Source organism: Saccharopolyspora tripterygii, assembly GCF_054778355.1.
On the sequence record NZ_BAAGZP010000024.1, the window covers coordinates 1 to 55,396 of the forward strand.

Annotated in this window: 54 protein-coding genes and 2 pseudogenes (1 of these 56 cut by a window edge); 31 read left to right on the forward strand and 25 right to left on the reverse strand. The window is 69.9% G+C overall.

Annotated features, from left to right (window positions below; genetic code table 11):
* Positions 1-1,175, forward strand: a pseudogene (locus tag ACYVF3_RS18700) (hypothetical protein); the annotation flags it as partial.
* A 5-nt stretch (positions 1,176-1,180) separates the two neighbouring features.
* The gene (locus ACYVF3_RS18705; RefSeq protein WP_461155514.1) at positions 1,181-1,792 is read left to right on the forward strand and encodes a hypothetical protein; all 612 of its coding nucleotides are present in this window, start codon (positions 1,181-1,183) and stop codon (positions 1,790-1,792) included.
* A gap of 348 nt (positions 1,793-2,140) precedes the next feature.
* Here the strand turns inward: ACYVF3_RS18705 and ACYVF3_RS18710 are convergent.
* The 3 genes and pseudogenes from ACYVF3_RS18710 to ACYVF3_RS18720 all read right to left on the reverse strand — a co-directional run bounded on the left by ACYVF3_RS18710 (position 2,141) and on the right by ACYVF3_RS18720 (position 4,096).
* Positions 2,141-2,904: pseudogene (locus ACYVF3_RS18710) on the reverse strand (AMP-binding protein).
* A 116-nt stretch (positions 2,905-3,020) separates the two neighbouring features.
* Positions 3,021-3,395, reverse strand: coding sequence for a hypothetical protein (locus tag ACYVF3_RS18715; RefSeq protein ID WP_461155637.1), 375 nt, complete (start codon positions 3,393-3,395; stop codon positions 3,021-3,023).
* Between the two features lie 47 nt (positions 3,396-3,442).
* The gene (locus tag ACYVF3_RS18720) at positions 3,443-4,096 is read right to left on the reverse strand and encodes a DUF2249 domain-containing protein (RefSeq protein WP_461155515.1); all 654 of its coding nucleotides are present in this window, start codon (positions 4,094-4,096) and stop codon (positions 3,443-3,445) included.
* Positions 4,097-4,230: 134 nt separating this feature from the next.
* On the opposite strand from ACYVF3_RS18720, the gene ACYVF3_RS18725 reads away from it, so the two are divergent.
* The 4 genes from ACYVF3_RS18725 (at position 4,231) to ACYVF3_RS18740 (ending at position 6,864) form a co-directional block, all read left to right on the forward strand.
* Entirely contained in the window at positions 4,231-4,908 is a 678-nt protein-coding gene (locus tag ACYVF3_RS18725) for a helix-turn-helix transcriptional regulator (protein ID WP_461155516.1), read from the forward strand.
* A 19-nt stretch (positions 4,909-4,927) separates the two neighbouring features.
* Positions 4,928-5,065: a transposase family protein gene (locus ACYVF3_RS18730; protein ID WP_461155517.1), complete on the forward strand. Its 138-nt coding sequence runs from the start codon at positions 4,928-4,930 to the stop codon at positions 5,063-5,065.
* A 114-nt stretch (positions 5,066-5,179) separates the two neighbouring features.
* The gene (locus ACYVF3_RS18735; protein ID WP_461155518.1) at positions 5,180-5,629 is read left to right on the forward strand and encodes an RrF2 family transcriptional regulator; all 450 of its coding nucleotides are present in this window, start codon (positions 5,180-5,182) and stop codon (positions 5,627-5,629) included.
* Positions 5,630-5,679: 50 nt separating this feature from the next.
* The gene (locus tag ACYVF3_RS18740; RefSeq protein ID WP_461155519.1) at positions 5,680-6,864 is read left to right on the forward strand and encodes a globin domain-containing protein; all 1,185 of its coding nucleotides are present in this window, start codon (positions 5,680-5,682) and stop codon (positions 6,862-6,864) included.
* Positions 6,865-6,867: 3 nt separating this feature from the next.
* Here ACYVF3_RS18740 and ACYVF3_RS18745 read toward each other — a convergent pair whose 3' ends face one another.
* Positions 6,868-7,365, reverse strand: a complete 498-nt coding sequence (locus ACYVF3_RS18745) for an XdhC family protein (RefSeq protein WP_461155520.1) — start codon at positions 7,363-7,365, stop codon at positions 6,868-6,870.
* Positions 7,366-7,407: 42 nt separating this feature from the next.
* Positions 7,408-8,034 (reverse strand): class I SAM-dependent methyltransferase, encoded by a 627-nt coding sequence (locus tag ACYVF3_RS18750; protein ID WP_461155521.1) that lies wholly within the window; start codon positions 8,032-8,034, stop codon positions 7,408-7,410.
* A 208-nt stretch (positions 8,035-8,242) separates the two neighbouring features.
* On the opposite strand from ACYVF3_RS18750, the gene ACYVF3_RS18755 reads away from it, so the two are divergent.
* The 3 genes from ACYVF3_RS18755 (at position 8,243) to ACYVF3_RS18765 (ending at position 12,229) form a co-directional block, all read left to right on the forward strand.
* Positions 8,243-10,732: an ATP-dependent Clp protease ATP-binding subunit gene (locus ACYVF3_RS18755; RefSeq protein ID WP_461155522.1), complete on the forward strand. Its 2,490-nt coding sequence runs from the start codon at positions 8,243-8,245 to the stop codon at positions 10,730-10,732.
* Positions 10,733-10,931: 199 nt separating this feature from the next.
* The gene (locus ACYVF3_RS18760) at positions 10,932-11,198 is read left to right on the forward strand and encodes a DUF3040 domain-containing protein (protein WP_461155523.1); all 267 of its coding nucleotides are present in this window, start codon (positions 10,932-10,934) and stop codon (positions 11,196-11,198) included.
* A gap of 164 nt (positions 11,199-11,362) precedes the next feature.
* The gene (locus ACYVF3_RS18765; protein WP_461155524.1) at positions 11,363-12,229 is read left to right on the forward strand and encodes an NAD(P)-dependent oxidoreductase; all 867 of its coding nucleotides are present in this window, start codon (positions 11,363-11,365) and stop codon (positions 12,227-12,229) included.
* 1 nt (position 12,230) lies between these two features.
* Here the strand turns inward: ACYVF3_RS18765 and ACYVF3_RS18770 are convergent, their stop codons facing one another.
* From ACYVF3_RS18770 to ACYVF3_RS18780, 3 genes are all read right to left on the reverse strand, one after another.
* On the reverse strand, positions 12,231-14,393 hold the full coding sequence (locus ACYVF3_RS18770; protein ID WP_461155525.1) for a beta-glucosidase family protein: 2,163 nt from the start codon (positions 14,391-14,393) through the stop codon (positions 12,231-12,233).
* Between the two features lie 97 nt (positions 14,394-14,490).
* Positions 14,491-16,314, reverse strand: coding sequence for a bifunctional sugar phosphate isomerase/epimerase/4-hydroxyphenylpyruvate dioxygenase family protein (locus ACYVF3_RS18775; protein WP_461155526.1), 1,824 nt, complete (start codon positions 16,312-16,314; stop codon positions 14,491-14,493).
* Positions 16,307-17,149, reverse strand: coding sequence for a shikimate dehydrogenase (locus ACYVF3_RS18780; RefSeq protein ID WP_461155527.1), 843 nt, complete (start codon positions 17,147-17,149; stop codon positions 16,307-16,309). Before ACYVF3_RS18780 ends, ACYVF3_RS18775 begins: the two co-directional genes overlap by 8 nt.
* Positions 17,150-17,266: 117 nt before the next feature.
* On the opposite strand from ACYVF3_RS18780, the gene ACYVF3_RS18785 reads away from it, so the two are divergent.
* From ACYVF3_RS18785 to ACYVF3_RS18800, 4 genes are all read left to right on the forward strand, one after another.
* Entirely contained in the window at positions 17,267-17,917 is a 651-nt protein-coding gene (locus ACYVF3_RS18785) for a TetR/AcrR family transcriptional regulator (protein ID WP_461155528.1), read from the forward strand.
* Between the two features lie 104 nt (positions 17,918-18,021).
* Positions 18,022-19,338, forward strand: a complete 1,317-nt coding sequence (locus tag ACYVF3_RS18790) for an MFS transporter (protein WP_461155529.1) — start codon at positions 18,022-18,024, stop codon at positions 19,336-19,338.
* Positions 19,339-19,754: 416 nt separating this feature from the next.
* Positions 19,755-20,768, forward strand: a complete 1,014-nt coding sequence (locus ACYVF3_RS18795) for an ABC transporter substrate-binding protein (protein WP_461155530.1) — start codon at positions 19,755-19,757, stop codon at positions 20,766-20,768.
* Between the two features lie 165 nt (positions 20,769-20,933).
* Positions 20,934-22,079 (forward strand): LLM class flavin-dependent oxidoreductase, encoded by a 1,146-nt coding sequence (locus tag ACYVF3_RS18800; protein ID WP_461155531.1) that lies wholly within the window; start codon positions 20,934-20,936, stop codon positions 22,077-22,079.
* A 52-nt stretch (positions 22,080-22,131) separates the two neighbouring features.
* On the opposite strand, the gene ACYVF3_RS18805 is transcribed toward ACYVF3_RS18800, so the two are convergent.
* Positions 22,132-22,863 (reverse strand): hypothetical protein, encoded by a 732-nt coding sequence (locus ACYVF3_RS18805; RefSeq protein ID WP_461155532.1) that lies wholly within the window; start codon positions 22,861-22,863, stop codon positions 22,132-22,134.
* 619 nt (positions 22,864-23,482) lie between these two features.
* Here ACYVF3_RS18805 and ACYVF3_RS18810 point away from each other — a divergent pair.
* Complete coding sequence (locus ACYVF3_RS18810; protein WP_461155533.1) at positions 23,483-24,559, forward strand: tryptophan dimethylallyltransferase family protein; 1,077 nt, start codon at positions 23,483-23,485, stop codon at positions 24,557-24,559.
* A gap of 65 nt (positions 24,560-24,624) precedes the next feature.
* The gene (locus ACYVF3_RS18815) at positions 24,625-26,001 is read left to right on the forward strand and encodes a tryptophanase (protein ID WP_461155534.1); all 1,377 of its coding nucleotides are present in this window, start codon (positions 24,625-24,627) and stop codon (positions 25,999-26,001) included.
* Between the two features lie 45 nt (positions 26,002-26,046).
* Here ACYVF3_RS18815 and ACYVF3_RS18820 read toward each other — a convergent pair whose 3' ends face one another.
* From ACYVF3_RS18820 to ACYVF3_RS18835, 4 genes are read right to left on the reverse strand one after another with little or no spacing between them, the layout of a single operon-like run.
* Positions 26,047-26,643 carry a GTP-binding protein gene (locus ACYVF3_RS18820; protein WP_461155638.1) on the reverse strand — a complete coding sequence of 199 codons (597 nt, stop codon included), beginning with the start codon at positions 26,641-26,643 and terminating at the stop codon, positions 26,047-26,049.
* Positions 26,644-26,683: 40 nt separating this feature from the next.
* Positions 26,684-27,046: a DUF742 domain-containing protein gene (locus tag ACYVF3_RS18825; RefSeq protein WP_461155535.1), complete on the reverse strand. Its 363-nt coding sequence runs from the start codon at positions 27,044-27,046 to the stop codon at positions 26,684-26,686.
* 2 nt (positions 27,047-27,048) lie between these two features.
* Positions 27,049-27,465, reverse strand: a complete 417-nt coding sequence (locus ACYVF3_RS18830) for a roadblock/LC7 domain-containing protein (protein ID WP_145735641.1) — start codon at positions 27,463-27,465, stop codon at positions 27,049-27,051.
* 37 nt (positions 27,466-27,502) lie between these two features.
* Entirely contained in the window at positions 27,503-29,848 is a 2,346-nt protein-coding gene (locus tag ACYVF3_RS18835) for a sensor histidine kinase (RefSeq protein WP_461155536.1), read from the reverse strand.
* A gap of 749 nt (positions 29,849-30,597) precedes the next feature.
* On the opposite strand from ACYVF3_RS18835, the gene ACYVF3_RS18840 reads away from it, so the two are divergent.
* Entirely contained in the window at positions 30,598-32,079 is a 1,482-nt protein-coding gene (locus tag ACYVF3_RS18840) for a catalase (RefSeq protein WP_461155537.1), read from the forward strand.
* Between the two features lie 150 nt (positions 32,080-32,229).
* On the opposite strand, the gene ACYVF3_RS18845 is transcribed toward ACYVF3_RS18840, so the two are convergent.
* The 4 genes from ACYVF3_RS18845 to ACYVF3_RS18860 all read right to left on the reverse strand — a co-directional run bounded on the left by ACYVF3_RS18845 (position 32,230) and on the right by ACYVF3_RS18860 (position 35,681).
* Positions 32,230-32,709 carry a LapA family protein gene (locus ACYVF3_RS18845; RefSeq protein ID WP_461155538.1) on the reverse strand — a complete coding sequence of 160 codons (480 nt, stop codon included), beginning with the start codon at positions 32,707-32,709 and terminating at the stop codon, positions 32,230-32,232.
* A gap of 113 nt (positions 32,710-32,822) precedes the next feature.
* A complete protein-coding gene (locus tag ACYVF3_RS18850; RefSeq protein WP_461155539.1) occupies positions 32,823-33,602 on the reverse strand; it encodes a sugar phosphate isomerase/epimerase family protein in 780 nt (259 codons plus the stop codon).
* 25 nt (positions 33,603-33,627) lie between these two features.
* The gene (locus ACYVF3_RS18855; RefSeq protein WP_461155540.1) at positions 33,628-34,548 is read right to left on the reverse strand and encodes a sugar phosphate isomerase/epimerase family protein; all 921 of its coding nucleotides are present in this window, start codon (positions 34,546-34,548) and stop codon (positions 33,628-33,630) included.
* Between the two features lie 2 nt (positions 34,549-34,550).
* The gene (locus tag ACYVF3_RS18860; protein WP_461155541.1) at positions 34,551-35,681 is read right to left on the reverse strand and encodes a Gfo/Idh/MocA family protein; all 1,131 of its coding nucleotides are present in this window, start codon (positions 35,679-35,681) and stop codon (positions 34,551-34,553) included.
* Between the two features lie 164 nt (positions 35,682-35,845).
* Here ACYVF3_RS18860 and ACYVF3_RS18865 point away from each other — a divergent pair, with 164 nt between their 5' ends.
* From ACYVF3_RS18865 to ACYVF3_RS18890, 6 genes are all read left to right on the forward strand, one after another.
* On the forward strand, positions 35,846-37,069 hold the full coding sequence (locus tag ACYVF3_RS18865; RefSeq protein ID WP_461155542.1) for an ROK family transcriptional regulator: 1,224 nt from the start codon (positions 35,846-35,848) through the stop codon (positions 37,067-37,069).
* A 107-nt stretch (positions 37,070-37,176) separates the two neighbouring features.
* Positions 37,177-38,454, forward strand: coding sequence for an ABC transporter substrate-binding protein (locus ACYVF3_RS18870; RefSeq protein ID WP_461155543.1), 1,278 nt, complete (start codon positions 37,177-37,179; stop codon positions 38,452-38,454).
* Entirely contained in the window at positions 38,454-39,356 is a 903-nt protein-coding gene (locus ACYVF3_RS18875) for a carbohydrate ABC transporter permease (RefSeq protein ID WP_461155544.1), read from the forward strand. Before ACYVF3_RS18870 ends, ACYVF3_RS18875 begins: the two co-directional genes overlap by 1 nt.
* A complete protein-coding gene (locus ACYVF3_RS18880) occupies positions 39,353-40,180 on the forward strand; it encodes a carbohydrate ABC transporter permease (RefSeq protein WP_461155545.1) in 828 nt (275 codons plus the stop codon). The genes ACYVF3_RS18875 and ACYVF3_RS18880 overlap by 4 nt, the downstream gene beginning before the upstream one ends.
* A 29-nt stretch (positions 40,181-40,209) precedes the next feature.
* Positions 40,210-41,292, forward strand: a complete 1,083-nt coding sequence (locus tag ACYVF3_RS18885) for a Gfo/Idh/MocA family protein (protein ID WP_461155546.1) — start codon at positions 40,210-40,212, stop codon at positions 41,290-41,292.
* Entirely contained in the window at positions 41,289-42,023 is a 735-nt protein-coding gene (locus ACYVF3_RS18890) for a ThuA domain-containing protein (protein ID WP_461155547.1), read from the forward strand. The genes ACYVF3_RS18885 and ACYVF3_RS18890 overlap by 4 nt, the downstream gene beginning before the upstream one ends.
* Before the next feature lie 35 nt (positions 42,024-42,058).
* On the opposite strand, the gene ACYVF3_RS18895 is transcribed toward ACYVF3_RS18890, so the two are convergent.
* Complete coding sequence (locus tag ACYVF3_RS18895; protein WP_461155548.1) at positions 42,059-42,979, reverse strand: oxygenase MpaB family protein; 921 nt, start codon at positions 42,977-42,979, stop codon at positions 42,059-42,061.
* A gap of 353 nt (positions 42,980-43,332) precedes the next feature.
* Between ACYVF3_RS18895 and ACYVF3_RS18900 the strand changes: the two genes are divergently transcribed.
* The 6 genes from ACYVF3_RS18900 (at position 43,333) to ACYVF3_RS18925 (ending at position 47,338) form a co-directional block, all read left to right on the forward strand.
* Complete coding sequence (locus tag ACYVF3_RS18900) at positions 43,333-43,557, forward strand: hypothetical protein (protein WP_145735664.1); 225 nt, start codon at positions 43,333-43,335, stop codon at positions 43,555-43,557.
* A 65-nt stretch (positions 43,558-43,622) separates the two neighbouring features.
* Positions 43,623-43,904 (forward strand): metal-sensitive transcriptional regulator, encoded by a 282-nt coding sequence (locus tag ACYVF3_RS18905; RefSeq protein ID WP_461155549.1) that lies wholly within the window; start codon positions 43,623-43,625, stop codon positions 43,902-43,904.
* Positions 43,905-43,915: 11 nt separating this feature from the next.
* Complete coding sequence (locus tag ACYVF3_RS18910) at positions 43,916-44,335, forward strand: hypothetical protein (RefSeq protein ID WP_461155550.1); 420 nt, start codon at positions 43,916-43,918, stop codon at positions 44,333-44,335.
* A gap of 63 nt (positions 44,336-44,398) precedes the next feature.
* The gene (locus ACYVF3_RS18915; RefSeq protein ID WP_461155551.1) at positions 44,399-44,986 is read left to right on the forward strand and encodes a DUF305 domain-containing protein; all 588 of its coding nucleotides are present in this window, start codon (positions 44,399-44,401) and stop codon (positions 44,984-44,986) included.
* 215 nt (positions 44,987-45,201) lie between these two features.
* Complete coding sequence (locus ACYVF3_RS18920) at positions 45,202-46,467, forward strand: Bcr/CflA family efflux MFS transporter (RefSeq protein ID WP_461155552.1); 1,266 nt, start codon at positions 45,202-45,204, stop codon at positions 46,465-46,467.
* 73 nt (positions 46,468-46,540) lie between these two features.
* Positions 46,541-47,338 carry an SAM-dependent methyltransferase gene (locus tag ACYVF3_RS18925; protein WP_461155553.1) on the forward strand — a complete coding sequence of 266 codons (798 nt, stop codon included), beginning with the start codon at positions 46,541-46,543 and terminating at the stop codon, positions 47,336-47,338.
* Here the strand turns inward: ACYVF3_RS18925 and ACYVF3_RS18930 are convergent.
* The 3 genes from ACYVF3_RS18930 to ACYVF3_RS18940 all read right to left on the reverse strand — a co-directional run bounded on the left by ACYVF3_RS18930 (position 47,333) and on the right by ACYVF3_RS18940 (position 49,549).
* A complete protein-coding gene (locus ACYVF3_RS18930; RefSeq protein WP_461155554.1) occupies positions 47,333-47,605 on the reverse strand; it encodes a GlsB/YeaQ/YmgE family stress response membrane protein in 273 nt (90 codons plus the stop codon). The genes ACYVF3_RS18925 and ACYVF3_RS18930 overlap by 6 nt on opposite strands.
* Positions 47,606-47,685: 80 nt before the next feature.
* Entirely contained in the window at positions 47,686-48,570 is an 885-nt protein-coding gene (locus ACYVF3_RS18935) for an SAM-dependent methyltransferase (protein ID WP_461155555.1), read from the reverse strand.
* Between the two features lie 91 nt (positions 48,571-48,661).
* Complete coding sequence (locus tag ACYVF3_RS18940) at positions 48,662-49,549, reverse strand: class I SAM-dependent methyltransferase (protein ID WP_461155556.1); 888 nt, start codon at positions 49,547-49,549, stop codon at positions 48,662-48,664.
* 385 nt (positions 49,550-49,934) lie between these two features.
* Between ACYVF3_RS18940 and ACYVF3_RS18945 the strand changes: the two genes are divergently transcribed.
* On the forward strand, positions 49,935-50,237 hold the full coding sequence (locus tag ACYVF3_RS18945; protein ID WP_461155557.1) for a hypothetical protein: 303 nt from the start codon (positions 49,935-49,937) through the stop codon (positions 50,235-50,237).
* Between the two features lie 100 nt (positions 50,238-50,337).
* Positions 50,338-51,771: a DUF4153 domain-containing protein gene (locus tag ACYVF3_RS18950; RefSeq protein ID WP_461155558.1), complete on the forward strand. Its 1,434-nt coding sequence runs from the start codon at positions 50,338-50,340 to the stop codon at positions 51,769-51,771.
* A 70-nt stretch (positions 51,772-51,841) separates the two neighbouring features.
* On the opposite strand, the gene ACYVF3_RS18955 is transcribed toward ACYVF3_RS18950, so the two are convergent.
* Positions 51,842-52,096 carry an SHOCT domain-containing protein gene (locus ACYVF3_RS18955; protein WP_461155559.1) on the reverse strand — a complete coding sequence of 85 codons (255 nt, stop codon included), beginning with the start codon at positions 52,094-52,096 and terminating at the stop codon, positions 51,842-51,844.
* Between the two features lie 289 nt (positions 52,097-52,385).
* On the opposite strand from ACYVF3_RS18955, the gene ACYVF3_RS18960 reads away from it, so the two are divergent.
* Positions 52,386-53,282: an acyl-CoA desaturase gene (locus ACYVF3_RS18960; protein WP_461155639.1), complete on the forward strand. Its 897-nt coding sequence runs from the start codon at positions 52,386-52,388 to the stop codon at positions 53,280-53,282.
* A gap of 12 nt (positions 53,283-53,294) precedes the next feature.
* Here the strand turns inward: ACYVF3_RS18960 and ACYVF3_RS18965 are convergent, their stop codons facing one another.
* The 3 genes from ACYVF3_RS18965 to ACYVF3_RS18975 form a co-directional block, all read right to left on the reverse strand.
* Entirely contained in the window at positions 53,295-53,645 is a 351-nt protein-coding gene (locus ACYVF3_RS18965; RefSeq protein WP_461155560.1) for a TraR/DksA family transcriptional regulator, read from the reverse strand.
* A gap of 26 nt (positions 53,646-53,671) precedes the next feature.
* Positions 53,672-54,673: a TerC family protein gene (locus tag ACYVF3_RS18970; protein ID WP_461155561.1), complete on the reverse strand. Its 1,002-nt coding sequence runs from the start codon at positions 54,671-54,673 to the stop codon at positions 53,672-53,674.
* 275 nt (positions 54,674-54,948) lie between these two features.
* A protein-coding gene (locus tag ACYVF3_RS18975; protein WP_461155562.1) for a methyltransferase domain-containing protein crosses the window boundary here: on the reverse strand, positions 54,949-55,396 show its 3' portion. Its footprint extends 164 nt past the window's final position; 448 of the gene's 612 nt are visible here — the last part of the coding sequence; the start codon falls outside the window, past its right edge — the gene reads right to left on this strand; the stop codon is at positions 54,949-54,951.

Genomic DNA, 55,396 nt, shown 5'->3' on the forward strand with positions numbered 1-55,396 from the left:
TCGGTGCTCCGTGGCGGGACGTGCCGGAACGCTATGGGCATTGGCAGTCGATCTACCACAAGCGCCAACTCCACGGTCGCACCGGTCAAGGACGCATCCGTGGGTTCGCGCTTGGCGACCGGATCAAGTGGACCACCACTGCCGTCAACACCCTCGGCGAGCTCAAACGCACGGTGCTCTCCGGAGATGCGTCTCGCCCGACGGATTTCACGGTCACAGAAGCGCCCGTCTTGGCAGGGGACACACAGGGAACCGTGTTTGAGGCCATCAACCCGCCCAAGAACATCACACGGCTCGAATCCGACAATGCGGTTGCTCGCCTGACAGCGAATTTCGCGGTGTTCCTCGCGGAGCACCCGGAGGTGACGATCAGCGTCGACGGCACGCCACTTGACCATCAGGCAGCCGAGCGCCACCGGTTCGAGAAGGAACTCACCGACTTTCAGGACGCCAACGGGCGTCATCCGGTTCTGCGGATCATCGAATGGAGAGAGGCGTCCGGGCGCGCCATCAACCTCTGCCACACTGACGGCACTGTTCGCGCAACCTTCGCCCCACAGATCCATACGCCGAACCTGGACAACTACACCGCGTTCGTCCTGTCCGATCTCAGCGACATGACCGACGCCGAACTCGCAGCCGGCGAACTGAGCGACGAAATCAACGACCTGCTCGCCAGCGTCCGCGAGGAGATCAAGACCTACTACAACAGTCGTGACGTCGAGCGTCGCGCCGAAAAGGTGCGCGAGTGGAAACAGGACGGCGTCTATCCGTACGAGGGAGAACCAGAAGGCGAAGTCGACAGGCTGGAGCGTGAGGCATTTGACTACGTCGCCACCACCGTCGCACGCAAACTGCCCAAGAGCACCAAAGCGCTGCGAAGCACCCTCGGGCTAATTCAAGCCAGCATGTCGAGCCAACCATCCGACACCAAGAACGTCCTCGAACACGTCGTCGGCATCACCAAACGAGAAATGAGTCAACTCTCCGATCTGCTCGACCGAACCCGATTGTCACAGATCATCGAAGCCAATACCAAGGTCACGAACCGGCTCGATTTCCTCATGGCGCTCGAAGAGATGGTGTTCGAGCCGGAATCCCGAAAGACCACCCTGGAACGGACCCAACTTCACAACTTGCTCGAAATTCATCCATGGATGTTCGGCGACGATTAGAGACGATGGCAAGCGACGCGAGTCTGGACCGGGTCCTTGAAATCCACCTCTCCCACCTGCGCGGCCCTGACTATCCGCCGTTGGAGCCTGTTCGAAGGGCCGACGGCACCGTTGGCCGCATCGACCTCGCCCTTCTGGGCCAAGAGAAACGAGCGGTCGATCGGTCAGATTACCTTGTAGTCGAACTCAAAAGACCGTCCGTCAAAATTACCGAAAAGGAGGTGTCCCAGATCAAGTCGTACGCCCGCGCGGTCGCACAAGATCCACAGTTCGAGGCTCGAGCGTCGCATTGGGACTTTCTCCTAGTTGGAACGATCATCGACGAAGGAGTCCGCCTAGACCTTGCGACGAATCCACGGGGATTACTGCAGGATTGGAACGATAAGGGTGTGCCGGTACGCATATGGGTCAAGACCTGGTCAGAAGCGATCGGCGAGCGAAAGGATCAGTTGCGATTCTTTAAGGACTCGCTCAACGACGGCGCAGCCAGAGAGCACGCCATGGACTACCTCAACCGCAACTTCGCCGAACACCAGATCCCGGTGAATCTTCGCCGTGTCGATCCTGACGCGGCCGAATCGTCGTCTGAAGAAGATTCAAATCCCGATGCCAACTGAACGGCTGTCCGCATCGCGGCGAGTTCGGTGAGCCTCATGTGCCTCCTGTCTCGGTGAAGGCAGCGAGGAATTTGGCGACCTGGTGGACTCGCCTATGCCGACGAAGGGAGTCGGCCGGTGCGTGGGCCTTTGCCATGCAGACTCCCGGAACTGACCGCCTGGGCCGGGTCCATGCGATGTTCGCCTGGTGGACGACACCGTCAATTGGCCCCGCAACCCAGTGATCGGTGACGGGGCCTCAAGCCTCGATCACGGCGTGACCACGAGCTCAAACACCCACCACAGTTCCCGCAGGGACCCGAAATCACCGCGCCAGGAGCCACGGACGCAACAACCAAAGCCTGCTGCTCAGCCGCCCCAGAGCACGCCACGGCCGACGACAGCCATAGCCCCAGCCCACGCAGCCACAGGCACGTCCCTACGCCACGCAATCCGACTTGGTAGTTCGCGGCAGTATTGCTTGGTGTGGAACATCGGCAACGTCCACAGGTACTGGGAGGACGTGTCGAGCTTCGCGTGGTAGGCCATCGCCAGCGCCTGCAGGTAGGCGCCCCGGTGGTGGTACATCACGCCCTTGGGGCGGCCGGTCGTCCCGCTGGTGTAGTTGATCGACAGCAGCGACCGCTCGTCGGCGACCTCGACGCGATGCGGCTCGGCGCCGTCGACGAGCTCGTCGTAGGACTCGGAGTCGATCACCGGGATCGACTGCCGCCCCAACGCGTCCCGGTGCTCGGTGTCGACCAGGACGAGGCTCGCTCCGCTGTGCTCCAGGATGTAGGCGATCTCCGCCGGGGCCGCGTGTTGAGCGCGACCAGCACCGCACCCGCCAGCGGCACCCCGTAGTGGGCTTCCAGCAGGAGGTGCGTGTTCGGCGAGAGCACCGCGACCCGGTCACCGGGCTGGACGCCGCGCGCGGCCAGCAACCCGGCCAGCCGCTGCGCGCGCTGCCACAGCCGGGCGTAGGTGTCCCGGCGATCGCCGTCGACGACGGCGGGCCGGTCGGCGAACACGGCGGCCGCTCGTTCCAGGAAGGACACCGGCGACAGTTCCCGAAAAGCGATCCCGGTCAACGCGAAACCTCCCTCTCGCCCGTCGTCGGGCGGGCGGAGCATAACCACCCGGATCGCCTCGGGGCGAGGGGCGGAACTCCTGGCCGCGGGACATCTTCGACGACGAGCTCCTCACGACGTCTCCCGGGTGGCTGCGCCGGACTCCGCTCCCTCGGCCCTCAGAGCGACAGGAGCAGGACGCCGTCGAGCAGCAGCGCGATCGTCTTGAGGCCTTCGAGAACGACGTAGGCGTGGTGTTCGCGCGAACGCGAACGGGCTCCGCCCACCAGGACGTCCCGGGTGCGGCGGTTCAACCGGGGGCGCACTCCGATCAGCTGCACGAGCAGCGCTGCGATGGTCACCGCTCCCGCGACGAGCGCGGCTGGGGGCGGTGCCGCGAGCAGGAGCGCGGCGAGCAAGGCCGCGGCGAGAACGCTCTCCACGGCGTTGAGCGCGCGAAAGACCCGGCGGCCGATGCTGAGACCGATCGGCACCGTCACCCCGGGGGCGCGGAACTTGATCGGCGCCTCCAGGAACGAGAGCGCCAGCACCATGCCGAGCCAGACGAAGCTCACGGCGACCGCAGTCGCCCAGGATCCGCTCACCGCTTCCCGTCCGCAGCCGCGGAACCGCCGTCTCGCGCGGGGCCGACGTCGAGCACGAGCGCCTGGCGACGCTGGTGGACGGTGAGGTAGCGCAGACCGTCGGGTCCTGCCGTGAACTGGCGGCGTGCCCGGCGCGGGAGCCACACCAGCGCTCCCGCGCTGAGTTCCACGGTGTCGAGTTCGGTCTCCAGCCGGCCGCTGCCGACGAGAACGTGGATCAGCACGTCCAGGTCCGGGCCGACGTGCGCGTCGATGCGGCCGTTCGCGGGCAGCGCGATGATGTTGGAGTCCAGGTCCCGCTCGCGGAACGGAAGCGTCCACACGGCGCCTGCGGCAGCGCGCTCTCCGCCGTCGGGTACTTGCTCGGCCGTGTTGAGCAGGATCCTGGGCAGCGGGGCGGCCGCCAGCTTGGTGATCTTGATGCGCCAGTCGCGCGGCTCGCGGCGGAGGTATTCCCACCGGTGGCTGCCCGGGTGCTCCACCTCGAACTCGTCCCGCAGGTGCTTCGGGTCGTGGTCGTTGATCAGCACGAACGCGTCGCCGACCGACAGATCGGCGTAGGTGGTGAAGATCGTGGGGTGCTTGTCCGGCTTGCGCAGCGGGCGAACGTCCAGCTCCTGGACCGGCTGCGGGGACGGCTCCACCGGCATCGACGCCTCCTGAGGAGTTCTTACAAGTTCACGTTGTGTAAACTCTACGACACGGCCTGCGCCATCGGGGAGCGACCCGACGGCCGCGCGAGAGCCGGTGATTCCGGCGCCACCACCGCGAGGAAGGTGACAGCATGCCGAGCCGGAACAACAGGCCGCAGGGCACGGGCCGACGCGACGACATCGTCCAGGCTCTGCGCACGGCGGCACGGCCGTTGCCGATCGCGGAGATCGCCGACCAGCTCCAGGTGCACCCGAACACCGTCCGGTTCCACATGGACGCGCTCGTCGCCAACGGCCAGGTCGAACCCGTGAGCCCGCAGCACCGGACCCCGGGCCGACCGCCCCGGCTGTTCCAAGCGGTGGCGGGGATGGACCCGACCGGACCCCGGCACTACCGCCTGCTGGCCGAAGTCCTGGTCAACGCCATCGCCGCGGCGCCCGACCGAGCCGACCGCGCGGTCGAGGCCGGCAGCACCTGGGGGCGCAAGCACGGCACACCGACGAGCGCTCGCCCGAACGACTCGGACGAGGCCGTCGACGACCTCGTCGCACTGCTCGACGACATCGGCTTCGCTCCGGAGAGCGAGCCCGATCGCGAGTCCGGCGGTGCGCCGCGGATCAGCCTGCGGAACTGCCCGTTCCTCGAACTCGCCGCGACCGAGCCGCAGATCACCTGCGCGATCCACCTCGGCCTGATGCGAGGAGCGGTGGAGGCGCGGGAATCCCCGATCGCGGTCGAGCGGTTGGAGCCGTTCGCCGCGCCCGACCGCTGCGTCGTCCACCTGGCCACCAGCGAGAAGGATCGATGATCACGACAGCGGGGAGATCATGAGCGAACCCGACGCCCAGGGCGAGCCGGCCTGCTGGCTGGCCCGCGTCTGCCCGGAATGCGGTCGCATCGCCGACGAGGCCCCGCCCACCCGCTGTCAGAACTGCGGTGCGGAGATCGACCCGGACGGCGAGTGAACGATCACCGCCCGGCGCGGGCGCCCGGTGAGCTGCTGTGCGCCCAGCCACAACCGGCGGGACGCAGATCACCCGTTGTGGAATATCAGATGCGACTTACCTAATCTCCGGAACGTGCGATTGACCCAGGGAACCGACGTGGCGCTGCGCATCGTCATGCGCTTGGCCGTGCTCGACGACCACGCGCCGACGACGACCCGAGAGGTGGCCGCGGCCGTGGCCGTCCCGCGCAGCCATGCCGCGAAAGCGGTGACCAGGCTGCAACACCTCGGCACCATCGAGGCACGCCGGGGCCGGGGCGGTGGCCTGGCGCTGAGCCCGGCCGGGCGCAACACGTCGGTCGGCCACCTGGTTCGCGCGCTCGAAGGCAGCGGCGACGTGGTGGACTGCGAGGGCGACCAGCAGCCGTGCCCGTTGCGCCACGCCTGCCGCCTGCGGATCGCGCTCGCCGAGGCCCAGGAGGCCTTCTACGCATCGCTGGACCCGCTCACGGTCCAGGACCTGATCGCCTCCCCCACCGGTCCGGTGCTCCTCGGCCTGAACCCGCCGGCGGCCGCCGGCTGACCGCGGCTGTCCGGACCGCGTTGATCGCACGCAACAAATACGAATCTGACATGACACTTTGGAGTACGCGCATGCTGTCCGAGAAGTCGGCCGACACGGTCCGAGCGACCCTGCCCGCCGTGGCCGCCGCGATCGACGACATCGCCGACCGCTTCTACGACCGGCTGTTCACCGCCCACCCCGAACTGCTGCGCGATCTCTTCAACCGCGGCAACCAAGCCGACGGCTCGCAACGACGGGCTCTGGCCGGCTCCATCGCGGGTTTCGCATCCGCACTGGTGCAGCAGCCCGACTTCGCGCCCACCGCGATGCTGCGCCGCGTCGCGCACAAGCACGCCTCGCTGGGCATCACCCGCGACCAGTACGACATCGTCCACACGCACCTGCTCGCCGCGATCGTCGACGTCCTCGGCGATGCGGTGACCGAGGACGTCGCGGAGGCCTGGAGTGAGGTCTACTGGCTGATGGCCGAGGCGCTCGTCGAGCAGGAGGCGTCGTTAGCGGCCGAGTCCGCACCGTGGCGCGACTACCGGGTGACCGGCCGCTACCGGGAGACCGACACCGCCGTCACCTTCCACCTGCGGCCGGCCGACGGTTCCGCCGCACCGGACTTCTCCCCCGGGCAGTACGTTTCGGTGCAAGTGCCGCTGACGGACGGAGCCCGCCAGATCCGCCAGTACAGCCTGTCCGGAGCCCCCGCCGAAGCCCTGCAGATCACGGTCAAGAAGGAGACCGGAGAACCGGCGGGCGAGGTTTCCCACCACCTCCACGATCATGTCGGTGAAGGTGACCTGCTCCGCGCCAGCGCCCCGTTCGGCGACGTCACGCTCGACGACGGGGAGGGCCCCGTGCTGCTGATCTCGGCGGGCATCGGCTGCACTCCCATGATCGGGATGCTCGCTCACCTGGCCGCCACGGGTTCCGCTCGCCGCGTCGTCGCGGTGCACGCCGACCGCACGCCCGACACGCACGCACTGCGCGAGGACCTGCACCAGCTGGTCGACAAGCTGCCCGACGCGACCGCTCACGTCTGGTACGAGGAACCCGATCGAGGATGGCCGGAGAACCGCACCGGCATCGTCGATCTGTCCACCGTGGACCTGCCGCCCGCGAGCACGGCCTACGTGTGCGGACCGCGCCCGTTCATGCACGCCGTGCGCGATCAGCTCCGCCGAGGTGGAGTCGCCGCCGACGACATCCACTACGAGGTCTTCGGCCCGGACCTGGGCGCATGAGCGTCAGAACTCGAAACCGCCCGGCTTGCCGTTGCGGTCGGCGACGAGACCGGCGAGCGTCGCGATGGCGATCTCGGGCGGGGTGCGGGAGCCGATGTTGAGTCCGATCGGCCGGTGCACGCGCGCGATCTGGACGTCGTCCACGCCCAGATCGCGCAGCGCCTGCACGTGCGGGCCCGCGTGCCGGGGGTTGCCCATGATCCCGATCCAGCGCGCCTCGTGCTGCAGGGCGTCGCGCAGCATCGGTCCGAGCTCGTCGCGGTGGTGGTCGGTGACGACCACGTCGGTGCTCGGGCTCAGCTCCGGCATCCCGCTCAGCGCGTCGAGGCCCTCCGCTCGCTGCGGGTCGGGTTCGACGAGCAGCGTGTCGTAGCCGAGGTCCCGGCCGTAGCGCAGCAGGTGTTCGGCGACCGGCGAGGCGAAGACGGCCGCCAGCACTCGCCGTCCGGACTCGCTCGGCACTTCACCGTGCGCGACCGCGCACGCGGCATCCTCGGTCATGCGCCCAGCATGCCAGCCGCGCTGCGGCCAGGACCACTCCCGCTACAGCCGGGTCGCGGTGGCCAGCCAGGCCGGGACGTCCACCTGCTCGCCGTCGGCGACCCCGAACACCCGGGCGTGCTCACCACTGGCGACGCCCCGGTAGGTGCTGGGGCGGACGCGCTCCAGCCGCCAGCCGTCGGCGAACACGCGCGGGAAGACCGACTCGGCGACCCGCGGCCCGAGCGCGGGCTCGACGTCGGCCAGCGCCAGCACGTGCACGGTCGCGCCAGGCCGGCACACGCCGTGCAGGCTGCGCGCGTAACGGACCTGGTCGTCGTCGCCGAACACGTGGAACAGGGCGCTGTCGACGACCGTGTCGTAAGGGCCGCCGGTCAGCGCCAGCGCGTCGGCGACCGCGAAGCGCGCGGGCACCTCGCGCTTCGCGGCGTTGGCCTGGGCGAGCTCGATCGCGTGCGGCGCGGAGTCCACGCCCAGCACGTCGTAGCCGAGCTCGGCGAGCAGGATGGCGTGCTCGCCGGTGCCGCAGCCGGGGTCGAGCACCGCTCCCCCGATCTCGCCGCCGCGTTCCAGCTCGACGATCGCCTGCTGCGGCGCACCGATCACCCAAGGTGCGGTACCCGCCACGTACGCCTCGTCGAATACTGAGCGATCCACTGACGTTCCCATGAGGTGTTCCCTTCGTTCGAGCAGGTCACCTCAGCCTGCAACCTCCAGCTAACTGGAGGTCAACGCCGCAGCGGGCCGGGGCCGGGCGTGATGCGCGCCACTCGTCGATCCACTGGGAATTACCGAGTCCTCGCTTATGTTGGTTGATAGTGACAGACTCAAGTAGATGGCGGCGATGCTTCGCAACACCGCTACGAGGAGGTTGAGAATGGCGACGTTCTTCGGACCGGTCGGTGGCCCGTTCGACGAGTACTTCGCGCGCTTCTTCGGGCCCGACGACGCGGCGTCCGGCTCGCGCCGCGTCGACATCACCGAGCTGATGACCGAGCAGGCGCAGCAGTTGGTCGGTGAAGCAGCGAAGTTCGCCCGCGACCGCGGTCAGGGCAGCCTCGACGCCCTGCACCTGGTGTGGTCGGCCGCCAAGCAGGAGCCGACCCGGGCGCAGCTGGCGCAGCTCGGCGTGGACACCGCGTCGTTCGCCAAGCAGGTCGAAGGACACCTGCCCGCATCGGGCGGCCCGGCTGACGACGAGTCGATCTCGTTGACGCTGGCGGCGCGGACCGCGCTGGCCGACGCCCACCGGGTGGCTCGTGCGCTGGGCTCCACCTACATCGGCCCGCAGCACCTGCTGCTGGCGCTGTCGGCGAACCCCGAGACGGAGGCAGGCCGGCTGCTCGCCTCCGCCGGTGCGGGACCGGAAGCCCTGCGGGACGCCGGTCAGCGGCCCGCTGCCCCGCAGCAGGCTCCGCAGTCCAGCCCCAGCGGCCTCGCGACGCCGACGCTGGACGAGTACGGCACGGACCTCACCGAGCGAGCCCGCGACGGCCGCCTCGACCCGGTGATCGGCCGCGCCGACGAGATCGAGCAGACCATCGAGATCCTGTCCCGCCGCACCAAGAACAACCCGGTGCTGGTCGGTGAGGCCGGCGTCGGCAAGACCGCGATCGTGGAGGGCCTGGCCCAGCGCATCGCCTCCGGCGACGTCCCCGAGGTGCTCACCGGCAAGCGGGTCGTGCAGCTGGACCTCTCGGCGATGCTGTCGGGCACCCGCTACCGCGGTGACTTCGAGGAGCGGATGACCAAGGTCATCGACGAGATCTCCGAGCACAGCGGCGAGCTGATCGTGTTCATCGACGAGCTGCACACCGTCGTCGGCGCCGGTGGTGCCGAAGGCGCGATGGACGCGGGCAACATGCTCAAGCCGCGGCTGGCGCGCGGTGAGCTGCACGTCGTCGGCGCCACCACGCTCGACGAGTACCGCAAGAACATCGAGAAGGACCCGGCCCTGGAACGCCGCTTCCAGCCGGTCCAGGTTCCCGAGCCGAGCGTGGCGGACACGATCACGATCCTGCAGGGCTTGCAGGAGCAGTACGAGCAGCACCACAAGGTGTCCTACACCGATGAGGCGGTGCAGGCCGCCGCGAAGCTGTCCGACCAGTACATCAACGACCGGTTCCTGCCTGACAAGGCGATCGACCTGATCGACCAGGCGGGTGCGCGCAAGCGCCTGAACTCCGGGATCTCCGACGACACCGAGTTGCGGGAGCGGGTCGAGCGGCTGGAGCAGCAGAAGAACGAGGCCGTCTCCGCCGAGGACTACGAGCGCGCCTCCGCGCTGCGCGACGAGATCACCGCCGCGCAGGGACGCCTGGACCAGGGCGTGTCGGGCGTCGTCGAGGTCGGTCCCGCCGACATCGCCGAGGTCGTCTCGCGGGCGACCGGTGTGCCGGTGTCCCGGCTGACCGCCGAGGAGAGGGTCCGGCTGCAGAGCCTGGAATCGGAGCTGCACCAGCGGGTCGTCGGCCAGGACGACGCCGTGCGGGCGCTGTCCCGCGCGGTCCGGCGCTCCCGCAGCGGTCTGGGCGACCCGAACCGCCCGGTGGGCAGCTTCCTGTTCCTGGGCCCGACCGGCGTCGGCAAGACCGAACTGGCCAAGGCCCTGGCGGAGTCCCTGTTCGGCGACGAGCAGCGGATGATCCGGTTGGACATGAGCGAGTTCCAGGAGCGGCACACGGCCAGCCGCCTGGTCGGCGCCCCGCCCGGGTACGTCGGGCACGGCGAGGCCGGTGAGCTGACCGAGTCGGTCCGCCGGAACCCCTACTCGGTGGTCCTGCTCGACGAGATCGAGAAGGCGCACCCGGACGTGTTCAACACGCTGCTGCAGGTCCTCGACGACGGGCGGCTGACCGACGGTCAGGGCCGCACGGTGGACTTCAGCAACACGGTGCTGATCATGACCAGCAACCTGGCTTCGGAGGTCGTCTCCAGCGCGGGCGGCAAGATCGGCTTCACCGCCGGCAGCCCGACCCAGGACCTGGAGGAGCGGGTCATGCCGAAGCTCAAGGACGCCTTCCGGCCGGAGTTCCTCAACCGCATCAACGAGATCGTGGTGTTCAAGCGCCTCGACGGCGAACAGCTGCACACCATCACGCGGGCGCTGCTGTCGACCACCACGAAGCGGCTGGCCGGGCTGGGCATCGACGTCGTCTTCGACGACGACGCGGTGGCCTGGGTGTCCGACCGCGGCTACAAGCCCGAGTTCGGGGCGCGGCCGCTGCGCCGGGCCATCGAGCGCGAGGTCGACGACCGGATCAGCGACCTGCTGCTGGACGGTCAGCTCACCGAGGGCACCCGGCTGCGCGTCGGCACCCGCGACGGCGGTCTGGACTTCCAGGTGGAGTCCCCGGTCGCCGCGTGAGCAGATGAGTCACCAAGAGGCGGGCACCTGCGGGTGCCCGCCTCCTCTCGTGCCCGCAACGACTCGACACGGATTCCCGTTTACCCTGGTCATGGCATTGCGGGTTGCTGCGCGCGTCCCCCGGATTGACCCTTCACAGCACGTTCCCACGTTGCGATACTTGTTCAACCAGGCGGGATTGACCCGGTGGAGGTGAGCGATGCTCCCCAGGGACGAGCAGCGCCGCCTGCGAGAGATCGAGCAACATCTCGTCGACGACGATCCCAGGCTCGCGCGCAGGCTGAGCCAGACCAGCATGTTCGGCTACGTGCGAGCGCACGTCTCCGCCCGGTTGGCGATGGTCGCCTGCGCGGGCGTGCTGTCGATCATGTGCGTGTTCCTCAACGAGGGCGCGGCGGCGCTGACCGCCGCGGCGCTGGCCGGGGTCCTGCTGATCTCACGAAACTGGCGGCTCGGCCTCGACTGATCATCCACTGTGGCCGGTGGAGGGCGCGCGTCACCGCGAACGCGCTGCGCCCGAACGTCTCGCGGCCTCCTGCCCCCACACGCCGAGGTGTGCCGGGTTTGATGCGTGCGCGGGTCCGCGAGGAGAATCGATCGCCGGACTGATTCTTCCGGGGTTGGGAGTTCGTGATGACCACTGTCGCCTTCCTGGGCACCGGCACGATGGGTGCGCCGATGGCGCGGAACCTGCTGGCCGCCGGGTTCGACCTGCGCGTGTGGAACCGCACGCGCAGCCGGGCCGAGCCGCTGGCCGAGTCCGGCGCCGTCGTCGTCGACTCCCCCGCCGAGGCGGCGCGGGGCGCGGACGTCCTGGTGACGATGCTGCTCGACGCGGAATCCACGCTCGCCGCAGGCCGTGAAGCGGCAGCCTCCCTCGATCCCGGTGCCGTGTGGGTGCAGATGGGCACCATCGGCCTGCCGGGCACCGAGTCGGTGTGCCGGGCCGCCGCCGAGACCGGTGGCGTCGCCGTGGTGGACGCGCCGGTGCTGGGCACGAAGGTCCCGGCGGAGAAGGGCGAGCTGGTGGTGCTGGCGGCCGGCGCACCGGATCGGCGCGACCGCGTGCAGCCGCTGTTCGACGCGGTCGGCACCCGCACGCAGTGGGTCGGCGAGGACCCGGCCCTGGCCGGCGGGTCCCGGCTGAAGCTGGTCGCCAACAACTGGGTCCTCACCCTCACCAACGCCGTGGGCGAATCCATCGCGCTCGCCGAGGACCTGGACGTGGACCCGTCCCAGTTCCTCGCCGCCATCGAGGGCACCGCGACCGATTCCGCCTACGCGCACATGAAGGGCGCTGCGATCATCAGCGGCGAGTACCCACCCTCGTTCACGCTCTCCGCCGCCGCGAAGGACGCCGGGCTGGTGGCCCAGGCGGCGAGCGACGGGGTGCGGCTGGACCTCGCCGAAGCGGTCAGGGCCCGGTTCGCCCGAGCCCTGACCGCCGGACACGGCGACGAGGACATGGCCGCGGTGTACTACGCGTCGAGGCGGTGAGTCACCGCGCTCGCCGTGGCGCCTCGACGGTGAACGCACCGCGCAGCCGGATGTCGCGCGAGGATTCGCCGACGTGGACCCGGTACTCGCCGGGCGCGACGGCCCAGTCCCGCGTCAGCTCGTCCCAGTAGGCCAGCGCGCGATCGGTGAGGGTGAACTCCACCGACGCCGCGCGTCCCGGTTCGAGGGTGATCTTGGTGAAGCCCTTGAGCTGCTGCGGGGGCTGCGGCACGTCCTCGCGCGGCGAGGGCAGGCCCAGGTACAGCTGCGGCACCGCGTGGCCCGCGCGAGCGCCGGTGTTGGTGACCACCACGCTCACCCGGTCGCCGCTGATCCGCAGGTCGGAGTAGGCGAAGGAGGTGTAGGACAGGCCGTGGCCGAACGGGAAGGCCGGTTCGATCTCCTGCGCGTCGTAGTGCCGGTAGCCGACGAACACGCCTTCGGTGAAGTGCACGTCCAGGCCCTTGCCCGGGTAGCGGGCGGCATCGCCCGCGGTCGGGGCGTCCTCGTCGCTGGCCGGGAAGGTCAGCGGGAGCCGGCCACCCGGGTCGACGTCGCCGAACAGCACCCTGGCGATCGCCGAGCCGGCGTTGGCGCCCGGGTACCAGGCTTCCAGCAGCGCCCGCGTCCGGTACCGCCACGGGGTGCGCACCGGCCCACCGGTTTCCAGCACCACGACGGTGCTGGCGTTGGCGTCCAGAGCCGCGTCGATGATCGCGTCCTGGTTCGCCAGCGGGTTGCCGAGCGCGGGCGGCGGGAACTGCGCGATCCCCGAGTCCAGGTCGAGGTTCGGCTTGTCCAGGAACTCCGACATCATGTCCGAGGCGATCACCACGACGACGTCGGCGTTGCGAGCGGCTTCCGCCGCGGCCGCCGGGGTCTTGCCCGGTTCGTGGACGACGGTGATGCCGGCCTCGGCGGCGCGCTGGGTGATGCCCTGCAGCGGTGAGATGAAGCTGTAAGGGGTGGTCGAGGACGAACCGCCGCCCTGCACGAACTTCTCCGCGGCCTCCCCGATCACCGCGATCGTCCTGCCGCGCAACGCGGTCGGGTCCAGCGGCAGCAGCCCGTCGTTGCGCAGCAGGGTCATTCCCTGCTCGGCGACGCGTCCGGCGGTGTCGAGGTGAGCCGCCTTGTCGATCTGGCTGTCGTCGTTCGGGTACTCGGCCCGGTCGAAGATGCCGTGCGAGAACATGGTTCGGAGGATCCGGCGCACGTGGTCGTCCACATCGGACGTCGCGGCCTGCCCGGAGGCGAGCGCGGCGTGGATCGCGACCGGGGAGTACACCAGGGCGGGCCAGGGCTCGAAGTCCATGCCGTTGGCCAGCGAGTTGCCGGTCGAGTGCATCGCGGCGTAGTCGGCGATGGTGTAGCCAGTGAAACCCCACTCGTGCTTGAGCAGGTCGTTGAGCAGCCACTGGTGCTCGCAGGCGTATTGGCCGCCGACCCGGTTGTAGGAGCCCATGACCGCACCGACACCCGCTTCGCGGACAGCGGCCTCGAACGGCGGCAGGTAGATCTCGCGCAGCGTCCGCTCGTCGACCACGGCGTTGTAGAGCATCCGCGAGCCGACCACGCCCAGCTGGCCTTCCTGGGTGTAGGCGGCGAAGTGCTTGACGCAGACCATGACGCCTTCGGAGTGCGCTCCGGCGGCCCAGCCGACACCGATGCGCGCGGACAGCAGCGGATCCTCGCCGAACCCCTCGAAAGCGCGGCCGGACGTGGGGATCCGCAGCACGTCGACGGTCGGCCCGAACACCACGTCGTTGCCCTTGCAGCGCACCTCGTTGGCCACGGTGGCGCCGTAGGTCCGGGCCAGCTCGGGGTTGAACGAGGCCGCCAGCGACGTACCGGAGGGCATGGAGGTGCCGCTGCCCTGCCGGGACCCGACGGGGCCGTCGCCGTAGTAGACCGGCGGAATCCCCAGCCGTTCGACGCCGTGGCCGGTCCCGGTGTGGCCGAACCCGGCGGCACCGGCGAGGTCGTCACCGCCGAGCAGCGAGATCTTCTCGTCCAGGGTCAGCTCGCGCAGCAGCATCGACGCGCGCTGGTCGGGCGGGAGCGCGGGGTCGCACCACGCGTGGTCTCCGCAGCGCCCCGGCACGGCTGCCGCCGTCCCGGTGGGCAGCGCGGTGGCCAATCCGGCCAGTCCGGCAGCGGTCATGAGTGTCCGGCGGTTCACTGGGTGCATCTGGCGCAGGGTCCCTCTCACTCCGTACGTCGTACGATTTGACCCAGTTTCCGCCAATGATCGCTGTGGATCATCGCCCGGATGCAGTAGTGATGCGCTGCCTGCGGTGCGCGGCCATCCGGACCGGAGCGTTGGCGACGCCGTAACCGGCGTAGTCGCCGAGCCGCTGGACGAGTTCGAAGAACACCCGCGAGCCGAACAGCTCCGTGAACAGGTGCAGGAACTCCCCGCCCGCGTCGCGGTCGTAGAGCACCGAGCAGCGCCGCAACGACGCCAGCAGCTCGGGTTCCAGCCCGAAGCGGGCGTCGAGGTCGTCGTAGTAGTTGTCCGGGATCGCCAGCACGGGGGCGCCAGAGACTCGCAGCCGCTCGGCCGCCGCGAGCACGTCGGTGCAGGAGAAGGCGATGTGCTGCGGGTCGCGGACCGCCGGCGCCCACTCCCCTCGGCGCACCAGGGTTCCGTTGAGCGCGATGCGCACCGAGCGGCCGGTGTCGACCATCCCGCGGTTGCGGACCATGCCGAAAGGGGCCGCGTACTCGGTGATCTCCTCCGGCTCCAGCCCCAGCACCGACCGGCAGAACAGCGCGGCCTCGTCGAAGTGGTCGAACGGCTGGGTCAGCGACACGTGGTCGATACCGGTGATCCCCAGTCCGCCCGTCGGCTCCTCGGTGTCGCGGAAGTCCGACAGCCACCCCTCGGGTGCGGCGGTGTCGCAGAAGAACACGCCGGTGCCGTCGGGTGCGGCGACCGAGGCCAGGCCCGCTTCCTGCGGGCCGTGCTCGCGAGGCAGGATCGGCGAGCTCATCGCCTCGGCCCGGCGGGCCGAGCGCTGCGGATCGGAGCTCTCGACCGCCAGCGCACCGATCTCGGCGGTGTCCGCGCACGAGGAGCTGGTGTTGATCAGCACTCGCGCGCGGCCCTGCTCCCAACGGCGGACGGATTTGCTGCGGTGCTCGCCGGTCTCGGTGAAGCCGAGCGCCTGGAGCGCCGCCGCGAGCCCGGTCGAGCCCGCGGGGTCGGCGACGAGTTCGGCGAAGGCGTAGCCGTCGAGCACGGGTGCGGGTTCGGCGACCGGGATGCCGAGCTGCTCCTCCAGCAGTCGCAGCGAGCGCATCGCGTCCACCGCAGCGGGTTTCGGATCGGCCTGCCGGAACACGTCGTTGAAGACCTCCAGCGACAGCGGCCCGGTGTAGCCGGCGTCGAGGACGTTGCCCGCGAAGGTCTTGAGGTCGAACGAGCCCTGTCCCGGGAACAGCCGGTGGTGCCTGCTCCACTGCAGCACGTCCATGTCGAGCTTCGGCGCGTCGGCCAGCTGCAGGTAGAACAGCTTGTCGCCGGGGATCGTGCGGATCAGTGCCGGGTCACCGCCGCGGGAGAGCACGTGGAAGGAATCCAGGCACAGCCCGAGCGCCGGGTGATCGGCGCTGCGCACGATCCGCCACGAGTGCTCGTAGGTGTTGACGAAGCGACCCCAGGCCAGTGCCTCGTAGGCGACCCGCACTCCCCGGTCCTGCGCGCGCTCGGCCAGCATCCGCAGCTGCTCGGCGGCCAGCTCGTCGTCGTCGACGGCGTCCGGGGACACCGTCGAGCACACCAGGACCATCTCGGCGCCCAGCTGCTCCATGACGTCGAACTTGCGCTCGGCGCGGCGGAGGTTGTCGCGCAACCGCGCGGGCGGAACGGCCTCGAAGTCGCGGAACGGCTGGTAGAGGTCGACCGACAACCCCAGGTCCCGGCAGCGCGCACCGATGCCGGAGGGGGAGGCCGCCGAGGCGATCAGGTCGTTCTCGAAGATCTCCACACCGTCGAAACCGGCTGCGGCAGCGGCGGCGAGCTTGTCCTCCAGGGTCCCCGAGAGGCAGACCGTGGCGATGGACCGTCGTGGCTCAGACATGTGCTCCCTCCAGTTCGGCGAAGTGCCGCACCATCCGTTCAGCATCCGGTTCCAGCCCGGTGAACAGGCGCAACGAGTCGGCCGCCTGGAACACCGCCATGCCACCGCCGTCGAGCACCCGGCAGCCGCGCGCCCGCGCGGTGGCGACGAGTCCGGTCTCCAGCGGGCGGTAGACGACGTCGGCGACCCACAACCCGGGCCGCAGCAGCTCGGCGGGCACCGGGAGCCCGGGATGCGCGGCCATCCCGGTCGGCGTGGCGTGCACCAGACCGTGCGCCTGCGCCAGCTCGTCGGCCAGTTCGCCGCTGACGACCGCGCGCGGCGGCAGGGAGTCGGCGAGCGCGGCGGCCCGCTCGGCGTCCTTGTCGAGGATGCGCACCTGCCCGGCGCCCAGCGCCAGCAGCGCGTGCGCCACCGCGGCTCCCGCACCGCCCGCGCCGAGCAGCAGCACCCGCTCCAGCGACGCACCGGGCAGGCCGCGCCGGAAGCTGCGGGCGAACCCGGAGTGGTCGGTGTTGTGGCCGATCGCGCGCCGACGGTCGAAGACCACCGTGTTCACCGCGCCGAGCGCGGCCGCGTCCTCGTCGACCTCGTCGAGGTGTTCCAGCACGAGTTGCTTGCAGGGGTGGGTGATGTTCAGACCCCGGTAGCCCTCGGCGCCGGCGCGGGCCAGCAGTTCTCCCACGGCCGCGGGTGACTCACCCAGCTCGTCCAGATCCCACCGCAGGTAGCGGTAGTCGAGGCCGAGCTCGGCGGCCTCCCGCTCGTGCAGCGCGGGACTCAGGGACGGACCGATGCCCGCACCGATGAGGCCCACCAGGTAGCCGTCGTGCACTCCGCACTCCCCAATAAGTAACGAACTAGCTAGTTAATAGTACGCACACGACCTCCCCGCCCGGAAGGCTTCGTCGACTAGAGTGGCGCTGAAGTGCAACAACCGCAGGGGAGCATCGTGGCCGCACCGACGTCCGACACCGGAGCGATCAAGCAGCGCGACGCCGACCGGACGCGCGCCGAGATCCTGCGGGTGGCCACCGAGGAGTTCGCCGACAAGGGCTACGCCGGTGCCCGGGTGGACGAGATCGCCGCGCGCACCAGCACCACCAAGCGGATGATCTACTACTACTTCTCCGGCAAGGACAAGCTCTACCTCGCGGCGCTGGAGAACGCCTACTCGGTGATCCGCGGCCTGGAGAGCCAGGTCGACGTCGATCAGCTCGAACCCGCCGAGGCGATCCGCCGGCTAGCCGAGCTGACCTTCGACCACCACGAGTCGCACCCGGACTTCCTGCGGCTGGTCAGCATCGAGAACATCCACCGCGCCGAGCACCTGGCCAAGTCCGAGCTGCTGCCCGGCCTCGCCGGCCCCGCGGTGGAGGTGCTCGACGGCGTGCTGCGGCGCGGGCGCGAGAGCGGGCAGTTCCGCGACGACGTCGACGCGCTGGACGTGCACATGATGATCAGCTCGTTCTGCGTGTTCCGCACCGCCAACCGCTACACGTTCCAGGCGATCTTCGAGCGCGACCTGCTCGACCCGCAGCGCCGCGACCACTACCGCCGGATGCTCGGCGACATGGTGCTCGACTTCTTGTCGCACAGCTGAAATCGGGCCTTGACACACGTTCACGGGCGCTTCACAGTCTTTGGAACTAACTAGATGGTTCATAAGTCACCGCGCAACGGTGCACGGACTCGCTGGAGCTGAAAGTGACCGACGGCCCGAGAGCCACCCGGGGCAAACCGCGCAAGGCGGCGATCGCCGCGTGGATCGGAAGCGCGCTCGAATACTACGACTTCTTCATCTACGGCACCGCCGCCGCGCTGGTGTTCAAGAAGATCTTCTTCCCCACCTCCGACCCCACGACCGGCACGCTGCTCGCGCTGGCGTCCTTCGGCGTCGGCTACCTGGCGCGGCCGATCGGCGCGTTCGTCCTCGGCCACATCGGTGACACCTTCGGCCGCAAGCGGGTCCTGGTCTCCACCGTCCTGCTGATGGGGATCTCCACGGTCCTGGTCGGCTGCCTGCCCACCTACGACCAGATCGGCCTGGCCGCCCCGGTCCTGCTGGTGGTGTTGCGCCTGCTGCAAGGCTTCTCGGCCGCCGGTGAGCAGGCGGGCGCCAACTCGATGTCGCTGGAGCACGCACCGGAGAACCGGCGCGCCTACTACACGAGCTTCACCCTCAGCGGCACGCAGGCCGGCCAGATCCTGGCCACCGCGGTCTTCCTCCCGGTGGCGGCGCTGCCGGAGGAGCACCTGCTCAGCTGGGGCTGGCGGGTGCCGTTCTGGCTCAGCGCACTCGTCGTGATCGTCGGCCTGGTGATCCGCAGCAAGCTCGACGAGACACCCGTGTTCGTCGACGAGGTCGCCGAAGGCGAGCAGGACAGGACTCCCCTCCTCCCGCTGTTCCGCGAGCACTGGGCGGGCGTGCTCCGGGTCGTCGTGGCATCGGTGATCTCCGCGGTGAGCACCATCTTCACCGTCTACGCGCTGAGCTACGCGGTGAACACCGTGGGGCTGGCGGAAACCCCGATCCTGTGGGTGGGCGTGCTGGCCAACGTCGTTGCGCTGGCGTCGATTCCGCTGTGGGCTGCGCTGTCGGACCGGATCGGCCGCAAGCCGGTGTTCATCGGCGGCTCGGCGGGGTGCGCTGTGCTGATGTTCGGTTACCTGTGGTCGCTGTCGATCGGCAGCTGGGCGCTGATCTTCACCTTCGGAATCCTGCTCTTCGGCGTCGTCTACAGCGCTACGAACGGGATCTGGCCGGCGTTCTACGGCGAGATGTTCCCCGCGAAGGTGCGGCTGTCGGGCATGGCCGTGGGAACCCAGATCGGGTTCGCGCTGGCCGGTTTCTCCCCCAGCATCGCCGAGGCGATCGGCGGCGGCCGGGAGGGCTGGATCTACGTCGCCCTGTTCACCGCGGGCCTCTGCGCCCTCAACATCATCGCGGTCGCCTCCGCCCGCGAAACCCACACCACCCCAACGCCGAACCTGGGTCTGCCCAGAACTCCGGCCGCGGCCTGACGACCACCCGGCCCCGATCTCGGCGGAACTCCTGATCCGCCGAGATCGGAATTCCGCCGCGCGCCGAAATCGGGTGATCCGGCACTTCCTGAACGCGTTGCACGGCGGCGGCGATCCCGGGTGGTGGGACCGCGACCGGTTTCGTTGACCTGCCGGGAGGGGGCTGCGAGCATCCCTGTCGTGTTCACCCGGAACGCCTTCTCCTGGCGCCTGCACGTCGATCTGCGACGGCAGGCCAGCTCCATCTGTCCGGCTCAGTAGAGCCTTCCGGCTTTCCGCGCGCGTCCCCGCCGATCGCCGAGGAGCGCGCGAGATCAGCGGGAAGTTTTCATGAAAACTTCCCCACCACCCCACTTCGCCCGGTGACCTCGTCTCCCGGGCTGATTCGTCATGCCTCCCAGATGGAGTGAAACACCTTGCGCCGTCGTGATTTCCTGTCCTTGGCCGCTGCCGGTTCGGCAGCCGGCCTGCTCGCCGCGTGCTCCGGGGGCCGCGGTGGTGACGCGGAGTCGGCACCCGTGCCGCCACCCGTCGCGCCCGACCAGCTCACCGGGGTGACGCTGCGCGTCGGCGACCAGAAAGGAGCCTCCCAGTCGCTGCTGCGCTCCGCCAGGCTGGACGACTTCCCCTACAAGATCGAGTGGGCGACCTTCACCTCCGGACCGCCGCTGCTGGAAGCGCTGTCGGCCGACGCCATCGACATCGGCGGCACGGGCAACACTCCCCCGCTGTTCGCCGGTGCCGCCGGTGCCGATATCAAGATCGTGGCCGCTTCCCAGGGCAACGTGGAGAGCGACGCGCTGGTCGTGCTGCCGAACTCACCGCTGCGGTCCCGGGACCAGCTCCGCGGGCGCAAGATCGCCGTCTCCAAGGGCAGTTCCGCGCACGGTCAGATCCTGCAGACGCTGGCCGCCGTCGGCCTCACGCCCGACGACGTCGAACTCGTCTTCCTGCAACCCGCCGACGCGCTCGGCGCGTTCAAGCAGGGCGCGGTGGACGCGTGGGCGATCTGGGATCCCTACTTCGCGCAGATCCAGATCGAGTCCGGCGCGCGCTCCATCGCCGACGGGCGCGGTGGCGGCGCCAACGGCTACAGCTTCCAGGTCGCGGGCACGTCCGCGCTGGCCGATGCGAAGCGCAACAGCGCGATCGCCGACTACCTGACGCGGCTGGCCAGGGCCAATCGGTTCGCCGACGCCAACCGCGAGAAGCGCGCGCAAGCCTGGTCGCAGGACACCGGATTGGCGATCGAGGTCACCCGCAAGGCCACCGAGCTGGGTCCGGACCTGCCGGTCGCGCTCGACGACAAGGTGATCCGCTCCGAGCAGGAGCTCGCCGACACCTTCGTCGCGGCGAAGGAGATCCCCCGCCGGTTCAGCTTCGCCGAGTTCGTCGACAACCGATTCGCGACGCAACTCGCCACCGCCTAGGGGCCGAAGAAGTGCGGCGGAGCCGCGTCCTCTTCCACCACCTGAGCAGCCTGCACCGTCGTGTGGGGTGGGGAAGTTTTCATGAAAACTTCCCCACCCCTACCCCACCCGCACGAACCCGCTCCTCGCCCACCGCCTACCGCCCACCGCCCAGGGGAAGTTCAGATGCCGATCACCACTCACTGGTTCCTGCCCACGCACGGTGACGGCCGGTCCGTCGTGGACCGCCCGCACACCACGCCGACCGGGGCCGACACACCGCGCAGACCCGACATCGACTACCTGGCCCAGGTCGCGCAGGCGGTGGAGCACCTCGGCTTCACCGGCATGCTCACGCCCACGGGCAGCTGGTGCCAGGACGCCTGGATCACCACGGCGGCCCTGCTGGCGCGCACCAGCCGGGTCAAGTTCCTGGTGGCGTTCCGGCCCGGTTCGCTGTCGCCGACCTTGGCAGCGCAGCTCGCGAGCACCTACCAGAAGGTCTCCGGGGGACGGCTGCTGCTCAACATCGTCACCGGAGGTGAGTCGACCGAGCAGCAGCGCTACGGCGACTGGCTCGGCCACGACGAGCGCTACGCGCGCACCGACGAGTTCCTGGCCGTGCTGCGCGGCATCTTCGCCGGCGAGCCGTTCGACTTCGACGGCGAGCACTACAGCGTGCGCGGGGCGACGTCGTTCGAAGCGCCCGAACCCGTGCCGCCGCTGTACTTCGGCGGCTCCTCGGACGCGGCGCTGCCCGTGGCCGCCCGACGCGCCGACGTGCACCTGACCTGGGGCGAGCCGCCGGAGGCCGTGGGCCGGAAGGTGCAGCGCCTGCGGGAACTGGCGGCCGAGGAGGGACGGCAGCTCCGCTTCGGCCTGCGCGCCCACGTCATCACCCGCGACACCAGCGCCGACGCCTGGGGCACCGCGCAGCGCTTCCTGGAGCAGATGGATCCCGCCGACGTCGCGGCCTCGCAGGCCAAGATCACCAAGACGGAGGCCGTCGGCCAGCAGAAGATGGCCGCCCTGCACGGCGGGGTCCTGCCCTCCCGCGCACGCGACCTGGAAGTCCACCCCGGACTGTGGGCCGGTGTCGGGTTGTTGCGCGGCGGGGCGGGTACGGCGTTGGTGGGCGATCACTCCGAGGTCGCCGACCTGATCGAGGAGTACCACGCGGTGGGCATCGACGAGTTCGTGCTCTCGGGCTACCCGCACCTGGAGGAGGCGTACTGGTTCGGCGAGGGCGTGCACCCCGAACTCGCACGCCGGGGCCTGCGCGCGACCGCGGCCGAAAGCACCGCTCGGGACCTGGAGCCCGCGCCGCACTGACCTCGGATGCGAATCGGCCCCGGTGGAGTCCACCGGGGCCGGTTCACGTGCGTCAGTAGCGGTTGCCGCCAGGGGCCGGGCGCTGCGGCGGGCGACCACCGGGAGCGCCAGGACGACCCGGGCCCGGGGGCTGCGCTCCCGGGCGACCCGCACCCGGTGGCGGTCCGGCGGGCGGGTTGCCCTGCGGCGGGCGTCCCTGGTTGGGCGCACCCGGACGACCCTGGCCGGGAGCGGCCGGACGACCGCCCTGGTTCGGCGGGGCGCCCTGCGGACGGCCCTGGTTCGGGGCACCGGGACGGCCACCACCGGGCGGCGGACCAGCGGGGCGGCCCTGACCCGGCGGGCGTCCCTGGCCGGGAGCACCGGGACGGGCCTGATTGGCTCCGGCGGGACGTGCCCCGGGACGACCGGCGGGCGGCTGAGCGCCGCGCTCCGGCCGGGAGGTCTCGGCCCGGGAGGGCCCGCGGTCGAAGTCGCGGTCGAAGTCCCGGTCCCGATCCAGGTCGAAGTCGCGGTCGAAGTCGTCGTCGTCCCGCCGCCTGCGACGCGGCATCCGCATCGGGGCCCGGGCCGATCCCTTGCGACTGTTGATCCACAGGTCGAAGCCGAAGATCGCCAGGGCCGCGATCAGGAACATCAGCCCGAGCAGCGGCACCCGCAGGACCAGCGCCGCTACGAGCGCGAGTACCAGCATCACGATGATCGGTACCCACGCGAACGGGTCGATCCGGTTCAGGATCGCGGAGATCCCGCCGGAATCGTCGCGGTCCGCGTCACGTGCCATCGAGACTCTCCAACTTCACTCTGCGCCCGGCCGCGGAAGTGTACCGGAGAACGACCTCCGGACCCGCGCCCGTCACCCGCCTCTGCGGGCCTGATCACGCCTGTTGTACGCCATCACCGACCGGCCAGGCGGACCTGGACGCTTCAGCGGCCCCATCGGCCCCGCCGCGACTGCGACGCGTCCGACGCGCCCGCCCACCGCCGGCCGAGCGGTCCTGTTCAAGATCATACTCGCGCGGAGGTTTCCCTTTGTTCACACCGGGTCCTCCACGGCGCGGCAATGCCCACGCGCGGGACCGGCGGGGCGTTGCGCTCCGCATTTCTCCGGCGGCCGCCCGTCCGGCGAGTTGCGGTGGGCGGAATTACACAGTCCACAGTGAATTCTTTGCCAGAGTTCCGGCATTGTGGGAACAGTGTGTTGATCACCGTTGTGCATCGGTCTCATCCGGACTCGTTCGCGCAGTTCACCGCCCCTGCAAGGGGTTTCAGCGCACGCCCGGTGAGGGCACTGAGCGGTCCGTGACGCTGGTTGCTCAAGATCACGCATACTATTGTGTTCGCTCGTAACTTTCCGGCGAACGAATGAGCCGGAGTCCCCAGTAACATTGATCGGGGCTGCGATGAGCACTGCCGACACGACCCTCGGCGAGCTGACGAGAAAGCAGTTGCAGAACCTCTGCCGAGTCGCGGGAATGGATCAGGCCGAACCCGTCCGATTGCTCGGCGAGGTGCTGGGCGAGGTGCGGGACCGGCCGTTGACGCAACCGCCGCTGTGGCCCTCGAACATCGCCGACGACGCCACCCCGGTCGAGTTCTCCGTGCAGGTCACCGGTACGAACCGCCCGAGCCTGCGGATCCTCGCCGAGACGCTGCCCGCCGACCCGGGTCCCACCGCCAACCTGCGCGCGGCCAAGGACCTGGTGGCCCGCCTCGCCGAGCGTTACGACCTGCCGCTGGACCGGTTGCGCGCCGTCGAGGACCTGTTCAGCCCGCAGGACCCGCAGGGCCGGTTCTCCTGGTGGTTCTCGTTCATCTTCGACTCCGCGGGCCGGCCCGCGTTCAAGGTGTACTTCAACCCCGAAGTGCGCGGCGCCGACCGGGCTCCGCAGGTCGTCGAGGAGGCGTTCCGCAGGCTCGGGCTCGATCACGCCTACGACGGCGTCCGCGAGCACGCGCTGTGCCGGGACGCCGACCGGCTGACGTTCTTCGCCCTGGACCTCGACCCCAGCCCGCAGTCGCGGGTCAAGCTCTACGTCTCCCAGTACGACGCCGACGTCGACGTCGTCGAACGAGCCGCCTCCGCGGTGCCCGGCATCGACCGCTACCAGGTCGGGGACTTCTGCCGGCTGCTGGTACCCGGCACCGAGCGCTTCCCCGGCCGGCCGCTGGTGTCCAGCTACTCCTTCGTCGAGGGGGACCGCGAGAAGCCCAGCAACTACAGCATCTACCTGCCGCTGCGCGACTACGTCCCGGACGACTCGGTGGCCCGCGACCGGGTCCGCGACCACCTGCGGGACCGGCTGATCGACCCGGCGCTGCTCGACGAGGTCATCGGTGCGATCACCGACCGCGATCTCGCCGCTCGGCACGGACTGCTCGCGCACGTCTCGCTGCGGATGAGCCCGGACGAGACCGGCACCACCGTCTACGCCTCCTCCGAGGCCTACGGCGGCAACGTCCCCCGGACCGCTGCCTGAAATGCCCGCGATCGCCGCGCGTGACCGCTGCTGAACCACCTGGACAATCCCGAAAGGCACCGCCCATGCCGCACCTGCGCCCTTACGTCTCCGCCGTCGTGCGCCCGATCCCGATCACCACCCGCGAGCAACGCGTCGAGGCGCTGGACGCGGCGGGCCACAACCCGTTCAACCTGCCCGCCGACCAGGTGAGCATCGATCTGCTGTCGGACTCCGGCACCGGCGCGGTCTCCGTCCAGCAGCAGGCGTGGGCGCAGCTCGGCGACGAGCGCTACGCCGGGGCCGAGTCGTACTACCGCTACCGGGAGGCGTTGCAGGAGGTCGTCCCGTACCGGCACCTGCTGCCCGTGCACCAGGGCCGCGCCGCCGAACGAGTCCTGTTCTCCGCGCTGCTCGGCGAGGGCCGGATCAGCCTGAGCAACACGCACTTCGACACCACGCGGGCCAACGTGGAGCGGCTGGGCGCCGAAGCGCGCGACCTGCCCGATCAGGAGCTCTTCGACCTCGACAGCGATCATCCGTTCAAGGGCAACATCGACGTCGGCGCGGTCCGCGAGGTCCTCGACGGACCCGATGGGCCAGGGGTCGGTCAGATCCTGGTCACCATCACCAACAACGGCGGCGGCGGGCAACCGGTGTCGATGGCCAACCTCCGCGAGATCAGCGCGCTCGCGCACGAGCGCGGTGTCCCGCTGATCCTCGACGCCGCTCGGTTCGCCGAGAACGCCTGGCTGGTCATCCGCCGGGAACCCGGTTACCGCAACAGCACTCCCCTGGAGGTCGCGCGGGAAGCGTTCGCGCTCGCCGACGGAGCCGTGGCCAGCCTGAAGAAGGACGGGCTGGCACCGGAGGGCGCGTTCATCGGGGTCAACGACGACGAGCTGGCCGATCGGTGCGAGCTCGACGTGATCGCGACCGAGGGGTTCCGCACCTACGGCGGGCTCACCGGCTCGACGCTGGAGCAGCTCGCGCAAGGCCTGCGCGAGGTCGTCACGCCCTCCTACCTCGCCGATCGCGAGCACGAGGCCGCCTACCTCGCCGAACGCGCACATCAGGCGGGGGTGAACACGATCCGCCCGTCCGGTCTGCACGGCGTGTACCTCAACGCCGGGCGGTTGCTCCCGCACCTCACCCCGGCGCAGTTCCCGGGCCACGCGCTGGCCTGCGCGCTCTACCGCGAGGGCGGGATCCGCTGCGCAGAACTGGGTTCGCTGTACCTGGGCACGCTCGACGAGGACGGCGCGCTCCTCTCGCCCGCGCCGTTCGAGCTGGTCCGGCTCGCCCTGCCGAGGCGGGTGTACGACCACAGCCACCTGGAGTACGTGGGTGAGGTGCTGGCCGAGATCGCGAAGGACCCCGAATCGGTGCCCGGCTACCGGATGACGGAGAACCCGCCGATCCTGCGGCACTTCCGCTGCCGGACCGCGCCGCTGACCAGCTGAACCCGCGCTCGCCGGGTACCCGCGACGGGCGCCCGGCGAGCGTGCTCAGCTCAGTTCCGACGGGGTCCGGTCGATGGCGTGGCGCGCGAGCGTGACCAGCGCGTTCTTGCACAGCACCCGGTCTCGCGCGTCGCAGATGACGATGGGGACCTCGGGCGGGATCACCAGCGCGTCGCGCACTTCCTCCGGCTCGTACCGGTAGCCGTCGTCGAAGATGTTGACCGCCACCACGAACGGGATCCCGCGCCGCTCGAAGAAGTCCACCGAGGCGAAGGCCTCCTGGAGCTTGCGCGTGTCCACCAGCACCACGGCGCCGACCGCGCCGAGGGCGAGGTCGTTCCACAACGGCCAGAAGCGGTTCTGGCCGGGCGCGCCGAACAGGTACAGCACCACCTCGTCGGAGATGGTGATGCGCCCGAAGTCCAGCGCGACCGTGGTGGTCTCCTTGCGGTCGACACCGCTGAGGTCGTCGACCCCTTCGCTGGCGACCGTCATCTCCTCTTCGGTCGTCAGCGGCGGGATCTCGCTCACCGCGCCGACCAGCGTCGTCTTGCCGACGCCGAAACCGCCTGCCACGACGAGTTTCACGGGTATCGGCGCGGGATTGTCGCCGTCTTCCCCGTCTCCCCGGCCGGACTGCACCGGAACGGACTGATCGGACCGGGCTTTCGCCTCAGCCACCCTAGAGTCTGCAAAGCCCACGGTACACCTGCTCCAAGATATCTCGGCTGACTTCAGAACGAGGCGTCCGCACGAAGACGGCACCGTGATCGAGCAGGTCACCGCACAGGACCCGGACGACGCCCATCGGCTGCTCCAGCGCTACTGCGAGCTCCGCGAGCGACACCGGGCGGTGGCACGCCTCGAGGATCGCGCGGTGCTCGGGCGTGAGTTCCAGCCTCGGGGTCTCCGGCCTGGGCTCGACGGTGACCACCTGGGTCGCCGTGTCGAGCCGCTGCTTGTGCTTACCAGGTGTCCGGCCGCGCGTGATCGTGTACGGCCGGACCATCGGTCCGGCTTCATCGTCGTACCACGCCTCGTCCACTGTCAGGTCCTCTCTGCCGCCACACCGCGCAGCTCGCGCGGCGCCGCCGACAGGAACGACCCGACCCGGGTGATCAATCGGCCCATCTCGTAGGCCACCAGCTCGATGTCGGTGTCCGCGGCCGACAGCACCGCCAGGCACGCACCGCTGCCCGCCGCCGAGACGAACAGGAACCCGTGCTCCATCTCGACGTGGGTCTGGGCGACCTGCCCACGTCCGAAGTCCTTGCTCACGCCCTTGCCGATGCTGCGCATGCTCGACGCCGCGGCGGCGAGCTTGTCACCGGCGTCCCGGTCGAGTCCCGCGGACTTGGCGATGACCAGGCCGTCGTTGGACAGCACGACGGCGTGGTCGGCTCCGTGCACGCCCTGCACGAAGTCGTCCAGCAGCCAACTCAATTTCGAAGCTGTCTCGGTCATGCCCACCTCACACGCGCCTGCTTGTCGTTTGCTCTGCTCATGAGCCGCCGTCGTCGGTTGCGTCGAAGCCTCCCCGGAACGCGCGGCGGAATCCGGCCAGCTTGCTCGGTGAGGCCACCACCCCCTGGTCCTCGGCATCGGGGTCGTCCTTGAGTCCGTCGGCCAGGTGCGTCTGCGGCACCCGCTTGGGCAGTGCGGGACGGTTCCCGTTGCCGCGCTTGGATTCCGGCTCGCGGTCCGGCTCGGGTGCGGACTCCGGGCCGGGCGACTCCGCCGCCGGCCACTCGTAACCCGGCGGGCTGGCAGTCCTGCCGGGGGCGGTCGACTGGTCGGTCATGTTCCCATTCCAGCTCAACTCGCGCTGCTGCGGCACCAACGTTCGTTCGGTCTCCGCACCGTTGACCGACTGAGGCTCCTGGCCGTCTCGCTCCTCCAGGCTCCCCTCGATCTCGCGCCTGCGGTCCAGGGCGCTGATCGGCACCTGCACGGTGTCGCCGTCGTCGCTGCTGCCGGCCTCGAGGATCAGGTTGGGCAGCAGCACCGTGGCGCGGGTCCCGCCGTAGGCGGAGACGCCGAACTCCACCGAGATCTCGCGGCGCGAGGCCAGCCGGGCGGCGGTGAACAAGCCCAGCTGCTCGGCCTTGTTGTTCTCCAGCACGAGCCGGTCGAACTCCGGCGGCTCGTGCATCATCTCGTTGGCCCGCTGCCGGATCTCGGGGTCCATGCCCAGCCCCTGATCGGCGATCTCGATGGCGATCCCGCGCGCGACCTCGCTGGCCATCACGTGCACCTGGGTGCTCGGCGGGGAGAACGCGGTGGCGTTGTCGATCAGCTCGGAGATCAGGTGGATCGAGTCGCCCACCGCGGCACCGTGCACCATCACGTCCGGGACGTGACCGATGACCACCCGCGAGTACTGGTCGATCTCGGAGACCGCCGAGCGCATCACGTCCATCAGCGCGACCGGCCGGCTCCACCGGCGTCCTGGCTGCTGGTCACCGAGCACCAGCAGGTTCTCCACCGTGCGGCGGGCGCGGGTGGTGGCGTTGTCCAGGTCGAAGAGCTTGGCCAATTGCTGGGAGCTCTCCTCGTTGCGCTCCAGCTGGTCGATCGTGGTGTGCATGCCGCGCAGCAGCCGCTGGATGCGGTGGGCCATGCCGACGAACACCACCCGGGCGCCCTGGCGCGCTCGCGCCTCGCCGACCGCGGCCTGCACCGCTTCCTGCTGGAAGAGCTGGATCGCGTGGGCGACCTCGCCGACCTCGTCGTCGCCGTAGTGGCCCAGCTCCGCGATCTCGGCGTCGACCTCGACGGCATCGCCCTCGCGGAGCCGGCTGACCACGTCCGGCAGCCGCTCGGCCATCGCCAGCGATTCGGTGCGCAGCCCCTGCAGCCGGGTGAGCAGGGCGTCGTCGACGACCGTGCGGTAGACGCGTCGGGCGAAGAAGAACGACCCGACCGCCACCGCGAGCGCCACCAGGCTGCCGACCAGCACCGTCCACAGCGTGCTGGTGGCCCGGGCCACCGCACCGCTGGCGACGTGCTCGCTCTGGGTGCGCACCAGGTTGGACATCTCGGCGCCGATGTCGTTGGTCATCCGGCGCCAGTCCTCGACCCGCAGCTGCGGGCGGTCACCCGGGCCGAAGGCGCCGTGCTGGATAAGCTGGTCCTCGGCCGCCACCAGCTGCTTCCAGTCCGGGTTGGCGACCATCGCCCGGTAACGCTGGCGCACCTCCGGCAGCATCGTGGTCATGTTCGCCTCGACCGCGGCGTGGTGGCCGATGATGTGACCGGTCAGCTGGCGGTGCTGGGCCGGGGTCAGCTCGCCGCTGGTCAGGACGGTGCCGACCATCGACGATTCGCGGGAGAGCGTGTCCGAGGCGCGGAACAGGCCGACCGCGGCCAGCGAGCCCTGGCGGGCCTCGGGGTCCGGTGTGATGCGCGCCTGGATGTCGAAAAGCCTGGTCGCGGTGTCGAACATGTCGTCGTAGAAGGCGTTGAGCTCGTCGACGGAGGCCTGTCGGGCGGTGACGCGCTCGCGCAGGTCGGGCAGCCGCTTGAAGTAGGCGTTGAGCTCGTTCATCGGCTCGATGACATCGGCGGGCGCCGACTCCAGCACGGGGGCGGCCTTCGCGTTGAGCTCGGCGAGCGCGCTGTCGGTGGCGCGCTGCTGGCCGCGCAGCTCGTCGGTTCCGGAACCGGGCTGGCTAATGACCTCGAGGCTGCGCAGACGTTCGCGCTGGACCTGGTCCAGGGCATTGACCGCAGGCAACGACATCGACTGCACGCCGGAGGCGATCTGCCGTGCGAAGAAGGCGTCGAAGGCGAACAGCGAGCAGCCCACCGCCCACAGCACCGCGACGACGACCCACGGGACGAACACCGCCCACGTCAGTCGCGACCGGATGGAGGGCCCACCGGGGCGTCGCCCTCCGGGTTTCAGCGAGGATGGGGAGTCGTCGTCTGGGGTCGTCACTTCCACGTTCTTTCCATCGATGGTCTTTCGCCCACGCCGGGGAGCGGCCCGGCGGCCCGACATCACGTGCCCTCGATACGCCAGGCACCATATCGGATGATCTTCACTCAATAGTGGAGGCTGGCGGGTATTCCCCACCACAGCTGGACGAACGAGAGGACCCGGGATTTTTCACAGTGAACTGTGATCGCGGGCGCGGACGTGGGGCCGACCCTGCGCATGAAATCGAATTCACCCGGATGGACGCCAGCCCTTTCCCCGATCGGGAACTCTCTTGAATTCCGCACCATTCGCTCGGATAGCAGTTCGAGCGAAATCGTTCGCGCGACTTCTCCTGCCGCCCATGCGATCGTGGCCTCGGCAGCGGGCGGCCTGGCCGAGAATGACTGCGCCGAAGCGGAACTCCGCAAGGTCGACACCGAGCGCTCAAACTTGATTGATTCCAGATTATTGGTAGCGTGGCCTCATGACACCGAGCACGAGGAGGACCTCGGGAAACGGTCGCGCGCAGGTCTGCGCGCGACAGGTCCGCTCGTCACAGCGAGGGTCTACCAGGCGGCTGTCCGTGCGGACCCGCGCACCGAAGCTGACGATGTCAGGCGGCCCCTGAGCGGCCGGACAAGGCCCACGTCGAACTGTTCCCAGGAGGACGATCGATGACCACTGATCCCACCACGGACCACACCTCCGCGAAGCCGTCGACCACCGAGTCCGGCGCCCCGCGGGAGAGCGACGCCCACTCGCTGAGCATCGGCCCGAACGGCCCGCTGCTGCTGCACGACGTCGCGCTCGTCGAGAAGCTCGCCCGCTTCGACCGCGAGCGGATCCCGGAGCGGAGCCCGCACGCGAAGGGCTCCGGCGCGTTCGGCGAGCTCGAGATCACCGAGGACGTGTCGCGGTACACCAAGGCGAAGCTGTTCCAGAAGGGGACCAAGACCCCGATGCTCGCTCGGTTCTCCACCGTGGCCGGCGAGTTGGGTTCGCCCGACACCTGGCGGGACGTCCGCGGTTTCGCGTTGAAGTTCTACACGCAGGACGGCAACTTCGACATCGTCGGCAACAACACGCCGGTCTTCTTCGTCCGCGACCCCATGAAGTTCGCGGACTTCATCCACTCGCAGAAGCGCACACCCGACTCGGGCCTGCGCGACAACAACATGCAGTGGGACTTCTGGTCGCTCTCCCCGGAGAGCGCTCACCAGGTCAGCTACCTCATGGGCGATCGCGGGCTGCCCCGGACGTGGCGCCACATGAACGGCTACTCCTCGCACACCTACATGTGGATCAACGAGGACGGCGAGAGGTTCTGGGTCAAGTACCACTTCCTCACCGAGCAGGGCATGGAGTTCCTCACCAACGAGGAAGCCGGTGAGCTGGCGGGCAAGGACGCCGATTTCCACCGCCGCGATCTGTTCGACTCGATCAAGAGGGGCGATTTCCCGTCCTGGCGCCTCGAGGTGCAGATCATGCCCTACGAGGACGCGAAGACCTACCGCTTCAACCCCTTCGACCTCACGAAGGTCTGGCCGAAGAAGGACTACCCGCGCATCCCGGTCGGTCGCTTCACCCTGAACCACAACCCCACCAACCACTTCGCGGAAGTCGAGCAGGCGGCGTTCAGCCCAGCCAACACGGTTCCGGGCACCGGCGTCTCCCCGGACAAGATGCTGCTGGGCCGCATCTTCTCGTATCCCGACGCGCATCGGAACCGGTTGGGCACCAACTTCAACCAGCTCCCGGTGAACCGCCCGGTCGTGCCCACCAACTCCTACGACAAGGAGGGCGCGATGCAGTACTTCCACTCCGGTGATGCACCCGTGTACGCGCCGAACTCCTACGGGCGCTCCTACCAGGACGAGCAGGGTCCGGTGGACAACGGCTGGGAGTCCGACGGACAACTCGTGCGAACGGCCTACTCGCTGCACTCCGAGGACGACGACTTCGGCCAGGCCCACACGCTCGTGCGCGAGGTCTACTCCGAGCAGGAGCGGGAGCGGCTCGTGCAGACCGTCACGGGCGCGCTGCTCGACGGGGTCGTCGAGCCGGTTCTCTCAAACGTGTTCCAGTACTGGAAGAACATCGACCAAGAGGTCGGCGAGAACATCGAGAAGGCGTACTACGCCCAGGCCAACGAGTGATACCCCAGTAGGAACAAGCCGTGAACAGGCTTGGAGTTCATGTCAGGTTGCGGCGGTAGCCGCCTTGCCGGCGTGGGAGGTGACGGGGGGAGTTTTCATGAGAACTTCCCCCACCTCCCACACCGGCACGCGAACCGAGTGGGACAGGCTCTAGACCTGCTTGCGCGCCCTCTTGACCGCGCGGCGCATCTGGATCATGCGCGCGGTGCCTGCGAGCCACACCAGCACACCGCCGACGATCGCGGCGAACAGCAGCGCCAGCCCGATCGGCAGGCTGAACTCCAGGCCCAGGAAGTGCACGGTGACCGGCGCGAAGTTCTGCGCGACGAAGATCAGCAGGAAGACCAGCACGACGCCCGCGATGGCCAGCGCCGTCCACAGCACGCCGGTGCGGCTCTGCGAGGCCAGCTCGTGCTTGCCCGCGCCGGACCGCTCGACCGGCTCACGCGTCCCGCCCGCCTTCTCGACGGCACCCGCGTCGCCAGATCCCGCATCGCCGGAACCCGCGTCCGCCCCCACCGCGTCCTGGGCGGTCCCGTTCCCGGAGTGGGTGTCCTCGGCCGTCGAGTCCACCGAGGCCGACTCGCGCTCCGCTCCGCTTCCAGCGTCCTTCGACCCGTTGTCAGACATGCCGACATCATCAACCCCAACCCGGCGCTCACCCCACCGCACACACCGCCTCGTCACCGGTTCGATATCTGCGGCTTCGCGGGGCGAGCCGCCCGGGCGATCGACTCCGCTGGTCAGGCGAAGGTGGAGGCGTGCGAGCGCAGGACCTCGGCGTTGGCCGCGAGGAGTTCGAAGGGGTCGTGCTCGGTGGTGTCGATCTCGGCGACGTGCCACGGGATCCGCTCGGTGGCCGCGAGCAGCTTCCGCAGGTCGACGGCGCCCGTCCCCAGCGGTGCTTGCGGTGCTTCCCGAGTGGCCGGTCCGTCCTTGAGGTGCACCGAGACGACCCGATCCCCCAACGACTCCAGCACCTGGACCGGATCGGCTCCCGCGGCCTGCGCCCAGTAGACGTCGAGCTCGGCAAGGACGTCCTCGTGAGTCCGCTGCCAGAACCGGTCGTAGGCGGGACCGCTGGGCAGCTCGGCCCACTCGAACCAGTGGTTGTGGTAGCCGAGCCCCAAGCCGTCCGGCGCGTCGGCCGCGGCCTGGCCCAGCGCGTCGGCGAAGGCGTCGAGGGAGGCGGTGTCGGTGAAGGTGTCCTCGCCGAATCCCGGAACCTGACGCGGTTGCGGGATGAACGCCGTGCCGACGCCGAGTTCGGCGCATTCCTCGGCCAGTTCGGCCACGCTCGGCAGCGCGGCGTGGGTCGCCGAGACCGCGAGGCCCGCGGCGTCGAGGTCGGCCCGCAGCGCGCGGGTCGAGGCGAGCCGCTCCGGCTGCGTCTTGGTCAACGCGCCCAGCCCGAACGGTTCGACGTGGCGGAAGCCGATCTCAGCGAGTCGGGCGAGGGTTCCGGGCTGGTCGGCGGCCAGCTGGTCGCGGACGCTGTAGAGCTGAACGGACAGTGTCGGCAATGACCTGTTCCTTCCAGGAAGTGGATTAACCCACGATCAACGGCCGGAGGGTGCGCTGGGCGATGCGCAGACCCTGGGTGATGCGCTCGTCGTCGCCACCCCAGACGGGGTCCTCGTGCTCGACGGAGAGCGTGCCGGTGAAGCCGTGCTCGTAGAGCCGGTCGACGACCTTCGGCCAGTCGACCTGCCCCAGGCCGGGCACGCGGTAGCGCCACCAGCCCATGTCCCAGGGGTTTCCGCCCTTGTCGACCTTGCCGAAGAAGCCGTAGCGGTTGCGCGCGGCCGGGTCGAGCTCGACGTCCTTGGCTTGGGCGTGCACGATCCGGTCGATGTAGGGCGCGATCGTCTCGACCGGGTCGATCCCGATCCAGGTCAGGTGCGAGGGGTCCCAGTTGAGGTAGAAGCCCAGCGAGAACATCCACTCCCACAGCTCGGGCGAGTAGGCCAGGTTGCCGGGGTAGCCGTCGGGGTGCCAGCCCTCCATGACGCAGTTCTCGACGATGAGCTTCACGCCCCGCTCGCCCGCGTAGTCGACTAGCTCCGGCAGCACCCGCTGCCCTTCGGCGAGGTTGTCGGCCACCGACTTCGTCCAGTCGCGACCGATGAAGGTGCCCACGTGGGGCACGCCGAGCGCCTGCGCGGCGTCGACGCAGTGCTTGAGGTGGGTCCGGATCTCCTCGCGGCGCGCGGGATCCGGGTGCAGGTTGTTCTCGTAGTAGGCGAACGCCGACAGCTGCAGCCCGTAGCGCTGGAAGAGGTCGGTGGTCGCCTCGACCTGCTGGGGCCCGAAATCGGCGACCGGCAGGTGCGCGGCCTCGAAGTCCCTGCCACCCGTGGTCGGCCACACCGCGACCTCGAGCGCCTCGTAACCGTTGATCTTGGCCCAGCCGGCGACCTGTTCCAGCGTCCACTGCGGCAGGCACGCCGTGAGCATTCCGAGTCGCATCATCACACCTTCGTCCAGGAGCTGTTTCCGGAAGCGCGCACGACCGCGTCGACCAGCCTGGCCGAGCGGAGTCCGTCGGTGAAAGTGGGCAGTCCTTCGGGATCTCCGCCGTCGATGGCCGCGTAGGTGTCGGCGACGAACGCGTCGAAGCAATCGGCGTAGCCCTGCGCGTGCCCGGCGGGCAGCCGGGAGAGCCTGCGGTGCTCGGCGGATCCGGTCCCGATGTCGCGCACCAGGACCCGGTTCTCCCCGGAGCCGCCGAGCCAGACCTGCTCGGGGTTCTCCTGGTCGAAGACGGCGCTGCCGCCGGACCCGTCGAGCTCGAACCACAGCCGGTTCTTCCGCCCGGCGGCGACCTGCGAGATCGTGGCCGTGGCCAGCACGCCGGTTCCGGTGCGCAGCAGCAGGGCGGCGGTGTCCTCGGTGCGCACCTCGACCCGCTCGCCGCCCTCGGCGCCGGGGCCGCTGAAGCTGGCTCCGCCCGCGGCCGGCCGGGTGGGCACGGCGATGGAGAACTCGGCGAAGACGTCGGTGAAGGTCTCCCCCGACACCCATTGCACGAGGTCGCACCAGTGCGACCCGATGTCGGCGAACGCGCGCGAGACCCCGCCCTGCTCGGGGTCGACGCGCCAGCCCGAGGCGTTCGGGTCGAGCATCCAGTCCTGCAGGTAACTGCCGTGCAGCAGGTGCCAGTCGCCGAACTCGCCCGCCTGCCTGCGGGCCCGGATCTCGCGGACCAGCGGGTGGTACCGGTAGACGAAGGGCACGGTGGCGACGAGCCCGCTGGAGGCCGCGGCCGCGGCCATCCGCTCGGCCTCCTCCAGCGAGATCCCCAGCGGCTTCTCGCAGATGACGTGCTTGCCCGCGGCGAGGGCGGCCTCGGCGAACGGGGCGTGGGTGGAGTTGGGGGTGCAGATGTGCACCACGTCGACGCGATCGTCGGCGAGGACTTCCTCGAAGGTCGCGAAGGCGCAGACGTTCCACTCCCCCGCCTTCTCCAGCGAGCGCTGCGGCGTGGACGCCTGCACGCCGACGATCTCGGCGCCGGAGAGCGTCGCGGCACGCCGGTGCACCTCGCCGATCATCCCGGCGCCCACGATCGCCGCGCCGCGCCTGGGATTACCCGGACTCACGCGCCTGCCTCCCTGTAGTCGGTGTGGTGGACGACAACAACGGGTGTCTCACGCCCGATTTTCGTCACCGCTCACGCTAGGACCCCGGTTTTAAGCCGACAAGTACTGCGATTTATTTTCTTCTCGGTCATAATTCAGCGGTAAATCGGCCCGAGGGAGCGATCATGGCGTGGGATCCGGTCCGGCTGACGGTGCCGAGGACCTCGGGGAGGGCCGATGGCGACCTCGTCCTCAGCGTCCTGACCAGGCTCATCGCCTCCGGGACCGCGGAGAGCCGCGCCGAGCTGGTCAAGCGCACCGGCCTGGCCCGCTCCACCGTCAACAGCCACCTGGACGCCCTCATCTCGGCCGGGGTCCTGGCCGAACGCGGCGCGCTCAGCGGCGGCGGCCGGGGACGCCCCGCCCACCGGCTGGCCATCGCCCCGCGCGCCGGGGTCGTGCTGGCCGCCGACGTCGGCGCGCACAGCACCCGGCTGGCCGTGGCCGATCTCGGCCAGGACCTGCTCTCCGAGCAGCAGGTGCCGCTGGACATCACCGTCGGCCCGGAGAAGGCGCTCGACGTGCTGACCGAGCACCTGCGCGAGCTGCTGCGCGGCGCCGGACTCTCCGCCGACGAGGTCAAGGCGCTGGTCATGGGGCTTCCCGGCCCGGTCGACCCGCGCATGGGCATGCCGGTGCGGCCGCCGATCATGCCCGGCTGGGACGGGTTCCCGGTCGGCGACACGATGGCCGAGAAGTTCGACTGCACGGCGTCGGTCGACAACGACGTCAACCTGATGGCGCTGGGCGAAGCCCGCGCGTTGCCCGCCGCGGAATCCCCGCTGCTGTTCCTCAAGATCGGTACCGGCATCGGCGGCGGCATCGTCTCGGCGACCGGCGAGCTCCACCGCGGTTCCGACGGCGCGGCCGGGGACATCGGGCACATCCGGGTGCCCGGCGCCGACGACGTGATCTGCCAGTGCGGCAACGTCGGCTGCGTGGAGGCGGTCGCCTCGGCCGAGGCGGTGCTGCGCGGCCTGCGCACCGAGGACGGCGGGCCGGAGACCACAGCGGATCTCGCGCAGCTGCTGCGCGACGGCGACGCGCTCGCGACCCGCCGGATCCGCGCCGCTGCCGCGACCATCGGCGAAGTGGTCGCGATGCTCGTGCACTTCTACAACCCCAAGCGCATCGTGCTCGGCGGTCTGATCACCTCCGTCGGCGACGACGTGCTGGCCGGCATCCGCAGCGTCGTCTACCGCCGCGCGCTGCCGCTGGCGACCCGGCACCTCTCGCTGGCCAACAGCGCGCTGGGCCGCTCCGCCGGGGTGGCAGGTGCGGTGGTGGCGGGGATCGAGAACGTGCTGTCCCCGGAGGGAATTCGCGGACTGATGCGGGAGATGCCTTGACACCCCGCGTGCGGCTCGCAACCATGTGATCGTCTCACGCCGCCGTTCGACCGGTGCCCGGGTGAATCCCGTTGCCACCGCCGACGAACCGCGAAGCGGAGACAGCCATGCCTTCACCCCCGCACCGGGCCGCGCTCGCCGTGGTGGCGCTGCTCCTCGGCGGCTGCACGAGCACTCCACCCGTCGGACCGCAGGGCGAGCACGCGCCGCAGGTCGCCGTCGTCGACCCCGCGTCGGCCGCCGGCGCGCGCGGTGAGGTCACCGTCTGCGGGGTGCGCGACACCGGCGTCTTCGAGACGCTGACCCGCGAGTTCAACGAGCGAGGCACCGGGATCAGCGCCCGCTACGTCGAGATCGGCCAGGACACCGATTCCACCCGCGCCCAGGCCCTGCAGCGCCTGGAAGGCGGTTCGTCGGAGTGCGACATCTACCTCACCGACGTGACCTGGACCAGCGAGTGGGCCACGCAGGGCTGGCTGATGGACCACAGCAGGCTCACCGCGCAGCGCCGGGACGAGCTCATGCCGTCCACAGTGGAGACGGTGCGCTACGACGGGCGGGACTGGGCCGTGCCGTTCTACACCAACGCGGGCCTGCTGTTCTACCGCCACGACCGCGTTCCCCCGCCCACGACCTGGCGCGAGGTCTACGCCCGGGCGGCCCAGGACCGGTCCCAGCGGGTCGAGATGCAGGCCAAGCGATACGAGGGGCTGACGGCGAACTTCCTCGAACTCCTCTACTCCGCGGGCGGATCGGTGATCGACGACGCCGGCCGGGTCACCGTCGACTCGGCGCAGACCCGCGAAGTCCTGCGGTTGATGGCCGAGGGCATGGAATCCGGCGCCCTCGATCGCGCGTGCCTGACCTACGACGAGGACTACGCCCGCCGCGCCTACGAGTCCGGCGCGGCGGGCTACCTGCGGCAGTGGCCCAGCGCGCACGAGCTGATCAGCCAGACCGCGGTCGGCCCGGCCACCAGGGCGGTGGCGCTGCCCGCCTTCGACGAGCGCAGCGAGCCCGCCGCCGTGCTGGGCGGCTGGAACCTCGCCATCGCGGCGAAGTCCGAGAACACCGGCGCCGCGGTCGCTCTCATCGACTTCGCGACCAGCGGGGAGTTCCAGAAGCAGATGGTCCTGGAGACGGCCCAGGCACCGGTGTTCGCCTCGCTCTACGACGACCCCGAGGTGCGCGCGAAGCTCCCGTTCATCCCGCAGCTCAAGGAATCGCTGCTGCACGCCCGGCCCCGTCCCCGATCCCCGGTCTACTCGCAGGTCTCGCGCGCGATCTACGACAACGCCTACGCCGTGATCTCCGGGCAGACCGACGTCGAGTCGGGCGTGCGGGAGATGGCCCACGACGTCGAAACCGCGCAGGAGACCTTCTGATGAGCCGAGTCGACGCCCAGCAGAGGCGCACCGCGGTGTGGATGGTCTCCCCCGCGCTGGCGATCATGTTCCTGGTGGCCGCAGTACCGATCGGCTACGCGATCTGGTTGTCGCTCAACGCCTACAGCGTCCGGCGGGCGGGACTGTCGCAGTTCGTCGGCTTGACCCACTACTGGAACGCGCTGATCTCCGAGGAGTGGTGGCGGGCGTTCGGCCAGACCTTCCTGTTCGCCTTCTCCTCGGTGACCCTGGAAGTGGTTCTCGGCGTGGCCATGGCGCTGCTGCTGAACCTGGCCTTCCGGGGGCGCGGGCTGCTGCGGTCGGTGCTTCTGGTGCCTTACGCAGTGCTGACGGTGGTCTCGGCGATCACCTGGCAGGCCATGTTCGAGTCCAACCTCGGGCTGGTCACGGGCCTGCTGCGGGCGCTGGGCCTTCCCGGGGGCGGGCAGGTGTGGCTGGCCGAACCCGGCTACGCGATGGCCGTGATCATCGCCGCCGACGTGTGGAAGACCGCCCCGTTCGTGGCGCTGCTCGTGCTGGCCGGTCTGCAGGTCATCCCGGGCGAGGTCTACGAAGCCGCCGACCTCGACGGGGCGAGCCGGTGGCAGACCTTCTGGCGGGTCACCCTGCCGCTGCTGCGCCCGGCGATCGCGCTGGCGGCGATCTTCCGGCTGCTGGACGCGCTGCGGATCTTCGACCTCCCGTTCGTGCTGACCAAGGGCTCCAACGGGACCGAGACGATGTCCATGATCGCCTACCAGGAACTGCGCGAAGGGCGGCTGATCGGCCAGGGTTCGGCGCTGTCGATCCTCACCTTCATCACCGTCATGGCCGTGTCCCTGGTGTACATCCGCTTCGCGGGCGGCAACATCCGCGACGTCGCCGAGGAGGGCGCCCGGTGAAGCAGACGAGACCGCGGCCGTGGGTCTTCGGGTTCGCGCTGGTGGTGATGCTGACGTCGCTGGTGCCGTTCTACTGGTTGATCAACACCTCGCTCAAGACCGGCGCGGAGCTGTCCTCCGGGTCGCTGCTGCCCGGCTCGCCGTCGCTGCGCAACTACCTGGAGGTCGTGCAGGACGAGGACTTCCTGACGGCGCTGGGCAATTCGCTGATCGTCGGCGTGGTGACCACCTCGCTGGCGCTGCTGCTGGCCTCCTTCGCCGCCTACGCGCTCGCCCGGCTGAAGCTGCCGCGCAAGGGGATCATCCTCGGCCTGGTGCTGTCGGTGACCACGTTCCCGGTGATCGCCATCGCCGCGCCGATGTTCACGATCTGGAGCGACATCGGGCTCTACGACACGCTGCCGGGGCTGATCATCCCGAAGCTGACCTTCGCGCTGCCGATGGCGATCTTCGTGCTCACCTCGTTCTTCCGCGAGATCCCGTTCGAGCTGGAGGAATCCGCGCTCATCGACGGAGCGAGCCCGTTCACCGCGTTCCGCAAGGTGATCCTGCCGCTGGCCGTCCCCGGCATCGCCACCACCGCGATCCTGGTGTTCATCTCGGTGTGGAACGAATTCCTGCTCGCGGTCACGCTCACCTCGACCCCGGAGTCCCGGACCGTTCCGGTCGCGATCGCGTACTTCTCCGGGACCAGCGACTTCGACCACCCGATCGGCACGATCAGCGCGGCATCGGTGCTCGTCACCCTGCCGCTGCTGGTGCTCGTGCTGCTGTTCCAGAAGCGCATCGTGGCCGGTCTGACCGCCGGCGCGATCAAGGGCTGAACCCACCGCAGATCGAAGGAGTCCCTGACATGAGTGACCCCACGTTCCGGGTCGGAGTCGTCGGCGTCGGCTGGGCGGGCCAGCAGCACCTGGCCGCCTACGCGGCGCTGCCGAACGTCGAGATCGTGGCGATCGCCGGGCAGGAGGCGGACACGCTGGCCTCGCTCGGCGAGCGCTACGGCGCACCGCACCTGTTCGCCAGCTGGGAGCAGCTCGTCGAACTGCCCGAGCTCGACGCGGTGAGCATCGCGGTGCCCAACTTCCTGCACGCACCGATCGCCGTCGCCGCGCTCAAGCGCGGACTGCACGTGCTCAGCGAGAAGCCCTTGGCGCGCAACGGCATCGAGGGACGGCAGATGGTCGACGCGGCCCGCTCGGCCGGGCGCGTGCTCGACGTGGCCTTCAACCACCGTCTGCGCGGGGACATCCAGACCCTCGGCGGGATCATCCGCGGCGGCGAGCTGGGAACGCCCTACTACGCCAAGGCGTCCTGGATGCGGCGGCGCGGAATCCCCAAGATCGGCAGCTGGTTCACCAACCGCGAGATGGCCGGTGGTGGACCGCTGGCCGACATCGGCGTGCACGTGCTGGACTACGCGCTGTTCCTGCTCGGCGAGCCGGAGGTCGAGTCGGTCACCGCGGCCACCTACGCCGAGCTGGGCACGCGCGACATCGGCGGCATGAAGTGGGAGACCGCCCAAGCCAAGGGCGGTTTCGAGGTCGAGGACTTCGCCTCGGCGTTCATCCGCCTCCGGGGCGGCGGAACCCTGGTGCTGGAGACCTCGTGGGCGGCCTTCCGCGATCCCGTCGACCTGATCGACTTCAGCGTGCTGGGAACCGAGGGCGGCGCCGAGCTCCGCGCCGTGGGCGCGACCAAGGCGCAGGTCGGTGATCTGCACGTGTACCGGGACGTCGACGGCGAGATCGCCGACTACCAGCCCACCGCCGAGCCCGGGCGCGCGCACGCCGCCGTGGTGGAGAACTTCGTGCGGGTGCTGGGAAATCCGCAGGAGTGGGCGGACAACGACGGGTCCGAGGCGCTGCGCCGGGCCGAGGTCATCGACGCCTGCTACCTCTCGGCCGCCGAGAAGCGGGAGGTGGCGGTCGCATGAGCGGACTGCGCATCACCGTCTGGAACGAGGGCGTCCACGAGGCCCGCAACCACCCGCCCGTGATGGCCGAGATCTACCCGGAGGGCATCCACGGCGCTCTCGCCGAGGGCATCCGCGGCGAGCTGCCCTCGGCGACGGTGCGCACCGCTCTGCTGGCGGATGCCGGGCACGGGCTCACCGAGGAGGTGCTGGCCGCCACCGACGTGCTGCTGTGGTGGGGCCACCTCGCGCACGGCGAGGTCGACGAAGCGGTGGTCGACCGCGTGCAGCGGCACGTCCTCGGCGGGATGGGACTGCTGGTGCTGCACTCCGGGCACTTCTCCCGGATCTTCCAGCGCCTGCTGGGCACGACCTGCTCGCTGGGCTGGCGCGACGGCGCCGAGCAGGAGCTGGTGTGGACGGTGGCCCCGCACCACCCGATCGCCGACGGCGTGCCGACCCCGCTGGTCATCCCCGAGCAGGAGACCTACAGCGAGTTCTTCGACATCCCCGCGCCGGACGAGCTGATCTTCCTGTCCTCCTTCGACGGCGGCGAGGTGTTCCGGTCGGGCGTGACGTTCTTCCGCGGCCACGGCCGGATCTTCTACTTCAGCCCCGGCGACCAGCGCTACCCCGTCTACCACCAGCCCGAGATCCGCCGGATCATCGCCAACGGCATCCGCTGGGCGGCCCAGCCGGACCGCCCCCGCACACCCCCGGAGGTCGCCAATCTCGACCGCCACTGGCGTTGACCAGCCACATTCGAATTTCGAATCCGCCGGCCCGGTCAGGTGACGTTGGCCGGGAAGTAGTGCTTCGGGTCGCCCCGCTTCTCCAGCGGTGGGTAGTTGCGGGGCGGCGTCTCCACCAGAGGGGCGTCCGCGGGCAGGCGGCCCTGCGCCCGCTTCCAGGCCGCCCTGGCGCGCGGGTGGTAGCGGAACCGGAAGGGCACCAGGCTCCACGCGGCGCCGAAGACCCGGCCGACGATCTTCAGCAGCAGCTCGTCGCGCCGGGTCCAGCGCAGGCCGAGCTTCTCCCGGACCGGCGGGTCGTAGCAGCCGGTGGTGAGCCAGTGCATGAGCCGCACGGTCGGCGGGCGCAGGAGACGCCAGACGGGATCCGGCAGCCGGCTCACTAGCGGCGGCTTGCCGATGCGGGAGACGTCGCGGACGTCCAGGGTCGCCTTGTTGACCTCCAGCACCTCGCGGCACATGTGGTCCCAGTAGCGCTGGAAGCTCGGCCAGTCCGGCGGGACCGGCCGCATGCTCATCCCGTAGAGGCGGTACCACTGGACGCCCTCGGCGTAGACCTGCGCCTTCTCCGCCTCGGTCATGGGCGTGCCGAGCCGCTCGGCGATCAGGATCGGCATCACCAGGAACGTCGAGTGCGCCCAGAAGAACGTCTCGGGGTTCAGCGCGTGGTACGGCCTGCCCTGCTTGTCGACGCCCTTGATTTCGTTGTGGAAGCCGCGCACCAGCCGTGCGGTCTCCGCCGCGCGCGGACCGTCGTAGACGACGCCGCCGATCGGGTACAGCGAGCGGTAGAGCCGTTCCCAGCGCTCGTCGAAGAACTCGGAGTGATCCTCCACCCCGGCTCCGAGCTGGGGGTGCATGTTCTGCATCGACCCCGCCCACAGGGCCAGCAGGAGACCCCGCCAATCACCGAAGTACCGCCACATCAGCGAATCCGGACCCAGCGGCTCGGGCATGTGACGCTCCGTTCGATGTGAGGACACCCGTCATCAAAAGTAAGCAGGCCGCCACGCACCGTCAATGGCGCACGCCCGGACGGACGCCACCGCCGTCCCGCCTAGGAGTCGTTTCAGGATGCGGCGGAGCCGTTGTTTCAGGTGTGGGACTCAGCCGGCACCGCTGTGGCCTTCCCCTGCGGGGATTTCTCACACGTCGTCTGGATGAGTACGCCGCGACGCCGTGCCTTGGGCATACATAAGTCGTGGCGCACGGAGTCCAGGCGGCGTGTGAGGTTCCGCCACCCGCACCGCCAAGCAAGGTGACTCCGCAACAACCCCTTAGACTCGGGCGCGGAGGTGGTCCAGCCGTGATGAACAAGAGCCGACTCGGCATCCTGCTGGTGCGCACGCTGCTGTTCTTCGCCGTGGCCGTGGTGCTCGGCGTGCTCAACGGCTGGCCGTCGTACGCGATCATCGCGGTGGCGCTGACCGGGGGCGCCGCGCTCGTGCAGTTCGGCGGCTGGCTGTGGATGCGCCGCGCCGAGCAGCAGCAGCCCGCGACGGAACGACCGCAGGTGCGGAGCGAGTTCCTCTGACTGGCCCGAATTACCCCCCTGGGGTATAAAGGTGGCGGGTCCACCGGCCCAGGGGAGGTACATCGATGCACGGCTACACCCACAACAAGGACGACTACGCCAAGCGACTGCGTCGCATCGAAGGTCAGGTGCGCGGTCTCGCGCGCATGATCGACGACGACGAGTACTGCATCGACGTGCTCACCCAGGTCTCGGCCACCACCAAGGCGCTGCAGGCGGTCGCGCTGGGCCTTCTCGACGAGCACCTCAAGCACTGCGTCTCCGAGGCGATGTCCGAGGGCGGCGACCAGGCCGAAGCGAAGATCCGCGAGGCCAGCGACGCGATCGCGCGCCTGGTCAAGTCCTGACCGGCCAACCCGTGCGCACCGGAGCGCTCCGCTGGACCCTGCTGCTGGTCCTGACCCTGGGCGTCCTGCTGATGCACCACGTCCCCACGCACCACGTCCCCACGCAGCACGTCCCCACGCAGCACGTCCCCACGCAGCACGTCCCCGCGCACCACGTCTCCGCGCAGCACGACTCGCACCAGGTCCAGCGCTCGGTCTCCGCCCACGCGCAGGTCGACTCCTCGAACACCGCGCCTGACGGGCACGGCGTGCTGCACCTGTGCCTGGCGCTCGCCGTGACCTTCCTCGCGCTGCTCGCCCCGCGGCTGGGGCGCGCCGTCGGCGCACCTGTGGAGATGTCGCTCCCCCGGCTCCGGCGCACACTGGAGCGGGCGCGACCTCCGGACCCATTACCTCGGCGGCTCGCCGCGCTCTGCGTACTCCGGCGCTGATCGGCGCTCACCGGCACTGCCGGCCACACCCGATCCAGCACACCGAACACGAGGTATTTCGCGATGAAGCACGCCCGCACGGGCGCCGCCGCGCTCGGCGCCGCCCTGTCACTGTCGTTCCTGGCCGGCTGCGGCCAGCCCGACACCCCCGCTCCGCCCGCTCCCCCGGCGCAGTCCGCACCCGCGCACAACGACGTCGACGTGATGTTCGCTCAGGGGATGGTCCCGCACCACCAGCAGGCGATCGAGATGTCCCGCATGGCCGTCCAGCAGGCGCAGTCCCAGCAGGTCAAGGACCTGGCCGCCCGCATCGAGGCCGCCCAGGGACCGGAGATCGACGAGCTCAACGGCTGGCTGCGGGACTGGAACGTCCAGCAGTCCGAGCACGGGGGCCACGGGGGACACGGTGGTCACGGCACCGGCGGCATGATGTCCTCCGACGAGATGGCCGGTCTCGACCGGGCGAAGGGCACCGAGTTCGATCAGAAGTTCCTGATGCTGATGATCAAGCATCACGAGGGCGCGGTGACCATGGCCCGGACCGAGGTCGAGAAGGGCCGCTTCCCCGACACCCAGCAGATGGCCCGGGAGATCATGATCAGCCAGCAGTCCGAGATCGACTCGATGCGCACGATGCTCACCCAGCACTGACCGAATCGCCGCCCGGGCCGCACGCGCCCGGGCGGCGCGAGTCGAACACATCTGAATTCACGCAATCGTCACCGGCTCCGGGAATACTCGTCCACAGAGGACGGACAATGCGCCCGGTGTAACCCGTATCGCGCCGAGTCTCGGATTTCCGCGGAACAAACGCGCCTTCCCGCACGCTCCAGCACAGGTATCGGACATCCATGCGGAAGGAAGCGATGGAAGACGTTGCTGTGCGTTCCCCGGCGGTGCCGAACGGGACGACCGATGTCCGCACCGACGAACCGACCGGGCCGAGGAGACTGCGCATCATCGCGGTGCTCGGGGCGCTGATCGCCCTCGGCCCGCTGACCATCGACATGTACTTGCCCGCGCTTCCCTCCATCGGCGCGGACCTGGGGGCTCCCGACTCGACCGTCCAGCTCACGCTCACCGGAACGCTGCTCGGCCTGGGGCTGGGGCAGTTGCTGATCGGCCCGCTCTCCGACGTCGTCGGCCGCCGCGCACCGCTCATCGCCGGAACCGCGTTGCACATCGTCGCCTCGCTCGCCTGTCTGATCGCGCCGAACATCGCGGTGCTCGGCGCGCTGCGCGTGGTGCAGGGCGCCGGCGCGGCGGCGGCGATGGTGGTCGCGATGGCAGTGGTCCGCGACCTGTGGTCGGGCCGCGCGGCCGCCACCGCCCTGTCCAGGCTGATCCTGGTCATGGGCATCGCACCGATCCTGGCACCGACGTTGGGCGGCGCGGTGCTGCTGTCGACCTCGTGGCGCGGGGTCTTCGGCGTGCTGGCCGCCCTCGGGGTGGCGCTGCTGGCGCTCGCCGCGTTCGCGCTGCCGGAGTCGCTGCCGCCGCAGCGCCGCAGGCAACCGCACTTCGCGCCGGTGCTGCGGACCTACGCCACGCTGCTCACCGACCGCGAGTTCGTGCTGCTGCTGATCGTGGCCGCGCTGGCGATGACGGCCCTGTTCTCCTACGTCTCGGGCTCCTCGTTCGTGCTGCAGGAGCAGTACGGCCTCGACCAGCAGGCGTTCGGCCTGGTCTTCGGAGCGGGCGCGGTGGCGCTCATCGGCGCCTCGCAGCTCAACGTGCTGCTGCTCAACCGCTTCACCACGATGCGGATCGTGGTGACCTCCCTGTCGGTGGCCACGGCGGCCGGTCTGGTGATGATCGTCCTCACCACCACCGGCACGGGCGGCCTGGCCGGATTCCTCGTGCCGCTGTGGGTGGTCCTGGGCGCGATGGGCTTCGTGATGCCCAACGCCCCGGCGCTCGCCCTCGGCCTGCACGGTGAGGCCGCGGGCACGGCCGCAGCGCTGCTGGGGGCCTGCCAGTTCGGGCTCGGCGCCCTGATCGCCCCGCTGGTGGGTGTGCTGGGCAACGACGGCCCGGCGATGGCGGTCATCATGACCTCGGGTGCGGCGATCGCGCTCGTCGCGCTGGCGGCGATGGTACGGCTCAGCAATCGAACCGTGCCCGCCGCTTAACCCCTGCGAGGGCTGACCAGGATTTAGCATCACGGCTGGGCGGTCTCCCCCGCCCAGCCGTGAGGAGGACGCGATGCCCGAGCCGGACGAGATCGATCTGGACAAGCCCAACGCCGCTCGGGTCTACGACTACTACCTCGGCGGCAACCACAACTTCGCCGTGGACCGCCGGATGGGCGATGAGGCGATCGCGATGTGGCCGGAGCTGCCGCAGATCATGCAGGCCAACCGGGCCTTCCTGCGGCGGTCGGTGCACTACTGCGTCGAGCAGGGCATCCGCCAGTTCCTCGACCTGGGATCGGGAATCCCGACGGTCGGCAACGTGCACGAGGTGGCGCAGCTGGCCGCACCGGGGAGCCGCGTGGTCTACGTCGACACCGATCCGGTCGCCGTGGCCTACAGCAAGAAGCTGCTGGCCGACAACCCCGATGCCGAGATCCTGCGCGCGGACGCCCGCGACCCGCAGGAGGTGCTCGAATCCGACGAGGTCGCCGCGCTGCTCGACCTGGACGAGCCGGTAGCGGTGATGATGGTGGCGCTGCTGCACTTCGTCGGCGACGAATCAGATCCGCAGCGCGTCATCGCCGGCTACCGGGAAGCGTTGGCGCCGGGCAGTTTCCTGTGCGTCTCGCACGCGACCGGCGAGGGGCGCCCGGATGTCGCCGACGAACACGCCGACCTCTACCAGAAGCGGACGACAACTCCGATGACGTTCCGCTCCCGAGCTGAGATCGGCGAGTTCTTCGAGGGTTTCGAACTGGTCGAACCGGGCCTGGTGTTCATGCCGCAGTGGCGACCGGTCTCCCCCTCCGATGTCGGCGACAACCCGGAGCGCTTCACCGCGCTCGTGGGCGTCGGCCGGAAATTATGAGCGGCTGCGCCGCTTGCGGCCGGTGACCGCGTTGTAGATGACCAGCACGATGATCGCGCCGATCACCGAGCCGATCCACCCCGCCGGCTGGAATCCCCGCAGGCCGACCGTGAACAGGCCGAACAGGAAACCACCCACGACGGATCCGACGACGCCGAGGACGATCGTCATCAGCAGGCCGATGTCGTCCTTGCCCGGGACGATGGCGCGGGCCAGGAAGCCCGCGATCAGACCGAAGACGATCCAACCGAGAATTGTCAAAAACACCGAGCTCACCCGTTTCGGTCGCGGACAATGTGAATTCCCAGGGTACTCCGATCATGCCCGCGAGGTCTCGGTGATCGTTTTCACCCGCGTTTCACTGCTATCACGAATTGGCTGACATCGAGCATCGGAGCAGCTCCGGGCCCCGGATTCCGACCGAGTCGGCCGGCCGCGACCTCGCTGAACTCGATCTCGCTCACCCAATTGAGCTTCGCCAGGGATTCGGCGACGGGCAGTTCTCCGTCGTCGTGCAGAACGGTGTCGAGGTCCATCCCCTGCTTCGCCCCGAAGGAGGAGATCTGCGGGTCGGCGGCGATCTTCCGCGTGCCGCGGAACTCCTCCACCGCCAGGCGGCTCCCGGGGGCGGACAGCTCGGAGACCGACTCCAGCAGCCGGAGCCTCGCATCGCCCGGGAGGTACGGCAGCAGTCCTTCGGCCAGCCACGCCGTGGGAGCGGTGACGTCCAGACCTGCGGCGATCAGTGCTGCGGGCCAGTCGTCCCGCAGGTCGACACCCACCAACCGATGCTCGCAACCGGGTTCGGCACCGGCCTCGGCGAGGGTGTTCTGCTTGAAATGCAGCACTTTTGGCTGGTCGAGCTCGAACACCGCGGTCCCGGAGGGCCATTCGAGCCGGTAGGCGCGCGCGTCGAGGCCGGCGGCCAGGATCACGCACTGCCGCAGACCGGATTCGCCCGCCGCGGTCAGGAAGTCGTCGAAGGCCCGGGAGCGGACGCCCAGGTAGTGGTCTACGCGCTCGGCCCAGCGCGGACCGTCTTCCGGGATCGCCGCCAGCGCCTCGGGCGTGGTCGGGAATCCGACGCCCTGATCGGCCGCGTGCACCAGCGTCGCGGCGTGCGGGTCGTCGATGAGCCGGTCGTGCCTGCAGGTCTCGATCGCGCGCATCGCGGCGACCGCGAGCGCGGTCAGACCGACGCCGCTCGCGACCCCCCAGTCCTGATCCACCACGTGCGCGAGCGTAAGGCGGGAGGTCGGCGCGGGTCCACCAACACGACCCGGAAGAACCCGCCCAGCAGGCCCTTCCGGGTTCGCGGTCACCTCATGCGGTCTTGCGGGCCATCACGAAGCGTCCGGTGTCAGCCATCTGGCCGAACATGCCGTTGAGGTCGCGACCGTAGCGCTGCGCCTTGTCCTCGGCGCCTTCGGCCTCGACCTCCCAGCCGAGCCCGCGCAGCACGTCGGGGGCCTCCGGGCGGTCGTCGGAGTGCAGGAGCTCGCGCATGTCGATGCCCCACTCCTGCCCGAACTCCGCGAGGTTCTCGTCCTCGAACAGCCGGGTGACGTTCTGGAAGTCCTCCACCGCCAATCGGCTCCCGGACGCCGAGAGCTTGTCGATGCTGGCCAGCAGCTGCTGCTCGGCCTCCGGCGGCAGGTAGGGCAGCAGCCCCTCGGCCAGCCACGCGGTGGGCGCCTCGGGGTCGAAGCCCGCGGAGAGCAGCGCCGAGGCCCAGTCCTCGCGCAGGTCGATCGGCACGGGCCGGTGAGCGCACTTGGGCACGGCTCCGAGGCCGTCGAGCACGGTCTGCTTGAACTCCAGGACCTTGGGCTGGTCGATCTCGAACACGGTGGTGCCCGCGGCCCAGTCCAGGCGGTGGGCGCGGGCGTCCAGGCCGGAGGCCAGGATGACGGCCTGGCGGACGCCGGCCTCGCCCGCTTCGGTGAAGAAGTCGTCGAAGCAGCGCGACCGCACGCCCATGTAGTCCTCCATCTGGGCCTGCGCCCAGATGGAGTCGGCCGGCAGCTGCGCGACCTCCTCCGGGGAGGTCGGCATCGGCGCCGGTGCGTCGGCGGCCTTCACGAACGCCGCGGCGTAGGGGTCCGACATCAGGCGGTCCTCGCGGTGCGTCTCCAGCGCACGCGCCGCGGCCACGCCCAGAGCCGTCAGCCCGACGCTGGTCACGATGTCCCATTGCTGGCCAGTTGTCACGCTTGCACCTCCCGGCCCCCGCGCAAGTCCCCCGGGGCCTCATCGGTTCAGGTATTAGGCCGAACGCGCTGAGCTGAATTCGGCACTGATCGTGACCGTAACAAACTAGTTGCGTACAGCAACTACGTGTGCGTTAAGGCACATCGCAGAGCGGACGAACCGCTGAAATGCCTTGCAACCAGGCGAAATGCGCACACCGGTTCGAGCCGCGGAGCGAACTCCGACCCGGCCGCGAGCCCGGGGTGATGAGCGGGCGCAGACGCTCGGAAATGGCGAATGGACGCACCCCGCTCAACGCACCGTTGCACCGGACCAACAAGATCCACCCGTGTGGGTGATCGACGACCGCGAAAATTGTGCCGTTCAGCGCATAGACTCCCGGGCCGTGACTGCACTACCGCACAGCTCGACCGAGGCGGCCCTGCGCGACGCGGTGGACACAGCCCTCATCGACTTGCTGACGAAGCCGAACAACCCGGCCGACCGAGCCCGCCAGGAGCTCACCCGCGCCGTCGTGTTGCTCGACGAGCACCCGCAGATCGCCGTCTCCCCCGACGCGGCGACCGCGGTGCGCAGCGCTGCCGCGCACCTGGCGCACGGCGAACGCGCCGACGCGCGCACCGCGCTGGTCACCGCGCGCGGCAGGCTGTCGGCCCCCGGTTCCCGGCAGGCAGCCCGCAACAACTGAGCATCTCGGTGCCATAACGGTCCGGTCGTCCAAGCCCGGCGCGAGCAACCGCGCCGGGCTTGGAACGTCTTCAGGCGAAGCACGGTTCGCTTGGAGGAACATGTCCGACCACACCGCTTCCCCACCGGTCGTCTCGCAGTACCAGGTCCCCGCCCCACCCCTGTTCGACTCGTTCTGGCCCAAGCCCGAGTCCGGTGCCGCCCGCGCGTTGCTCGCCGCGCTGATCAGCGGCCTCGCCGCCGCGGTGTTCCTCCCCCTCGACGATCCCGGGATCGGCTGGACCCTGTTCGGGGCGGTGAGCGCGGCCGCGCTGCTGTTCGCCGTCCGCGAGGCGCGGATCGGCAGGGTGCTGTGGGCCGCGGCCGGACTCCTCCTGCTGTCGGTGTGCGCGCTGCGCAGCGCCGAATGGCTCTCGGCGCTGTGCGTGCTCACCTCCGCGGTGGCCGCTGCGCTGGCGGTCAGCGACGCCCGCGCGGTCCGGGAGCTGGTCCTGATGGCCGTCGCGGTCCCGGTGGCGGCCTGCCGCGCGCTGCCGTGGACCGCTCGGGGCATGCGCGGGCGGGTGCGCGGCAGCCGGGCGCTGCGCATGGGCTTCTCCGGGCTGGTGGCCCTGCTGTTGCTGCTGATCTTCGGGGCGCTGTTCGCCGGAGCCGACGAGAACTTCGCGCGGATCGCCGACGCCGTCGTGCCCGAGCTGGACTTCGAGACGTTCTTCCGCGCGACGTTCGTGTTCGTGCCCTTCACCCTGCTGGCGCTCGGCGCCGCGTTCACCGCCCTGCGCCCGCCCCGACTGGATCCGGCAGGCGGCGAGCGCCGCACGCTGCGCGGACCGGAGTGGGCGGTGCCGATCGGCGTGCTGGTCGCCCTGTTCGCGCTGTTCATCGTCGTGCAGGCGACGTCGCTGTTCGGCGGTCCCGCGCACGTGCACGACAGCGCCGGACTGACCTTCTCCGCCTACGCGCGAAGCGGGTTCTGGCAGCTCACGCTGGTGACGATCCTGACCCTGCCGGTCATCGCCGCCGCCGCGCGCTGGGCGCCCCGGCGCAGCGCGGCCGAGCGGAACCTGCTGCGCGGCCTGGTCGGCGCGCTGGTGGTGCTGACGCTGGTCATCGTCGGCTCGGCGCTGGCCCGGATGTGGTCGTACCAGGACGCCTACGGGTACACGGTGTTGCGCCTGCTGGTGATGACCTGCGAGATCTGGCTGGGCATCGTCTACGCGATGATCATCGCCGCCGGTGTGCGGCTGCGCGCGCACTGGCTGCCCACCGCGATCCTCGGAACGGCCGTGGGCGCCCTGCTCGTGCTGGCCGCGGTGAATCCCGAGGGCGTGGTCGCCGGGGCCAACGTGACCCGGTTCGAGCAGACCGGCAAGATCGATCCCGAGTACCTGGCGACGCTCTCCGCCGACGCGCTGCCCTCGATCGACCGCCTGCCCGCGGAGCTCAAGCAGTCGGTCGTCCTCGACATCACCGCGGACGCCGGCGAGCTCTCGTGGCGTTCGTGGAACCTCACCGACGCGCTCAGCCGCCCCTGAGACTCGGACCCGGCGCGAACGCACCTGGGGTGCGCTGCTTCTCCGCGAAGTCGCGCACCCCAAGCGCTTCCTAGCCCAGTTCGCTCAGCCGCTCCCGGTACTCCTCGCCGCTGAGCTCGCCCCGCGCGTAGCGCTCGGCGAGGATCGTCCGCGCGCTAGCGGTCGGCGAGTTCCGTCGCGTCCTGCGCAGGATCGCGTAGATCGCCGTGACGATCAGCGACGCGATCAGCACCATCCAGACCAGGCCGAAGATCCAGAACGGTCCTCCGCCGTGCCCACCGGGCCCGTGCCCGGGGCCCCACTGCATCAGCAACTCGGTCACCATCTCTGCTCACCTTCTTCGTCGGTGAGTCCAGGATCGGCGGCGGAGGCCGTGGTGACGTCGGGTCACGAGCGACACCTCGGCTACCGCCCGCGACGTAGTCCGGGTCGGGACCGATGCGCACGCAGCGCACACGAGCCTGGAAAACCTCGGTCGTTCACCCTTGGTTGCCGCGTCGTTTCTTGCGATCACCCGCGCATCCGGGGTTTGGTGGGCGAGACGGTATTTTTCGGCGCCACCAGGCGGGAGCTCGAAGTTGGACGCAGCTGAGATCGCCGGACCCAAGCCCGTCATGGCCGGCCGCAGGCCGTGGGGTCCGCAACTGTCTGTGTACGTGTTCATCCTCGGGCCCTTCCTCGCCCTGGTGGCAGCCGTGCCGCTGGCGTGGGGATGGGGCCTGAAATGGTGGGACGTGGCCCTGGCCGCGGGCTGGTACCTGCTGACCATCCTCGGCGTGACGGTCGGCTACCACCGCTACTTCACCCACGGGGCCTTCCGCGCGAAGCGGTGGCTGCGCATCACCCTCGCCGTGGTGGCGAGCATGGCCGTGCAGGGACCGATCCTGCACTGGGTCTCCGATCACCGCAGGCACCACGCCTTCGCCGACCGGGAGGGCGACCCGCACTCGCCGTGGGCGTTCGGCACCTCGCCGGCCGCGCTGGTCCGCGGGTTCTGGCACGCACACATGGGCTGGGTGTTCGAGCGTGACCTCACCAACCAGGAGCGCTTCGTCCCCGACCTGCTGGCCGATGCGGACATGCGCCTGGTCCACAAGCTGTTCGGTCCCCTGACGGTCGCAACGTTCCTGCTGCCCGGCCTCATGGGGTGGCTGATCACCGGGACCGCGTGGGGCGCGTTGACCGCGTTCTTCTGGGCCGGGCTCGTCCGGGTGGCCTTCCTGCACCACGTGACCTGGTCGGTGAACTCGATCTGCCACCTCGTCGGGGAGCGGCCGTTCAAGAGCCGGGACAAGGCCGCCAACTTCTGGCCGCTGGCGATCCTGAGCATGGGCGAGTCCTGGCACAACCTGCACCACGCGGACCCGACCTGCGCCCGTCACGGCGTCCAGCGCGGCCAGATCGACATCTCCGCCCGGGTCATCTGGCTGTTCGAGAAGGCCGGATGGGCCCACCACGTCCGCTGGCCCACCCCGACCCGCCTGTCCCGCCTCGCCGTGGGCGAGGACTGATACGGGCCTGACTCATCGCCTCGCGGAGGTGCAGCGGATGCAGAGCTCGGCCGCCGGGAGGGCTTCCAGGCGTTCCTTGGTGATGCGCTTGCCGCAGCGCCGGCACTGACCGTAAGTGCCGTTCTCGACGCGGTGAGCGGCCTCGTCGAGGGCTTCGAGCTCGGCCTTGGCGTCGGCGAGCAGACCCTGCGTCTGGGCGCGCTCGTAGGCGATGGTGACGCCTTCGGGGTCGTGCTCGTCGTCGTTGGTGGTCCAGGTGGTGGACTCGACGATGGACGTGAGGTGCCTCTGCAGCGACTCGATGCGGTGCTGCACCTCGGTCCTCTGGTCGGCCAGGAGCTTCTCCGGCGACTTGCGCGCCATGCCCGGTCAACGCCGCGCGGCCGGGTTTATTCCGGATCGGCTCCGGCGGTCACCGGTTCGGGGGCGGGCTCCTGCCGCTTGGCGCGGGAGCGGGCCAGGCTCGCGACGGTGGTCACCGCCAATGTGACCACGATGAACCCGAGCGACGCCGCGATGCCGATGTCCGGGACCGCGAAGTGGATCTCCTCGACGTGCGATCCGTGAAGGGCCTCGACGATCAGCTTGAGGCCGATGAAGCCGAGGATGACCGCCAGCCCGTAGCTGAGGTAGATCAGCCGGTCCAGCAGCCCGCCGATGACGAAGTACAGCTGCCGGAGCCCCATCAGCGCGAAGGCGTTGGCGGTGAAGATGACGAAGCCGTCCTTGGTCAGCCCGAAGATGGCCGGCATCGAGTCGAGCGCGAAGATCACGTTCGCCAGCCCGAGTGCGGCCACGACCAGCAGCAGCGGCGTGAACATCCGCTTGCCGTCGACGCGGGTGACCATCTTGCCGCCGTCGTAGGTGTCGGTGGTGGGGACGAACTTCTGCAGCGCGCGGATCATGCCGCTGCCCTCGTCGTCGGGCTCGTCGCCACCGGCGTCGCGGGCGACCTTGATCGCCGTGTAGATCAGGAACGCGCCGAACAGGTAGAACACCCAGTTGAACGCGGCGAGCACCGCGACACCGGCGGCGATGCACGCCGCGCGCAGCACGAGCGAGATCAGGATGCCGATGTAGAGCACCCGGTGCTGGTGCTCGCGGGGCACCGCGAAGCGCGACATGATGATCACGAAGACGAACAGGTTGTCCACCGACAGGCTGTACTCGGTGACGTACCCGGCGAAGAACTCAGCGCCGCTGGTGGAACCGGCGAAGACGAACAGCAGCCCGCCGAAGATCACCGCGAGCGCGACGTAGAGGGCCACCCACAGGCCGGCCTCCTTGACGCCGACCGCGTGCGGTCGCCGGCCCACCACCAGCAGGTCTGCCGCGATCAGGCCGAGCAGCGCGACAAGCGTCACCGCCCACACCCACACCGGGAAGTTCATCCGCGTCCCCTCACACCGACAGCTGCGCGCCCTGCCCCGGATCCGGACCAGTGCATGCAGAATACTGTATGGAAAACCGGACCCCGGGAGATCGTTGCGACAATCCCGGCGAATTCGGGCGGACGAACCCGAACTTTGGCGCACAAATCACAGCCGGGCAGGAGATTTTGGTGCGCTAAGTCCGATTCATCCTCGCCGGTGGGATTTTTCCGAAAGTCCACACTGGACTCATGGTCCCACGCGCGCCGGAATCCTCGTGCTCCGGCCACCCGAGGTCAAGGCGTCGAGATCAGGACCGCGAACCACCGCCCGTCGATCTCGACCAGTCGCCTGCCGAACCCGGCGGACAGCGCGGAGATCGCGTCGGCGCCGACCCTCGCCCAGCGGAACGTCCGACCCCGGCGGCCGGCACCGACGACCGTTCCGGTGCCGCACCAGATCCCGGCCCCGGGCGGCTCGACCTCGACCCAGGCCGCACCCCCGGGCCGCAGGAGTCCGCGCACCCGGCGGAGCAGGGCGGCCGGGTCTCCGCCGATGCCGATGTTGCCGTCCAGCAGCAGCACCTCGCGCCACCCCCGCTCTCCCGGCAGCGGCCCGAACACGTCGCGGTGCAGCGCACTGGCTCCGCGCGCGAGGGTCATCTCGACCGCCAGCGGCGAGCTGTCGATGCCCAGGCACATCACGCTGGCCCCGGTCAGCGCCGCCGCGAGCCTGCCCGGGCCG

What these genes read in the sequence shown, in the direction of transcription:
- ACYVF3_RS18950 (WP_461155558.1), top strand. Translation starts at nt 50,338, where the DNA reads ATGTCCGACCACACCGCTTCCCCACCGGTCGTCTCGCAGTACCAGGTC.
- ACYVF3_RS18705 (WP_461155514.1), top strand. Translation starts at nt 1,181, where the DNA reads ATGGCAAGCGACGCGAGTCTGGACCGGGTCCTTGAAATCCACCTCTCC.
- ACYVF3_RS18755 (WP_461155522.1), top strand. Translation starts at nt 8,243, where the DNA reads ATGGCGACGTTCTTCGGACCGGTCGGTGGCCCGTTCGACGAGTACTTC.
- ACYVF3_RS18895 (WP_461155548.1), bottom strand. Translation starts at nt 42,979, where the DNA reads ATGCCCGAGCCGCTGGGTCCGGATTCGCTGATGTGGCGGTACTTCGGT.
- ACYVF3_RS18770 (WP_461155525.1), bottom strand. Translation starts at nt 14,393, where the DNA reads ATGACCGCTGCCGGACTGGCCGGATTGGCCACCGCGCTGCCCACCGGG.
- ACYVF3_RS18855 (WP_461155540.1), bottom strand. Translation starts at nt 34,548, where the DNA reads ATGCGACTCGGAATGCTCACGGCGTGCCTGCCGCAGTGGACGCTGGAA.
- ACYVF3_RS18805 (WP_461155532.1), bottom strand. Translation starts at nt 22,863, where the DNA reads ATGGCACGTGACGCGGACCGCGACGATTCCGGCGGGATCTCCGCGATC.
- ACYVF3_RS18925 (WP_461155553.1), top strand. Translation starts at nt 46,541, where the DNA reads ATGCCCGAGCCGGACGAGATCGATCTGGACAAGCCCAACGCCGCTCGG.
- ACYVF3_RS18965 (WP_461155560.1), bottom strand. Translation starts at nt 53,645, where the DNA reads ATGGCGCGCAAGTCGCCGGAGAAGCTCCTGGCCGACCAGAGGACCGAG.
- ACYVF3_RS18840 (WP_461155537.1), top strand. Translation starts at nt 30,598, where the DNA reads ATGACCACTGATCCCACCACGGACCACACCTCCGCGAAGCCGTCGACC.
- ACYVF3_RS18760 (WP_461155523.1), top strand. Translation starts at nt 10,932, where the DNA reads ATGCTCCCCAGGGACGAGCAGCGCCGCCTGCGAGAGATCGAGCAACAT.
- ACYVF3_RS18745 (WP_461155520.1), bottom strand. Translation starts at nt 7,365, where the DNA reads ATGACCGAGGATGCCGCGTGCGCGGTCGCGCACGGTGAAGTGCCGAGC.
- ACYVF3_RS18740 (WP_461155519.1), top strand. Translation starts at nt 5,680, where the DNA reads ATGACACTTTGGAGTACGCGCATGCTGTCCGAGAAGTCGGCCGACACG.
- ACYVF3_RS18970 (WP_461155561.1), bottom strand. Translation starts at nt 54,673, where the DNA reads ATGAACTTCCCGGTGTGGGTGTGGGCGGTGACGCTTGTCGCGCTGCTC.
- ACYVF3_RS18830 (WP_145735641.1), bottom strand. Translation starts at nt 27,465, where the DNA reads ATGACCGAGACAGCTTCGAAATTGAGTTGGCTGCTGGACGACTTCGTG.
- ACYVF3_RS18730 (WP_461155517.1), top strand. Translation starts at nt 4,928, where the DNA reads ATGAGCGAACCCGACGCCCAGGGCGAGCCGGCCTGCTGGCTGGCCCGC.
- ACYVF3_RS18890 (WP_461155547.1), top strand. Translation starts at nt 41,289, where the DNA reads ATGAGCGGACTGCGCATCACCGTCTGGAACGAGGGCGTCCACGAGGCC.
- ACYVF3_RS18920 (WP_461155552.1), top strand. Translation starts at nt 45,202, where the DNA reads ATGGAAGACGTTGCTGTGCGTTCCCCGGCGGTGCCGAACGGGACGACC.
- ACYVF3_RS18725 (WP_461155516.1), top strand. Translation starts at nt 4,231, where the DNA reads ATGCCGAGCCGGAACAACAGGCCGCAGGGCACGGGCCGACGCGACGAC.
- ACYVF3_RS18870 (WP_461155543.1), top strand. Translation starts at nt 37,177, where the DNA reads ATGCCTTCACCCCCGCACCGGGCCGCGCTCGCCGTGGTGGCGCTGCTC.
- ACYVF3_RS18715 (WP_461155637.1), bottom strand. Translation starts at nt 3,395, where the DNA reads ATGGTGCTGGCGCTCTCGTTCCTGGAGGCGCCGATCAAGTTCCGCGCC.
- ACYVF3_RS18800 (WP_461155531.1), top strand. Translation starts at nt 20,934, where the DNA reads ATGCCGATCACCACTCACTGGTTCCTGCCCACGCACGGTGACGGCCGG.
- ACYVF3_RS18750 (WP_461155521.1), bottom strand. Translation starts at nt 8,034, where the DNA reads ATGGGAACGTCAGTGGATCGCTCAGTATTCGACGAGGCGTACGTGGCG.
- ACYVF3_RS18865 (WP_461155542.1), top strand. Translation starts at nt 35,846, where the DNA reads ATGGCGTGGGATCCGGTCCGGCTGACGGTGCCGAGGACCTCGGGGAGG.
- ACYVF3_RS18810 (WP_461155533.1), top strand. Translation starts at nt 23,483, where the DNA reads ATGAGCACTGCCGACACGACCCTCGGCGAGCTGACGAGAAAGCAGTTG.
- ACYVF3_RS18815 (WP_461155534.1), top strand. Translation starts at nt 24,625, where the DNA reads ATGCCGCACCTGCGCCCTTACGTCTCCGCCGTCGTGCGCCCGATCCCG.
- ACYVF3_RS18905 (WP_461155549.1), top strand. Translation starts at nt 43,623, where the DNA reads ATGCACGGCTACACCCACAACAAGGACGACTACGCCAAGCGACTGCGT.
- ACYVF3_RS18775 (WP_461155526.1), bottom strand. Translation starts at nt 16,314, where the DNA reads ATGTCTGAGCCACGACGGTCCATCGCCACGGTCTGCCTCTCGGGGACC.
- ACYVF3_RS18900 (WP_145735664.1), top strand. Translation starts at nt 43,333, where the DNA reads ATGAACAAGAGCCGACTCGGCATCCTGCTGGTGCGCACGCTGCTGTTC.
- ACYVF3_RS18915 (WP_461155551.1), top strand. Translation starts at nt 44,399, where the DNA reads ATGAAGCACGCCCGCACGGGCGCCGCCGCGCTCGGCGCCGCCCTGTCA.
- ACYVF3_RS18845 (WP_461155538.1), bottom strand. Translation starts at nt 32,709, where the DNA reads ATGTCTGACAACGGGTCGAAGGACGCTGGAAGCGGAGCGGAGCGCGAG.
- ACYVF3_RS18960 (WP_461155639.1), top strand. Translation starts at nt 52,386, where the DNA reads ATGGCCGGCCGCAGGCCGTGGGGTCCGCAACTGTCTGTGTACGTGTTC.
- ACYVF3_RS18875 (WP_461155544.1), top strand. Translation starts at nt 38,454, where the DNA reads ATGAGCCGAGTCGACGCCCAGCAGAGGCGCACCGCGGTGTGGATGGTC.
- ACYVF3_RS18720 (WP_461155515.1), bottom strand. Translation starts at nt 4,096, where the DNA reads ATGCCGGTGGAGCCGTCCCCGCAGCCGGTCCAGGAGCTGGACGTTCGC.
- ACYVF3_RS18885 (WP_461155546.1), top strand. Translation starts at nt 40,210, where the DNA reads ATGAGTGACCCCACGTTCCGGGTCGGAGTCGTCGGCGTCGGCTGGGCG.
- ACYVF3_RS18955 (WP_461155559.1), bottom strand. Translation starts at nt 52,096, where the DNA reads ATGGTGACCGAGTTGCTGATGCAGTGGGGCCCCGGGCACGGGCCCGGT.